Origin of the sequence: Streptomyces sp. NPDC000404 (assembly GCF_040300365.1) — a bacterium.
Classification (GTDB): Bacteria; Actinomycetota; Actinomycetes; order Streptomycetales; family Streptomycetaceae; genus Streptomyces; species Streptomyces ramulosus.
In genome coordinates this window covers 170313-227514 of sequence record NZ_JBEPDN010000008.1, presented here as the reverse complement: position 1 = coordinate 227514, position 57202 = coordinate 170313, and the positions used below count along the sequence as shown (strand labels likewise).

48 protein-coding genes are annotated in these 57202 nt (G+C 73.7%); 23 read left to right on the top strand and 25 right to left on the bottom strand.

Translation table 11 applies throughout. The features are described from left to right. Positions 1-171: 171 nt before the first annotated feature. The 8 genes from ABT345_RS17680 (at position 172) to pssA (ending at position 10266) form a co-directional block, all read left to right on the top strand. Positions 172-1998, top strand: coding sequence for a 3-hydroxyacyl-CoA dehydrogenase family protein (locus tag ABT345_RS17680; protein WP_345076901.1), 1827 nt, complete (start codon positions 172-174; stop codon positions 1996-1998). 112 nt (positions 1999-2110) lie between these two features. Further along, positions 2111-2911: a TetR family transcriptional regulator gene (locus ABT345_RS17675; RefSeq protein ID WP_345076904.1), complete on the top strand. Its 801-nt coding sequence runs from the start codon at positions 2111-2113 to the stop codon at positions 2909-2911. Between the two features lie 485 nt (positions 2912-3396). Continuing rightward, positions 3397-4734: a crotonyl-CoA carboxylase/reductase gene (ccrA, locus tag ABT345_RS17670; RefSeq protein ID WP_345076907.1), complete on the top strand. Its 1338-nt coding sequence runs from the start codon at positions 3397-3399 to the stop codon at positions 4732-4734. A gap of 67 nt (positions 4735-4801) precedes the next feature. Continuing rightward, positions 4802-6814 carry an ethylmalonyl-CoA mutase gene (locus ABT345_RS17665; protein ID WP_345076910.1) on the top strand — a complete coding sequence of 671 codons (2013 nt, stop codon included), beginning with the start codon at positions 4802-4804 and terminating at the stop codon, positions 6812-6814. Between the two features lie 61 nt (positions 6815-6875). After that, the gene (locus ABT345_RS17660; RefSeq protein ID WP_345076913.1) at positions 6876-7400 is read left to right on the top strand and encodes a MaoC family dehydratase; all 525 of its coding nucleotides are present in this window, start codon (positions 6876-6878) and stop codon (positions 7398-7400) included. Between the two features lie 3 nt (positions 7401-7403). Beyond that, entirely contained in the window at positions 7404-8609 is a 1206-nt protein-coding gene (locus ABT345_RS17655; RefSeq protein ID WP_345076916.1) for an acyl-CoA dehydrogenase family protein, read from the top strand. Between the two features lie 171 nt (positions 8610-8780). Beyond that, the gene (locus tag ABT345_RS17650) at positions 8781-9428 is read left to right on the top strand and encodes a phosphatidylserine decarboxylase (RefSeq protein ID WP_345076919.1); all 648 of its coding nucleotides are present in this window, start codon (positions 8781-8783) and stop codon (positions 9426-9428) included. Continuing rightward, complete coding sequence (pssA, locus tag ABT345_RS17645) at positions 9415-10266, top strand: CDP-diacylglycerol--serine O-phosphatidyltransferase (RefSeq protein ID WP_345076922.1); 852 nt, start codon at positions 9415-9417, stop codon at positions 10264-10266. Before ABT345_RS17650 ends, pssA begins: the two co-directional genes overlap by 14 nt. A gap of 79 nt (positions 10267-10345) precedes the next feature. On the opposite strand, the gene ABT345_RS17640 is transcribed toward pssA, so the two are convergent. Beyond that, entirely contained in the window at positions 10346-11500 is a 1155-nt protein-coding gene (locus ABT345_RS17640; protein WP_345076924.1) for a glycerate kinase, read from the bottom strand. Between the two features lie 130 nt (positions 11501-11630). Between ABT345_RS17640 and ABT345_RS17635 the strand changes: the two genes are divergently transcribed. The 5 genes from ABT345_RS17635 to ABT345_RS17615 all read left to right on the top strand — a co-directional run bounded on the left by ABT345_RS17635 (position 11631) and on the right by ABT345_RS17615 (position 16209). Then, entirely contained in the window at positions 11631-12137 is a 507-nt protein-coding gene (locus ABT345_RS17635; RefSeq protein ID WP_345076927.1) for an NUDIX domain-containing protein, read from the top strand. Between the two features lie 80 nt (positions 12138-12217). Further along, the gene (locus ABT345_RS17630; protein ID WP_345076930.1) at positions 12218-12697 is read left to right on the top strand and encodes a GNAT family N-acetyltransferase; all 480 of its coding nucleotides are present in this window, start codon (positions 12218-12220) and stop codon (positions 12695-12697) included. A 61-nt stretch (positions 12698-12758) separates the two neighbouring features. Next, positions 12759-13571 (top strand): DUF4037 domain-containing protein, encoded by an 813-nt coding sequence (locus tag ABT345_RS17625; RefSeq protein ID WP_345076933.1) that lies wholly within the window; start codon positions 12759-12761, stop codon positions 13569-13571. Between the two features lie 299 nt (positions 13572-13870). Continuing rightward, complete coding sequence (locus tag ABT345_RS17620; RefSeq protein WP_345076936.1) at positions 13871-14245, top strand: effector-associated constant component EACC1; 375 nt, start codon at positions 13871-13873, stop codon at positions 14243-14245. Next, entirely contained in the window at positions 14242-16209 is a 1968-nt protein-coding gene (locus ABT345_RS17615; protein ID WP_345076939.1) for a caspase, EACC1-associated type, read from the top strand. Before ABT345_RS17620 ends, ABT345_RS17615 begins: the two co-directional genes overlap by 4 nt. Positions 16210-16286: 77 nt before the next feature. Here the strand turns inward: ABT345_RS17615 and ABT345_RS17610 are convergent, their stop codons facing one another. From ABT345_RS17610 to ABT345_RS17580, 7 genes are all read right to left on the bottom strand, one after another. After that, positions 16287-16853, bottom strand: a complete 567-nt coding sequence (locus ABT345_RS17610; RefSeq protein ID WP_345076943.1) for a methylated-DNA--[protein]-cysteine S-methyltransferase — start codon at positions 16851-16853, stop codon at positions 16287-16289. 95 nt (positions 16854-16948) lie between these two features. Beyond that, positions 16949-18421: an AlkA N-terminal domain-containing protein gene (locus ABT345_RS17605; RefSeq protein ID WP_345076946.1), complete on the bottom strand. Its 1473-nt coding sequence runs from the start codon at positions 18419-18421 to the stop codon at positions 16949-16951. A gap of 123 nt (positions 18422-18544) precedes the next feature. Continuing rightward, positions 18545-19513 (bottom strand): prolyl aminopeptidase, encoded by a 969-nt coding sequence (gene pip / locus ABT345_RS17600; RefSeq protein ID WP_345076949.1) that lies wholly within the window; start codon positions 19511-19513, stop codon positions 18545-18547. Positions 19514-19556: 43 nt separating this feature from the next. Beyond that, positions 19557-19937, bottom strand: coding sequence for a 5-carboxymethyl-2-hydroxymuconate Delta-isomerase (locus ABT345_RS17595; RefSeq protein WP_345076952.1), 381 nt, complete (start codon positions 19935-19937; stop codon positions 19557-19559). A gap of 174 nt (positions 19938-20111) precedes the next feature. After that, positions 20112-20879 (bottom strand): SDR family NAD(P)-dependent oxidoreductase, encoded by a 768-nt coding sequence (locus tag ABT345_RS17590; protein ID WP_345076955.1) that lies wholly within the window; start codon positions 20877-20879, stop codon positions 20112-20114. Beyond that, positions 20876-22531, bottom strand: a complete 1656-nt coding sequence (locus ABT345_RS17585; RefSeq protein ID WP_345076958.1) for an SMP-30/gluconolactonase/LRE family protein — start codon at positions 22529-22531, stop codon at positions 20876-20878. The genes ABT345_RS17590 and ABT345_RS17585 overlap by 4 nt, the downstream gene beginning before the upstream one ends. Beyond that, the gene (locus ABT345_RS17580) at positions 22528-24372 is read right to left on the bottom strand and encodes a flavin-containing monooxygenase (RefSeq protein WP_345076961.1); all 1845 of its coding nucleotides are present in this window, start codon (positions 24370-24372) and stop codon (positions 22528-22530) included. Before ABT345_RS17580 ends, ABT345_RS17585 begins: the two co-directional genes overlap by 4 nt. Before the next feature lie 296 nt (positions 24373-24668). On the opposite strand from ABT345_RS17580, the gene ABT345_RS17575 reads away from it, so the two are divergent. Then, positions 24669-25124, top strand: coding sequence for a MarR family winged helix-turn-helix transcriptional regulator (locus ABT345_RS17575; protein ID WP_345076964.1), 456 nt, complete (start codon positions 24669-24671; stop codon positions 25122-25124). 218 nt (positions 25125-25342) lie between these two features. Here the strand turns inward: ABT345_RS17575 and ABT345_RS17570 are convergent, their stop codons facing one another. Then, positions 25343-25894, bottom strand: coding sequence for an O-acetyl-ADP-ribose deacetylase (locus tag ABT345_RS17570; protein WP_345076968.1), 552 nt, complete (start codon positions 25892-25894; stop codon positions 25343-25345). A gap of 50 nt (positions 25895-25944) precedes the next feature. Continuing rightward, entirely contained in the window at positions 25945-26589 is a 645-nt protein-coding gene (locus ABT345_RS17565; RefSeq protein ID WP_345076971.1) for a dihydrofolate reductase family protein, read from the bottom strand. Between the two features lie 74 nt (positions 26590-26663). On the opposite strand from ABT345_RS17565, the gene ABT345_RS17560 reads away from it, so the two are divergent. Continuing rightward, the gene (locus ABT345_RS17560; RefSeq protein ID WP_345076974.1) at positions 26664-27191 is read left to right on the top strand and encodes a winged helix-turn-helix transcriptional regulator; all 528 of its coding nucleotides are present in this window, start codon (positions 26664-26666) and stop codon (positions 27189-27191) included. A 155-nt stretch (positions 27192-27346) separates the two neighbouring features. On the opposite strand, the gene ABT345_RS17555 is transcribed toward ABT345_RS17560, so the two are convergent. The 12 genes from ABT345_RS17555 to ABT345_RS17500 all read right to left on the bottom strand — a co-directional run bounded on the left by ABT345_RS17555 (position 27347) and on the right by ABT345_RS17500 (position 45908). Further along, positions 27347-28303 (bottom strand): NAD-dependent epimerase/dehydratase family protein, encoded by a 957-nt coding sequence (locus tag ABT345_RS17555; RefSeq protein ID WP_345076977.1) that lies wholly within the window; start codon positions 28301-28303, stop codon positions 27347-27349. A gap of 116 nt (positions 28304-28419) precedes the next feature. Further along, positions 28420-29832 (bottom strand): phytoene desaturase family protein, encoded by a 1413-nt coding sequence (locus ABT345_RS17550; protein ID WP_345076980.1) that lies wholly within the window; start codon positions 29830-29832, stop codon positions 28420-28422. A gap of 51 nt (positions 29833-29883) precedes the next feature. Next, positions 29884-30783, bottom strand: coding sequence for an inositol monophosphatase family protein (locus tag ABT345_RS17545; RefSeq protein ID WP_345076983.1), 900 nt, complete (start codon positions 30781-30783; stop codon positions 29884-29886). 110 nt (positions 30784-30893) lie between these two features. Beyond that, a complete protein-coding gene (locus tag ABT345_RS17540) occupies positions 30894-32720 on the bottom strand; it encodes a gamma-glutamyltransferase family protein (protein ID WP_345076986.1) in 1827 nt (608 codons plus the stop codon). 215 nt (positions 32721-32935) lie between these two features. Further along, entirely contained in the window at positions 32936-34033 is a 1098-nt protein-coding gene (locus ABT345_RS17535; protein WP_345076989.1) for a pyridoxal phosphate-dependent aminotransferase, read from the bottom strand. Next, entirely contained in the window at positions 34030-34542 is a 513-nt protein-coding gene (locus ABT345_RS17530) for a GNAT family N-acetyltransferase (protein ID WP_345076992.1), read from the bottom strand. The genes ABT345_RS17535 and ABT345_RS17530 overlap by 4 nt, the downstream gene beginning before the upstream one ends. Continuing rightward, the gene (gene dapF, locus ABT345_RS17525; RefSeq protein ID WP_345076995.1) at positions 34539-35414 is read right to left on the bottom strand and encodes a diaminopimelate epimerase; all 876 of its coding nucleotides are present in this window, start codon (positions 35412-35414) and stop codon (positions 34539-34541) included. The genes ABT345_RS17530 and dapF overlap by 4 nt, the downstream gene beginning before the upstream one ends. A gap of 138 nt (positions 35415-35552) precedes the next feature. Continuing rightward, complete coding sequence (locus ABT345_RS17520; protein WP_345076998.1) at positions 35553-36272, bottom strand: 2OG-Fe dioxygenase family protein; 720 nt, start codon at positions 36270-36272, stop codon at positions 35553-35555. Next, positions 36269-37255: an iron-containing redox enzyme family protein gene (locus ABT345_RS17515; RefSeq protein ID WP_345077001.1), complete on the bottom strand. Its 987-nt coding sequence runs from the start codon at positions 37253-37255 to the stop codon at positions 36269-36271. The genes ABT345_RS17520 and ABT345_RS17515 overlap by 4 nt, the downstream gene beginning before the upstream one ends. A gap of 291 nt (positions 37256-37546) precedes the next feature. Continuing rightward, positions 37547-38806, bottom strand: a complete 1260-nt coding sequence (locus tag ABT345_RS17510) for a multidrug effflux MFS transporter (RefSeq protein WP_345077004.1) — start codon at positions 38804-38806, stop codon at positions 37547-37549. A gap of 639 nt (positions 38807-39445) precedes the next feature. Beyond that, entirely contained in the window at positions 39446-39847 is a 402-nt protein-coding gene (locus ABT345_RS17505; RefSeq protein ID WP_345077007.1) for a PLL family lectin, read from the bottom strand. A 238-nt stretch (positions 39848-40085) separates the two neighbouring features. Next, on the bottom strand, positions 40086-45908 hold the full coding sequence (locus tag ABT345_RS17500) for a WD40 domain-containing protein (RefSeq protein WP_345077010.1): 5823 nt from the start codon (positions 45906-45908) through the stop codon (positions 40086-40088). A gap of 239 nt (positions 45909-46147) precedes the next feature. Here ABT345_RS17500 and ABT345_RS17495 point away from each other — a divergent pair, with 239 nt between their 5' ends. Beyond that, on the top strand, positions 46148-47335 hold the full coding sequence (locus tag ABT345_RS17495; RefSeq protein ID WP_345077013.1) for an ArsB/NhaD family transporter: 1188 nt from the start codon (positions 46148-46150) through the stop codon (positions 47333-47335). Between the two features lie 46 nt (positions 47336-47381). Here the strand turns inward: ABT345_RS17495 and ABT345_RS17490 are convergent, their stop codons facing one another. From ABT345_RS17490 to ABT345_RS17480, 3 genes are read right to left on the bottom strand one after another with little or no spacing between them, the layout of a single operon-like run. After that, entirely contained in the window at positions 47382-48224 is an 843-nt protein-coding gene (locus ABT345_RS17490) for an inositol monophosphatase family protein (RefSeq protein WP_345077015.1), read from the bottom strand. Beyond that, on the bottom strand, positions 48205-48864 hold the full coding sequence (locus ABT345_RS17485; RefSeq protein WP_345077018.1) for a hypothetical protein: 660 nt from the start codon (positions 48862-48864) through the stop codon (positions 48205-48207). The genes ABT345_RS17490 and ABT345_RS17485 overlap by 20 nt, the downstream gene beginning before the upstream one ends. A 19-nt stretch (positions 48865-48883) precedes the next feature. Next, entirely contained in the window at positions 48884-49834 is a 951-nt protein-coding gene (locus tag ABT345_RS17480; protein ID WP_345077021.1) for a hypothetical protein, read from the bottom strand. Positions 49835-50069: 235 nt separating this feature from the next. On the opposite strand from ABT345_RS17480, the gene lplAB reads away from it, so the two are divergent. The 7 genes from lplAB (at position 50070) to ABT345_RS17445 (ending at position 57083) form a co-directional block, all read left to right on the top strand. Further along, positions 50070-51134, top strand: a complete 1065-nt coding sequence (lplAB, locus tag ABT345_RS17475; protein ID WP_345077024.1) for a lipoate-protein ligase LplAB — start codon at positions 50070-50072, stop codon at positions 51132-51134. A gap of 559 nt (positions 51135-51693) precedes the next feature. After that, complete coding sequence (locus ABT345_RS17470; protein WP_345077027.1) at positions 51694-52686, top strand: ATP-binding cassette domain-containing protein; 993 nt, start codon at positions 51694-51696, stop codon at positions 52684-52686. A gap of 2 nt (positions 52687-52688) precedes the next feature. Further along, on the top strand, positions 52689-53462 hold the full coding sequence (locus tag ABT345_RS17465; protein WP_345077029.1) for an ABC transporter permease: 774 nt from the start codon (positions 52689-52691) through the stop codon (positions 53460-53462). A 63-nt stretch (positions 53463-53525) separates the two neighbouring features. After that, positions 53526-54311, top strand: coding sequence for a mycothiol-dependent nitroreductase Rv2466c family protein (locus tag ABT345_RS17460; protein WP_345077031.1), 786 nt, complete (start codon positions 53526-53528; stop codon positions 54309-54311). Further along, the gene (locus tag ABT345_RS17455) at positions 54308-54745 is read left to right on the top strand and encodes a MarR family winged helix-turn-helix transcriptional regulator (RefSeq protein WP_345077034.1); all 438 of its coding nucleotides are present in this window, start codon (positions 54308-54310) and stop codon (positions 54743-54745) included. The genes ABT345_RS17460 and ABT345_RS17455 overlap by 4 nt, the downstream gene beginning before the upstream one ends. Positions 54746-54912: 167 nt before the next feature. Next, positions 54913-56184 (top strand): VWA domain-containing protein, encoded by a 1272-nt coding sequence (locus ABT345_RS17450; protein WP_345077037.1) that lies wholly within the window; start codon positions 54913-54915, stop codon positions 56182-56184. Continuing rightward, a complete protein-coding gene (locus ABT345_RS17445; protein WP_345077253.1) occupies positions 56184-57083 on the top strand; it encodes a hypothetical protein in 900 nt (299 codons plus the stop codon). Before ABT345_RS17450 ends, ABT345_RS17445 begins: the two co-directional genes overlap by 1 nt. Positions 57084-57202: the final 119 nt, after the last annotated feature.

The window sequence follows — 57202 nt, the reverse complement described above, 5'->3', positions numbered from 1 at the left end:
GCCGCCTCTTCGCGCACCCGCATTCCTTAAGCCCGCACCGCCCGCGGCCTCCGGCCTCCCCGGCGCACGTCCGCCGTGGTGGCCGCCGTATGCCGCGCCGCGCCGTGGTGCGCCCACTCCTCAGTCGTCACTCTCCCCCGCCCGCGGGGGAACACCCTCTGGAGTCCCTCGATGGACCGTCAGTCCACCCCAGATCTCTCCTCCGACCCGTCCGGCGACACGCCGCCGCTGACGACCGTGGCCGTGATCGGCCTCGGCACGATGGGCAGCCAGATCGCCGAGATCCTCGCCCGCGCCGGGCGTGAGGTCATCGGCGTCGACACCGATGACACCGCCGCCCGCAACGCCGCGGACGCCCTCGCCACCGCCACCGCCCGCTCCGTCGCCCGCGGCCGGATCACCGAGCGGGAGCGGCAGTCGGTCCTGGCGCGGTTCCGTACCTTCCCCGATGTGCGGGCCGCTGCCGGCGCCGACCTCGTCATCGAGGTGGTGCCCGAGGACCAGGCCCTCAAGCGGGAGGTGCTGGCCGCGCTGGACGCCGTGGTGCGCCCGGACACGATCATCGCGACCGGCACCAACGCGCTCTCGGTGACCCGGCTCGCCGCCGACTCCCAACGCCCCGAGCGGGTCCTCGGGCTGCACTTCTTCAACCCGGCGCCCGCGATGAAGCTGGTCGAGGTGGTCTCCTCGGTGCTTACCGCGCCGACCGCCGTCGCCGCCGTCACCCAACTCGCCCGTGACCTGGGCAAGGACCCGATCGCGGTGGGCGACCGGCCCGGCTTCGTCGCCGACGGTCTGCTCTTCGGCTACCTCAACCAGGCGGCCGCGATGTACGAGTCGCGCTACGCCGGGCGGGAGGACATCGACGCCGCGATGCGGCTGGGCTGCGGTCTGCCGATGGGCCCGCTGGCGCTGCTCGACCTGATCGGCGTGGACACCGCCCGCACCGTTCTGGAGGCGATGTACGCCGCGTCCGGCGACCGGCTGCACGCACCCGCGCCGATCCTCGGCCAGCTCGCCGAGGCGGGGCTGACCGGCCGCAAGGCGGGCCGCGGCTTCTACACCTACGAGGCGCCGGGCTCGGCCACCGTCGTGCCGGACGCGCTGACCCCGGCGGACGGCGGCGGGCGCGGCGCCGGGCGGCCGGTACGCGCCGTCGGCGTCGCCGGGTCCGGGACGATGGCGTCCGGGATCGCCGAGGTCTTCGCGAAGGCGGGCTTCGACGTCGTGCTGGCGGCCCGCAGCCGGGAGAAGGCGGAGCGGGCGGTGGCACGGATCGCGAAGTCGCTGGCCCGCTCGGTGGAGAAGGGCCGGCTGACCGCCGGGGAGCGGGACGCCGCGCTGGCCGCGATCACCCCCGCGGGCTCCCTGGACGCGCTGGCGGAGGTCGATCTCGCCGTCGAGGCAGTGGCCGAGGACCTGGCCATCAAGCAGGAGCTGTTCGCCACCCTGGACGCGGTCTGCAAGCCGGGCGCGATCCTGGCGACCACCACCTCCTCGCTGCCGGTCATCGCCTGCGCCCGCGCCACGTCCCGGCCGCAGGACGTCATCGGGATGCACTTCTTCAACCCGGCGCCGGCGATGAAGCTGGTCGAGGTGGTGCGGACGGTGCTGACCGCCGATGACGTGCACGCCACCGTCCGGCAGGTGTGCACGACGGCGCGCAAGCACGCGGTGGACTGCGGCGACCGCGCCGGTTTCATCGTGAACGCGCTGCTGTTCCCGTACCTCAACAACGCGGTGAAGATGGTGCAGGAGCACTATGCGACGCCGGACGACATCGATGCGGCGATGAAGCTGGGCGGCGGCTACCCGATGGGCCCGTTCGAGCTGCTGGACGTCGTCGGGCTCGATGTGTCGCTGGCGATCGAGAAGGTGCTGCACGCGGAGTTCCGGGACCCGGGGCTGGCCCCGGCGCCGCTCCTGGAGCACCTTGTCGCCGCGGGCTGCCTGGGCCGCAAGACCGGCCGCGGCTTCCGTGAGTACGCCCGGCGCTGACCGGGAGCGGTGGGGCGGGCTGCTGGCGCCTTCGGGCGGTCCGCCCCAGGTCAGCGGGGCGCGGGTGGCACCGAATGCCACGGGCCGCGGGAATATGAAGTACCGTCCCCACATGTCCCAGCCCGCTCGTTCCCCGTCCCCCGACACCCCGGAGCCCGCTACTCCCGGCGCCCGCCGCGCGGCGGCCCAGCGACTCAAGATGCGCCGCGAACTCTCGGCCGCGGCCATGGAGTTGTTCGCGACCAAGGGCTACGAGGCGACCACGGTCGACGAGATCGCGGCGGCCGCCGGTGTCGCCCGGCGGACGTTCTTCCGCCACTTCCGCTCCAAGGAAGAGGCGATCTTCCCCGATCACGACGACACCCTGGTGCGCGCCGCGGCGGTCCTCGATGCGGCACCGGCGCACGAGAACCCGCTCGACACGGTCTGCCGCGGCATCAAGGAAGTCATGCGGATGTACGCGGCGTCCCCCGCGGTCTCCGTGGCCCGCTACCGCCTGACCCGCGAGGTGCCCACCCTCCGGGAGGCCGAGATCGCGTCGGTGGCCCGCTACGAGCGGCTGTTCACCCGCTATCTCCTGGGCCATTTCGACGAGGGCGCGCACCGCGAGGGCGACGATGATCCGCTGCTCGCCGAGGTCGCCGCGTCGGCGGTGGTCACCGCGCACAACCATGTGCTGCGGCGGTGGCTGCGGGCCGGCGCGCAGGGCGATGTGGAGACCCAGCTGGACCACGCCTTCGAGATCGTCCGGGAGACCTTCGGCACCGGTATCGGCGCGGGCCGCGCCGACGCCGGGGAGAGCGCGCCCGCGGCGGTCTCCCGCGAGGGCGAGGTGCTGGTCACGGTGGCCCGCACGGACGCCCCGCTGGACGAGATCATGCGGACGATCGAGCGGGCGCTGAAACAGCGCTGACCGGCCGGGCGCCGCCCACCGCCCCTGCCCGCACACCGAGCCCGCACCATCCGGCCCCCGGGGACCGACGCCGCCGCGCGTCCGGTCTCCGGGGGCCGCGGCATGTCCGCAATCAGGGCCGGTTCTGCGCGATCATCGCTCATTCACCAGGCCTTTTGAACGATCATCCATCGTCCGAAACCCCCTTTGAACGATCATCGCTCAGATGTGAAGACTTTCTTTCATCTGAGAGAAATTCATGGCACTCGGTGTCTTGTTCACTGGCACCCGGTGTCATACGTTGAGGGGGTCCGAGCGACCGGCACGCGGCCCTCACCGCGTGCCGGATGTCCCAACGGCCGTGCCACGGCCGTCCGTTCGGGCGCCTGCGTCACAGGCACACCGCGCTCACCGGCGCCGACCCCCGCGGACCCCTCATCCGCAGCCCGCACCACCCCCGACGTTCCCTCAAGCCGTTTCCGAACGAGCTTCGCCGGAGGCACACCGTGAACGAAATCCTGGACGCGATCCTCGCGCCCGACACCACCCGCGACGACTTCGCCGCCCTGCCGCTCCCCGAGTCCTACCGCGCGGTCACCGTCCACAAGGACGAGGCCGAGATGTTCGCCGGACTCGCCACCCACGAGAAGGACCCGCGCAAGTCCCTGCACGTCGAGGACGTCCCGCTGCCCGAACTGGGGCCCGGCGAGGCGCTGGTCGCCGTCATGGCGTCCTCCGTGAACTACAACAGCGTCTGGACCTCGATCTTCGAGCCGCTGCCGACCTTCGGCTTCCTGGAGCGCTACGGCCGGCTCTCCCCGCTCGCCAAGCGCCACGACCTGCCGTACCACGTCATCGGCTCCGACCTGGCGGGCGTGGTGCTGCGCACCGGCCCCGGCGTCAACTCCTGGCACCCCGGCGACGAGGTCGTCGCGCACTGCCTCTCCGTCGAGCTGGAGTCCTCCGACGGGCACAACGACACGATGCTCGACCCCGAGCAGCGGATCTGGGGCTTCGAGACCAACTTCGGCGGGCTCGCCGAGATCGCGCTGGTCAAGTCGAACCAGCTGATGCCGAAGCCGGACCACCTCAGCTGGGAGGAGGCCGCGGCCCCGGGCCTGGTCAACTCCACCGCCTACCGCCAGCTGGTCTCCCGCAACGGCGCCGGCATGAAGCAGGGCGACAACGTCCTGATCTGGGGCGCCAGCGGCGGGCTCGGCAGTTACGCCACCCAGTTCGCGCTGGCCGGCGGCGCCAACCCGATCTGCGTGGTGAGCAGCGAGGACAAGGCGGAGATCTGCCGGAAGATGGGCGCCGAGGCGATCATCGACCGCAAGGCCGAGGGCTACCGGTTCTGGAAGGACGAGCACCACCAGGACCCCCGCGAGTGGAAGCGGTTCGGCAAGCGGATCCGCGAGCTGACCGGCGGCGAGGACGTCGACATCGTCTTCGAGCACCCCGGCCGCGAGACCTTCGGCGCCTCCGTCTACGTCACCCGCAAGGGCGGCACCATCGTCACCTGCGCGTCCACCTCGGGCTATCAGCACGAGTACGACAACCGCTACCTGTGGATGTCGCTGAAGCGGATCGTCGGCTCGCACTTCGCCAACTACCGCGAGGCGTGGGAGGCCAACCGCCTCATCGCCAAGGGCAAGATCCACCCGACGCTCTCCAAGGTGTACGCGCTCGAAGACACCGGCCAGGCCGCGTACGACGTCCACCGCAACCTCCACCAGGGCAAGGTCGGCGTCCTCGCGCTCGCCCCCGAGGAGGGGCTGGGAGTCCGCGACACGGAGATGCGCGCCAAGCACCTCGACGCGATCAACCTCTTCCGCGACGCATGAGCGCGCGCTTCCGGCGGGCCCGGAACGCGCCGTCGCACTGTCCGAACCGATAGGCGGTTGCACAACCATGACTGAGCGTCAGAAGGATCGTCCGTGGCTGATGCGGACCTACGCCGGGCACTCCACGGCCGAGGCGTCCAACGAGCTGTACCGGCGCAACCTCGCCAAGGGCCAGACCGGGCTGTCGGTCGCGTTCGACCTCCCGACGCAGACCGGATACGACCCCGACCACATCCTCGCCAGGGGTGAGGTCGGCCGGGTCGGCGTCCCGGTCTCCCACCTCGGTGACATGCGGCGGCTGTTCCAGGACATCCCGCTGGAGCAGATGAACACCTCGATGACCATCAACGCCACCGCGATGTGGCTGCTGGCGCTCTACCAGGTGGTCGCGGAGGAACAGGGCGCGGACATCGCGAAGCTCCAGGGGACGACGCAGAACGACATCGTCAAGGAGTACCTGTCGCGGGGCACGCACGTCTTCCCGCCGGGCCCGTCCCTCCGGCTGACCACCGACATGATCACGTACACGGTCAACCACATCCCGAAGTGGAACCCGATCAACATCTGCAGCTACCACCTGCAGGAGGCCGGGGCCACGCCGGTCCAGGAGATCGCGTACGCGCTGTCCACCGCCATCGCCGTGCTGGACGCGGTGTTCGCCTCCGGGCAGGTCCCCGAGGACCGCAAGGGCGAGGTCGTCGCCCGGATCTCCTTCTTCGTGAACGCGGGCGTCCGCTTCGTCGAGGAGATGTGCAAGATGCGGGCGTTCGGGCGTCTGTGGGACACGATCACCCGCGAGCGGTACGGCATCGAGAACCCCAAGCAGCGCCGCTTCCGCTACGGCGTGCAGGTCAACTCGCTGGGGCTGACCGAGGCGCAGCCGGAGAACAACGTCCAGCGGATCGTCCTGGAGATGCTGGCGGTCACGCTGTCGAAGGACGCCCGCGCGCGGGCCGTCCAGCTCCCGGCGTGGAACGAGGCGCTGGGCCTGCCCCGCCCCTGGGACCAGCAGTGGTCGCTCCGCATCCAGCAGGTCCTCGCCCACGAGAGCGATCTGCTGGAGTACGAGGACCTGTTCGCCGGGTCGCACGTCGTCGAGGCCAAGGTGGACGCGCTCGTCGCGCAGTGCACGGCGGAGATCGACCGGATCCAGGAGATGGGCGGCGCGATGGCCGCCGTGGAGTCCGGCTACCTCAAGGCGCAGCTGGTCTCCTCGCACGCCGAGCGGCGGGCCCGGATCGAGTCCGGCGAGGAGAAGATCGTCGGCGTCAACTGCTTCGAGTCCACCGAGCCGAACCCGCTCACCGCCGACCTCGACACCGCGATCATGACGGTCGACCCGGCCAACGAGGCGCGGGTCGTCAAGGCCCTGCACACCTGGCGGGACGAGCGGGACGAGGTGCGGGCCCAGGACGCGCTGGCCGCCCTGAAGAAGGCCGCGGCGGGCGACGCCAACCTCTTCCCCGCCACCTTGGAGTGCGCCCGCGCCGGCGTGACGACCGGCGAATGGTCCTGGGCGCTGCGCGACGTCTTCGGCGAGTTCCGGGCGCCGACCGGGGTCTCCGGCGCGCCGCTGGCGATCACCGCCGAGGCCGGCACGCCGCTCGCCGCGGTCCGCGAGAAGGTGGCGAGGACCGCCGCCGACCTGGGCACCGGCAAGCTGCGGCTGCTGGTCGGCAAGCCCGGTCTGGACGGCCACAGCAACGGCGCCGAGCAGATCGCGGTGCGGGCCCGGGACGCCGGTTTCGAGGTGGTCTACCAGGGCATCCGGCTCACGCCCGAGCAGATCGTCGCGGCGGCGGTCGCCGAGGACGTGCACTGCGTGGGCCTGTCGATCCTGTCCGGTTCGCACGCCGAGCTGGTTCCGGACGTCCTGGCGCGGCTGGATGCCGCCGGGGCGGACGAGGTGCCCGTCATCGTCGGCGGGATCATCCCGTCCGCCGACGCGGCCGCGCTCCGCGAGGCCGGGGTGGCCGCGGTGTTCACGCCGAAGGACTTCGGCATCACCGAGATCATCGGCCGTATCGTCGACGAGATCCGCACCGCGAACCGGCTCGCCCCGCTGGAGGTCACCCCATGACCCCGGCGCCGGCCCGCGCCACCCGTACATCCCCGTCCCACGCTCCCGAGGAGTGAGCACGATGCAGTTCGGCCGTACCTACGAAGAGTTCACCGTCGGCGACGTCTACAAGCACTGGCCCGGAAAGACGGTCACCGAGTACGACGACCACCTCTTCTGCCTGCTGACGATGAACCACCACCCGCTCCACATGGACGCGAACTACGCCGAGCGGACCACCGACTTCGGCAAGAACGTCGTCGTCGGCAACTACGTCTACTCGCTGCTGCTCGGCATGTCGGTGCCGGACGTCTCCGGGAAGGCCCTGGCAAACCTGGAGGTCGAATCGCTCAAGCACGTGGCGCCGACGTTCCACGGCGACACGCTCTACGGCGAGACGACGGTGCTCGACAAGACGCCGTCGCGCTCCAAGTCCGACCGCGGCATCGTCCAGGTCGAGACGAAGGGCTACAACCAGGACGGCACGCTGGTCTGCGTGTTCCGGCGCAAGGTCATGGTGCCGACCGCCCAGTACATCGCAGAGCGCGGCGGCGAACAGCCCGGCCGCCCCGAGCTGAAGGCCCCGGCGGCCCGGAAGGAGAAGTAAGACATGTCCCGTCTCGCACAGACCGAGGGCCTGACCGACATCCAGCGGGAGATCCTCGCCACCGTCCGCGACTTCGTGGACAAGGAGATCATCCCCGTCGCCACGGAGCTGGAGCACCGCGACGAGTACCCGACGCAGATCGTCGAGGGCCTCAAGGAGCTGGGCGTCTTCGGGCTGATGATCCCCGAGGAGTACGGCGGCCTCGGCGAGTCCCTGCTGACCTACGCGCTGACGGTGGAGGAGATCGCCCGCGGCTGGATGAGCGTGTCGGGCATCATCAACACCCACTTCATCGTGGCGTACATGCTCAAGCAGCACGGCACGCAGGAGCAGAAGGAGTACTTCCTGCCCAAGATGGCGACGGGCGAGATCCGCGCCGCCTTCTCGATGTCGGAGCCGGCGCTCGGCTCGGACGTCGCCGCGATCTCCTCCAAGGGCGTCCGCGACGGCGACAGCTATCTCCTCTCCGGCCAGAAGATGTGGCTGACCAACGGCGGCTCGTCGACGCTGGTGGCGGTGCTCTGCCGGACCGACGAGGGCCACCCCGAGGGCACCGCCCCGCACAAGTCGATGACGACCTTCCTGGTGGAGAAGGAGGCCGGGTTCGGCGAGGTCCGCCCCGGTCTGACCGTTCCCGGCAAGATCGAGAAGATGGGGTACAAGGGGGTCGACACCACCGAGCTGATCATGGACGGCCTGCGTATCCCGGCCGACCGGGTGCTCGGCGGGCAGACCGGACGTGGCTTCTCTCACATGATGGACGGCGTCGAGGTGGGCCGCGTCAACGTCGCCGCGCGCGGCTGCGGCGTCGCCCGGCGCGCCTTCGAGCTGGGCATCGACTACGCACAGCAGCGCCACACCTTCGGCAAGCCGATCGCGCAGCATCAGGCCATCCAGTTCAAATTGGCAGAAATGGCGACAAAGGTCGAAGCAGCCCATGCGATGATGGTGAATGCTGCACGCAAAAAGGACTCGGGACAACGAAACGACCTTGAGGCGGGCATGGCGAAGTACCTGGCCTCCGAATACTGCAAGGAGGTGGTGGAGGACGCATTCCGCATCCACGGTGGCTACGGCTTCTCGAAGGAGTACGAGATCGAGCGCCTCTACCGCGAGGCACCGATGCTGCTGATCGGTGAAGGTACCGCCGAGATCCAGAAAATGATCATCGGTCGGCGGCTACTGGAGGAGTACCGAATCCAGGGGTGAAATTCCCCTTTGCCCGGATTTCATCTAGACGAAGATCACACCGCGTCATCCTTGTTCGGCCACGGATTGGCTCTGGCTCTTGGCCAGTTGCCGCTCGTAACCGATAGCATCCCCGGAAAGCCGCCGTCCCCCGTAACCACTACGCGGCATCCTCCGCTACGAAGGTCATCCATGCCCCACAGCCCATCCTCTGCACCTCGCGGCCGCGTCCGCCTCGCGCGCGGAGCGTCGCCGTGGCTCCTCCCGACCGTGGCAACGGCAGCGGTCAGCCTGGCCCGCTCCCGTCGCTCGGGACGCTGGGCCGCCGTCGCCGTGCCCACCACCGCTCTCGCGGCGGGCATGCTGTGGTTCTTCCGCGACCCCGAGCGCGAGATCGCTCAGGGCCGTGTGATTTCCCCGGCCGACGGCGTGGTGCAGAGCATCATGCCGTGGAAGGACGGACGCACCCGCGTCGCGATCTTCATGAGCCCGCTGAACGTCCACGTCAACCGCGCGCCGCTGGCCGGCACCGTGACGTCCGTGGAGCACGTTCCCGGCGGGTTCGTGCCGGCGTTCAACAAGGAGAGCGAGAACAACGAACGCGTCGTCTGGCATTTCGACACCGAGATCGGTGACGTCGAGATGGTCCAGATCGCCGGTGCGGTGGCCCGCCGCATCGTGCCTTACGTGCCCCAGGGCACCAAGGTGGAGCAGGGCGAACGCATCGGTCTGATCCGCTTCGGCTCCCGCGTCGACGTCTACCTCCCGGAAGGCGTCGAGGCGGCGGTCGAGGTCGGACAGGCCACCACCGCGGGGGTGACTCGTCTTGACCGTGACTGATTCCGAAACCCAGGCCGGCTGGGCTCCTGAGAACGAGGAGGAGGGTGACGTCGACATTCCGCTGTCCACGCGGCTGTCGATAGCGGACACCCTCACCCTCGGCAACGCCATCTGCGGCTTCATGGCCGTCTACTTCACGACCACCGGCGTCCTCATCCCGCATCTGACGGGCACGGACGACGGCGGCATGGCGCGGCACAGCGCGGCGATGGCCGTGATCTTGATGCTGCTGGCGTCGGTCTTCGACCTCTTCGACGGACTCGTGGCGCGCAAGCTGCGGGCCTCCGCGATGGGCGCCGAGCTGGACAACCTCTCCGACCTGATCAGCTTCGGCCTCGCGCCCGCCTACTTCGTCGTCACCTGGGGCATGGTCGCCCAGGACGCGAACCAGCAGGTGTCGGTGGTCGCCGCGGTCGTGGTCCTGCTCGCCGTGGTGCTGCGGCTCGCGCGCTTCTCGTGCGTGCCGATGCGCGACGGCATGTTCCAGGGCATGCCCGGCCCGTTCGGCGCCCTGACCGTCGTCGCCATCGTCCTGCTGGAGCTGCCGTTCCTGCCGACGCTGCTGGCGATCATCGGGGTGGCCTGGCTGATGGTGAGCCGGGTCGAGTACCCGAAGCCGCGTGGCCGCCTCGCCGTGGCGATGCTCAGCTGGATCGTGCTCAGCATGGGCATGCTCGCCGCCTGGGCGCTGGACGCCCCGGCCGGCCAGCGGCTGCTGCAGACCGGTTGCGCCCTGCAGATCGTCCTCGGCGCGATGATCCCGCTCTTCGCGACGGCCCGGCGGGTGAACACCTTCCGCGACAACCGCCGCGAGGCCCGCGCCGCGCAGCTGCCGTAACACCGCGTACGCACCTGAAGGAGCCCCGGGCGATCCGCCCGGGGCTCTTTCGTGTGTGCGGTGGCCGGCCGGTCCCGGCTCAGCTCAGCAGATCGCGGGCGAGCCGCTCCGCGGCGCGCTCCAGCAGCGGGCCCGCCTGGGCCATGCAGCGCTCCGGGTCGCTCTCCAGATCGGTCAGCGGATACGCCCGGCTGATCCCGGCGGCGGCCAGCGCCTCGGGCGTCAGCCGCAGCCGCCCGCAGACCGCGGCGACCTCCAGACCGGCCGCGCGGGCCGCCGCGGCGACGCCGGCGGGCGCCTTGCCGTGCAGCGTCTGCTCGTCGAGCGAGCCCTCGCCGGTGATCACGAAGGTCGCCCCGGCCAGCGCGGGCGCGAAGCCCAGCACCTCCAGCATCACGTCGATCCCGGGCCGGAACGTGGCACCGAGCCCGACCAGCGCGCCGTAGCCGATCCCGCCGGCCGCGCCCGCACCGGGCGCCTGGGCGCACTCCGCGGCGCGGGCGCCGAGCGCCTGCTCCAGCACGGCGGCGTAGTGCGCCAGCGCCGCGTCCAGCTCCGCGACGTCGGCCTCGCTCGCGCCCTTCTGCGGGCCGTAGACCGCGGGCGCGCCCTTGGGGCCGGTGAGCGGGTTGTCGACATCGCTGGCCAGGACGATCTCCGTGGTGGCCAGCCGCGGGTCGAGTCCGGAGAGATCGGCGGTGGCCAGCGCGCGCAGCGCGCCGCCACCGGGGCCGACCGGGGTGCCGTCCGCTTCCAGGAGGCGGGCGCCGAGCGCCGCCAGCATGCCCGCGCCGCCGTCGGTGGTGGCGCTGCCGCCGACGCCGAAGACGATCGAGGTGGCCCCGGCGTCGAGCGCCGCCCGCAGCAGTTCGCCGGTGCCGTACGTGGTCGCCGTCAGCGGGGCGAAGACGCCGGGCGGCAGATGCTGGAGGCCGGACGCCTCGGCCATCTCGACGACCGCGGTGCCGTCCGCGCGGAGGGCGAAGGTCGCGGTGACCGGGGCGCCGGTGGGGCCGGTGACCTGCGCCTGGTGCCGGGTGAAACCGGCGGCCAGCGCGGCGGCGACCGTGCCGTCGCCGCCGTCCGCGACCGGGACGGCGCTCACGCCGATGCCCGGGACGGCGCGGCGCAGGCCCGCCGTGACGTGCGCGGCGACCTCGGCGGCCGTGAGGGAGCCCTTGAACTTGTCCGCGGCGATCAGCACCTGCGCCGCTGTCCTTGCTGCGTCCGCCATCGTGTTTCCCCTTGCTTTCGAACTGGCAGTCGCGCCGGTGCGACCCTATCCGGCGAAAGCCACCACGAACAGGGCTTCCCGGGGCGTTCGCGGGCCCGTGGCAGGGGGCGTCTCTCCTATGCTCACGGCCATGACGACGATGGATGAGGCGACCTACATCGCAAGCCTGCCGCGGGTGCTGTCCGGTGCCGGGACCGTCCTGCGGGACGCGGCCGGCCGGATCCTGTTGGTGGAGCCGGACTACCGGGACTGCTGGCTGCTGCCCGGCGGCACCGTCGAATCGGACGCCGGGGAATCCCCGCGCCAGGCCGCGCACCGCGAGACGGCCGAGGAGATCGGCCTGGACGTCGAGGTCGGCGCCCTGCTCGCCGTCGACTGGGTCCGCAGCCCCGGCTGGCCGCCCGTGGTCTCGTACCTCTTCGACGGCGGTGTCCTCGACGACGCGGCCCTCGCCTCGGTCCGCCTCCAGGAGGACGAACTGCTCTCCTGGCGCATGGCCCCGTGGGAGGAGGCCGCGCGGCTGCTCGATCCGCAGCTGGCGCTGCGGGTGCGGGCCGCGCTCGACGCGCTGGAGCGGGGCACGGGGACGGTGGAGCTGGAGGACGGCCGGGTGCCGGGGAGGCGGGCGGCGAGCTGAGGCCGGGCGGGTGCGGGGCCCAACCCGCCGGCGGGAAAAACCCGTTGAGCGCTCCCCGAGGCCGGTCGTACGGTGCGCCCATGGTGCGATCACCCCGGCTGGAGCCGCTCACCCCCGAGAACGTCGAGGCCGCCTGCGCCCTGCGGATCCGGCCCGAGCAGGAGGGGTTCGTGAGGCCGGTCGCGGTGTCGTTGGCCGAGGCGTATGTGCGGCCGGAGCGGGCCTGGCCCCGGCTGATCGTGGACGAGGGGCGGGCCGTCGGGTTCGTGATGGCGTTCCTCGATGTCCGCTTTTGCCCGGACGATCCCGGGGACCGGCCCCGCAGCGGGCTGTGGCGGCTGAACATCGCCGCGGACGAGCAGGGCAAGGGGTACGGCTCGTTCGCCGTGGACGCCGTCGGCGCGATGCTGCGGGAGCGCGGCGCGCGGACGATGACGGTGACCTGGGGCGTCGGGGAGCACGGACCCGAGCCCTTCTATCTGAAGCTCGGCTTCAAGCCCACCGGGGAGCTGAGCGGCGACCAGATCGTCGCCGAGCGTGCCCTGCCCGCCGGCGCCTGACGCCCGGCCTTCCCCTTCCCCTTCCCCTTCCCCTTCCCCGCCCCCGTAACGAGGAGCCGACATGGACAAGATCGCCGCACGGCTGGCCGAGGTGCCGGGAGTCGTCGGGGTGATGCTCGGCGGCAGCCGGGCGCGGGGGACGGAGCGGGCGGACTCCGACTGGGATCTGGGCGTGTACTACCGGGGCGCGGTGGACCTGCCGGCTCTGGAGGCGCTGGCCGCGGAGGTCGCGGGTGCGCCCGTCGAGGTGTTCCCGCCGGGGGCGTGGGGGGCGTGGGTCAACGGCGGGGCGTGGCTGACGCCCGCCGGGGGCGGGGCGTCCGTGGACTGGATCCTGCGGGACGTGGACCGGGTGCGGCGGGTGTGGGAGGAGTGCCGCGAGGGGCGGTACGAGATCGGGGAACAGCTCGGGCATCCGCTCGGGTTCTGGTCGCCCGCGTATCCGGGTGAGGTCGCGCTGGGGCGCGTACTGGCCGACCCCGCCGGGGAGTTGACGGAGCTGCAGCGGGCGACGCGGGAGTACCCGGAGGCGCTGCGGTCGGCGCTGTGCGGGCGGGCCGTGGGGGATGCGGAGTTCTCGGTGGCGATGGCCGCGAAGGCGCCCGGGCGTGGCGATGTGCTGCATGCCGCGCTCTGTCTGTCGCGGGCGGTCGGCGCCCTCGTCCAGGCGCTGCACGCGCACCACCGGGTCTGGTGCGTCAACGAGAAGGGCGCGCTCGCGGCGGCAGCGGCGCTGCCCGGTACGCCGCCGGGGTTCGCCCGCGACGCCGGTGCGCTGCTCGGCGCGCTCGGCACCGAGGAGGAGCCGCTGCGCGGGTCGCTGGAGCGGGCGCGGCAGTTGGTGGCGCGGGTGCGGGAGGCGGTCGGCGGGTAGCGCCGGGCGGGCGTCGGTGCCGCGCCGGGGCCGGGTGCGTCCGGGCTCTTACGGGTGATTCGGCGGGCGAGGGGCTGTGGCTGTACCGGCGAAGGCGTGCGGGGCGTGTGCCGGGCGGCCGGTCGTTGCCGTTCGCCGGGAGCCGCGGCGGGACGGTCGTCGTGCCGGTTGCCCCGGCTGGTTCCGGACCGGGGTGCCGGAAGGTGTGCGGACGCGGAACTTCGCGTGAAGAGCGGGAAGTTGTGTCAGTGGCACGGGGCACACTGAGGGCAAGCCGACATTGAGCCCAGGGGAGTGCCATGGACATCAGGTTCGAGCTGACCGGTCCGGACAGCGGGCAGGAGCTGCGCTCGCTCCACACCTGGCTGCGCGACGACCGTGCGCTGCGCGGCCGGATTCCGATCGAGCCGGTGCGCGGAGAGGCCAGGCCGGACGAGATGGGCGGCGATCTGGAGGCCGTGCTCGCTCTGGTGTCCACGCTCGCGACGCTGGCGCAGCTGCCGTTCTCCTACGCCGCCTGGCGGGAGGGGCGCAGACCTCGTTCCCAGGTCACCATCCGGGTCACGGGAGCCACGCCCGGGGAGCTGGAAGCGGTCCGGGAGGCCTTCCCGGACGTCTCGGTGCGGCCGGTCGACGGGGACGGTCAGGAGCCGGAGCAGGAGGCGGGGAGGTGAGCACCGACGCGGCGGCGGAGGGCACGGGCGCCGAGCGCGCGCTCGGGATCGCCCCCGCGCGCTCGGCCTGTGTCCTCATCGGCGTCGACCGGTACTCCGCACTCGAACCGCTGCGCAGCGTGGGGCACAACCTCACCGAGCTGGCCGCCGCGCTGGCCGACGAAGCGATCCTGGGAATCCCCGCGGATCGGATCACCGTGGTCCGGAACCCGGAGTCCGCGGCCGCTCTCGTCGGCCCGATCCGCGAGGCCGCCCGGGCGGCCACCGACACCCTGATCGTCTACTACGCGGGGCACGGCCTGCTCGACCGCGCGGAGGAGGACCTCTACCTCTCCCTCCCCGACTCCGTCGAGGACCAGCCCGAGACGGCCGTCAGCGATTCCTACATCCGCCGCGCCATGCGCGATCACGGCTCCGCCGAGCGCCGGGTCCTCCTGCTGGACTGCTGCTACAGCGGCCGGGTCCTCAAGGGCGGCATGTCCGTCGCGGACCGTGGCGTACGGGCGTCGGGGAAGATACTGAAGGGCGTGCGCGGCACCTATGTGATGACGTCCACGACGGCGGACCGCAAGTCCCACGCTCCCGACCCCCGCCGGTGTACGGCGTTCACCGATGCGTTCGTGGGCGTACTGCGCGAGGGCGTGCCCGACGGGCCCGAGATGCTGGGGCTGCACGCGATCTTCGAGGCAGTCCGGGAGCGGATGGCCGAGCGCCGGTTACCGCAGCCGCAGGAGCCCCAGGACCGGGACGAGGGCGGGGTCGGCCTCCTGCCGTTCGTCCGCAATCTGGCGGTGGTGCCGCCGCCGGCGGTCACGGATCAGCCCAGCGCGCCGCGCGTGCGCGTCCCGCGCCGCGCGCTGGCGGCGGGCGCCCTGGTCCTCGGCCTGCTGGCAGGGCTCGCCGCGCCGCCCGTGTGGCGGTGGGTGCAGGAGCTCCACCCCCGCCCGCCGGGCGGCGCCTGCTCGCCGCGGGCCACCCTGCTGAGCTATTCCGACGCGCTCGACAAGCAGCAGCCGGCGGGCGAGACCCTCGGCGGCCTCTCCGCGCTCGCGCTCACCGGGCCCGGCCAGGCCCTGGCGCTGACGGACAATCAGACGAGCCGGGTCTACCCGCTGCGTCTCGGCTCACCGGAGCAGCTCCACCCCGAGGCCCTGACCGCCCGGACCCTGCGCACCACGAGCGGCACCAAGCCCTCCGAGTGGTTCGACGGCGAGGGTCTGGTCGTCGAGCGCGGCGGAAAGACGATCCTGGTCGCCTCGGAGTCCGGGCCGGCCATCCGCCGCTTCACGCTGGCCACGGGCACGCAGGTCGGCCCCGACCTGCCCATTCCGCCCGACTTCCGGACCAGCCCGCAGGGCCAGGGGCAGGCCGGGCGGACGATCGAGTCGCTGACCGTCTCCCCGGACGGGAGGTATCTCTACGCCGCGATGGAGGGCGCGCTGGCCAAGGACGGCGACTCCCGCGGCCGCAACATGCTCCGTATCCAGCGCTACGTCGGCACCCCGGGCGGCGCCTACCGCCTCGATCGGCAGTACGCGTACCAGGCCAAGGAGGGCATGTACCTCGCCGAGCTGGTCGCGGCCGCCGACGACCGGCTGCTCGCCCTGGAACGGCAGTACGTGGAGGGCGTCGGCAATGCGATCCGGGTCTACGACGTCCCCCTCAAAGGCGCCCAGCCCGTGGACACGCACAAGGTGCTCTACGACCAGCCGGCCGATGTGTTCGTCGAGCACAGCCTGCTCTTCGACCTCGGGAAGTGCCCTGCCGGTGACCCCGGTGTCGTCCCCACCCACCCGGGCCGGATAGTCAATCCGCTGCTGGAGAACGTCGAGGGAATGGCCCTCGGCGCGCCGTGGACCTCCGGCCCGCACAAGGGCCGGCGTCCGCTGTACCTCGTGTCGGACGACAACACCAACAGCGAACAGACCACCCGCCTCTACGCGTTGAGCGTGCGGCTCCCCTGAGTTCGCCCGGGCACGCCCGGCCGGCCGGTCCGAGGGGTCCGGCGCGACCGGGTGTGCCCGGCAGGGGCGCGGTGCCCTCACCCCACCTCGGCCACCGGGAACAGCGCCCCGTCGCCGTCCTGTCCCGCGCTCTCGAAGGCGAGCAGCCGGCGCTTGTTGCCGAGTCCGCCGCCGTAGCCGGTGAGGCTGCCGTTGGCGCCGATGACGCGGTGGCAGGGGACGATGATGCTGACCGGGTTGCGGCCGTTGGCGAGGCCGACGGCGCGGGCCGCGGAGGGGACGCCGAGGCGGTCGGCGAGCTGCCCGTAGGTGCGGGTCGTCCCGTACGGGATGGTGACCAGTTCCGCCCAGACGCGGCGCTGGAACGAGGTGCCTCCGAGGTCCAGCGGGAGGTCGAAGACGGTCAGCTCGCCGCGGAAGTAGGCGGTCAGCTGCGCGATGGTGGCGGCGAAGGGCGCCTCACCGGGGTCGGCGCGGCGGCCGAAGGTCTCCAGCGGCGGGCGGTGGCGGTGGTCGGTCATGTAGACGCCGCAGAGCGCGGGTCCGGTGGCGACGAGGGTGAGCGGGCCGACGGGCGTGCCGTCGAGGACGGTGTGCGCGCGGTCGGCGGGCGGCTCGGGTGCGGTTCCCGGGGGCGTGGTCATGGTGTGCCGTTCTCGGTCGGTCGGAGGGGTGGTGCGGGTACGCGGTGGTCGGGTCGGGGCGGTCGGGGGCGGGGCGAGCGGGGGCGGGCCGGCGGTCAGCCGGCCGGCAGGACGTTGATCGGGTGGTCCTCCGTCGCCCAGAGGTACTGGACGGCGTAGGCGCGCCAGGGGCTCCAGGCGGTGGCGTGGCGGATGAGGGCGGCGGGGGTGCCGGGCAGGCCGAGGGCGGTGGCGGCGCGGCGCAGGCCCAGGTCGGTGGGGGTGAAGGCGTCCGGGTCGCCGAGGGCGCGCATGGCGATGCACTCGACGGTCCAGGGGCCGACGCCGGGCAGCGCGGCGAGGCGGGCGCGGGCCTCGGCGCGGTCGCCGCCGACGCCGAGGTGGAGCGCGCCGTCGGCGAGCGCGGCGATCAGTCCGGTGAGAGTGGTGCGGCGGGTGCGGGGCATCGCGAGCCGTTCCGGGTCGAGTCCGGCGAGCGCCTGCGGGGTCGGGAAGAGGTGGGTGAGGCCGCCCTCGGGGTCGTCGATCGGCTCACCGTGGGCGAGGACCAGCCGTCCGGCGTGGGTGCGGGCGGCGGCGGTGGAGACCTGCTGGCCGAGGACGGCGCGGACGGCGAACTCGTCGGCGTCGGCGGTGCGCGGCACGCGCCGTCCGGGGGCCGCGTCGACCAGCGGGGCCAGCACCGGGTCGCGGCGCAGCTGCCCGTCGACCGCCTCCGGGTCGGCGTCCAGGTCGAGCATCCGGCGGCAGCGGGCGATGGCGCCGGTCAGGTCCCGCAGGTCGGTGAGGGAGAGGCGGCACTCGATGTGGTCGGGGCGCGGGGTCAGCGCGGCGATGCCGTGGCCGTACGGGAGGCGGAGGGTGCGGCGGTAGGCGCCGTGGCGCCACTCCTCGACGCCGGGGACGGCGGTGGCCGCGAGGTGGCCGAAGAGGTTGTCGGGGCAGAGCGGGCAGCGGAACGGCAGCCGCAGGGTGAGGGTGCCGGGCAGCGCCGGGCGCGGGCCGGGGGCGGCGCGTTTGCGCAGGTCACCGGGGGCGAGCGCGAAGACCTCGCGGACCGTCTCGTTGAAGGTGCGGATGCTCGCGAACCCGGCGGCGAACGCCACCTCGGCCATCGGCAGCGCGGTCGTCTCGATCAGCAGCCGGGCGGTCTGGGCGCGCTGGGCGCGGGCCAGGGCGAGCGGTCCGGCGCCCAGTTCCGCCAGGAGCTGGCGCTCGATCTGGCGGGTGCTGTACCCGAGGTGGGCGGCGAGCCCGGGGACGCCTTCGCGGTCGACGACGCCGTCGGCGATCAGCCGCATCGCGCGGGCGGTGAGGTCGGCGCGTTCGTCCCACTGCGGGGAGCCGGGCGCGGCGTCGGGGCGGCAGCGTTTGCAGGCGCGGAAGCCGGCCTGCTGGGCCGCGGCGGCGCTCGGGTAGAAGCGCATGTTCTGCGGTTTGGGCGGCACCGCGGGGCAGCTGGGCCGGCAGTAGATCCGGGTGGTGAGCACGGCGGTGCAGAACCGGCCGTCGAAGCGGGCGTCCTTGGACCGCACGGCGCGCAGACAGCTCTCGGTGTCGGTGTGCATGTCTCCAGGATTGTCCTCCGCCCGGGACCGCGCTGGCGGAAATCCGACATCAGCGTGCGCCTGCCGGGAACGATGCCGATCCCGGGTGCCGCTCCCCCGGCCGCCGGCGTCCGCCGCGCCCGGTCACGCGCCGGCGGCCCCCGCGAAGCGGTCGAGCGCGCCGATCACCACGTCCCGGGTGGCCGCGCTGCCCTTGTGGCCGGCGTCGTCGATGACCGTCAGCTCCGCGCCGGGCCAGGCGCGGGCCAGCTCCCAGGCGGTCTCCAGCGGGGTGCTGAGGTCGAGCCGGCCGTGGACGAGGACGCCGGGGATGCCCGCGAGGCGGCCCGCGTCGCGCAGCAGTGCGCCCTCCTCCAGCCAGGCACCGTGCGAGAAGTAGTGCGCGCAGATCCGTACCAGCGCCTGCCGCGCCGCCCAGGGGCGGCCGCCGTACACATCGGGCGCGCCGTGCGGCTCCAGGGAGAGCACCGTGTCCTCCCAGGCGCACCAGCGGGCGGCGGCCCGCTCCCGTACGGCCGGGTCGGGGTCGGCCATCAGCGCGGCGTAGGCGGTGAGCAGGTCCCCGTCGCGCTCGGCCGCCGGGACGCCCTCCCGGAAGCGCTGCCACTGCTCGGGGAAGAAGCGGCCGGCGCCGCGGTAGAGCCAGTCGATCTCGCGGCGGCGGGAGGTGGTGACGCTCGGGATGACGATCTCCGAGACGCGGGCGGGGTGCTGCTCGGCGTAGGCGAGGATCAGTGTGGAGCCCCAGGAGCCGCCGAAGAGCAGCCAGCGGTCGATGCCGAGGTGGGTGCGGAGTCGTTCCATGTCGGCGACGAGATGCGCGGTGGTGTTGGCGCGCAGGTCGGTCGTCGGGTCGGCGACGTGCGGGGTGGAGCGGCCGCAGCCGCGCTGGTCGAAGAGGACGATGCGGTAGCGCGCCGGGTCGAAGTTGCGGCGGGCGCGCTCCGTGCAGCCCGAGCCGGGCCCGCCGTGCACGACGAGGGCGGGCTTGCCGTGCGGGTTGCCGCAGACCTCCCAGTACACGAGGTTGCCGTCGCCGACGTCCAGCATGCCCCGGTCGTACGGTTCGATCGGCGGGTACGGCTCGGTCATGGTGTCCCTTTCGTGGTCCGGTCGGTGCCCGGGAAGGGGCGGGTCAGGCGCCCGTGCCGCCGGGGCCCTGGTAGGCGGTGTAGGCCGTGCCCAGTTCGGTGACGTCCACCGAGGCGTGGACCACCGTGCCGGGCGGGACCGTGGCGGTGTGGCGGCGCAGCACGTCCAGCGCGGCGGCGCCCAGCGCCCGCTTGGCGCCTTCCGTGCGGCCCGGCAGTATCGCGAACTCCAGGTGGATCAGCGCCTGTCCGGGCCGGTCGTCGCCGATGACGGTCTCCTCGACGCGCTGGAAGCGGGTGCGGCAGCCGCCGACGGTGATGCCCTCGTCGGTCGCCGCCGCCGCGGTGTGCAGCTCCCGGGCGAAGGCCCGGCGGTCGAGGACGTCGTCCAGGGACGCGTCGTAGGAGACGAGGATCTGCGGCATGGAAGGACTCCTGATCGCGGTGCGGGCCACGTAGACCCTGCCATACGGGGACGGCGGGCGGTACCGCGGCGCCCGGCGGCGCAGGGCTCGGCCGCGCGCCCGCCGGCGCACGCCGCCGGTGGGCCGGGCCCGGCGGCCGCCCGCCACGGGTCGGCGGTCGCCGGGCCGTCCGTCTCAGACCGCCGACCAGCCCCCGTCCACCGGCAGGACGGCCCCGTTGATGAACGAGGCGGCGTCGGAGGCGAGGAAGGTGATGGCGGCGGCCTGTTCCTCGGGGCTGCTGATGCGGCCGGTGACCGCGCCGATCAGCCGGCCGATCACCGCGGGGCCGTGCGCCTCGGGCGCCGCGTCGACGCGGATGCCGGTGGCGGTGGGGCCGGGGGCGACGGCGTTGGCCCGGATGCCCTGGTCGCGGTAGGTCACCGCGAGGCTCTTGACCAGTCCGGCCACGCCGTGCTTGGCGGCGGTGTAGGCGGCTCCGGCGGCGCCGCCGCGCAGCCCCGCCTCGGAGGCGGTGAAGACGATCGACCCGCCGCCGGCGGCCAGCAGGTGCGGGAGTGCGGCGCGGGTGAGCAGGAACGGGGCGGTGAGGTTGATCCGCAGGACCCGGTCCCATTCCGCGTCGCCGGTCTCGCCGAGGGCGGACATCCGGTCCATGATCCCGGCGTTGTTGACCAGGACGTCCAGCCCGCCGAAGGCCGCTACGGCCCGTTCGACGACGGCGTCGACCACCCGCTGTTCGCCGAGGTCACCGGCGACGGCCAGGGCGGTGCCGCCGGCCTCCTCGATGGCGCGAACGGTGGTGTCGGCGCCGTCGCGGTCCAGGTCGGCGACGAGCACCCGGTCCCCGTCCGCGGCGAACCTCAGGGCCGTGGCGCGGCCGATGCCGGAGGCGGCGCCGGTGACGACGACGGAACGGCCAGGGGGCGTGGTGGTGTTCATGGGGTCTCCTCGGGGTCGGCGGTGCTCTCGTCGGGCGCTGCGTCCCGCTCCGGCGCGCCGCGGGGCGACAGCCGCAGCACCGTGCCCTCGCCGTTGGCGGCGAGGAGGAGCGAGCCGTCGGGGGCCGCGGCGAGGCCCGCGAACGGCGGGGCCACCCCGGGCATGCCGTGGGTGAAGAGCGCGGGACGCTCCCGGGGCACGGTGTCCGGCGGCGGGCCGATCGCCAGTCCCTCGGCCTCCACCCGCCGTTCACCGGTGGTGAGCGAGAGAGCGGTCAGCCGCCGCGCGCCGCTCTCCACCACGAAGACCTCACGGCCCTGGACCGCCAGCCCCTGCGGCGCGTCCAGACCGTCCGCGACGACGGTGGCCTCGCCGTCGTCGATCCGCAGCACCGCGCCGCGCCGCTCCTCGCTGACGTAGCAGCGGCCGTCCGCGTCGAGCGCGACGTCCACGGGCCGCTCCAGCCCCTCGGCCAGGACCGTGACGGTGTCGTCCGCGCCGAGGGCGAGCACCCGGCCCGCGCCCGTCTCGGCGACGAGCAGCCCGCCGCCGGGCCGTACGCACAGCCCGGTCGGCTGCCGCAGCCCACGCGCCCGGACCCGGGTGGTGCCGTCGGCCGGGTCGTACGTGGTGACCTCGCCGTACTGCGAGGTGAGGTGGAGGAGGTCGCCGTCGGCGGCGATGCCGTGGGCGAACGGCCGCAGGACCTCGGTGGGGACGGCGCCGGGCCCGGTGGCGTCCACGGGCCCGGCCACCCGGTAGTGGTCGGCGGCGTAGACCGTGCCGGTCGGGGCGACGGTCACGCCGTAGGGGCCGTCCAGTCCGCGCGGGACGATCTCCCGCGTCCGGCCGTCGGGGTGGAGTTCGGTGATGCCGCCGCTGGCGTAGCTGGAGACGAACATGCGGTTCTCCGCGTCGAACGCGGCGTTGTCCAGGCCCGCCAGACCGCTGGTGACGACCGTTCTGGAGCCCGTGCCGTGCAGGTCGATACGGGTGACGAGCCCCTCGACGCCCCGGGAGAGGACCGAGAGCACACCGCCACGGTCGAAGCGGACCGCGACCGGTTCGTGCACCTCCTCGGCGACCACCTCCGGCGCCCCGCCGTCCGGGGCGATCCGCCAGACCTGGCCGGTCACCATGTGCGGGTAGTACAGGTGCCCGTCCGGGCCGAGCTGCATGGCGTTGCCCAGGGCCAGTCCCTCGGTGAGCACCCGGGGCGCGCCGCCGTCGGGGAACAGTTCGAGGAGACGGCCGTTCATCCGCATCTCGTTGACGAAGAGCCGGTCGCCGACGCAGGTGATGCCGTTGACCACGGCCACCTCGTCGGAGACCAGGCTGAACTCGCCCCGCGGGGTGCGGCGCCACACCCGGCCCGGGACGAGGTCGGCGATGTACATCGAGCCGTCGGCGCCGAAGGCGAGGTCGTCGGGCGACTGCACCGGGCCGTCCATCGGGACGACGACCTCGACGTCCCCGGTGGCCGGGTCGACCGCGCTGATCTGCCCGGCCAGGAACTGCGCGACGTACAGCCGGCCGTCGGGGCCGAAGGCGACGCCGTTCGAACCCCACAGCGGATTGGGCAGGTTGAGCCGCCGCACCTCGCGGTGGGTGGGGGACGCCGGCTCCGCGGGCCCGTAGCGGCTGGGGCTCACCGGCCCTCCCCCTGCGGCTCCGCGCCGACCAGCACCTCGCGCATGCCGCCGCCCTCGCGCCAGGCGCGGAGCAGGGCGTGGAAGGCGACCGGCCCGTCGCCGTAGGACTCGCTGCGCTCGCGGGGCCGGCCCTCGTTGTTGTAGTAGCCGGGGGTGCATTCGGCCTGGAAGGCGTACAGGTCGGCGGCCTTCTCCCGGATCGTGGCGACCCAGGCGTCCTCCGCCTCGGCGGTCGGCTCGACGTAGCGGGCGCCGCTGCGGCGGGCCGCGGCGGCGACCTCGGCGACATGGGTGGCCTGTTCGTCGAGGATGTGAACGTAATTGACGGAGCTGGCGTTCTGCAGCGGCCCGAGCTGGAAGAGGTTGGGGAAGCCGTGGCTGTAGAAGCCGTGGAGCGTGCGGGGTCCGCGCCGGCGCCAGGCGTCGGTCAGGGCGACGCCGTCCCTGCCGTACACCGGCAGCCGTCCGGAGGTCAGCCCGGAGACGCCGACCTCGAAGCCGGTGCCGAAGATGATGCAGTCGACCTCGTACGCCCGGCCGCCGACCACGACGGCGTCCTCCGTGATCCGCTCCACGCCGTGGCTGTCGGCGGTGTCGACGAGGGTGACGTTCGGGCGGTTGAACGTCTGGAGGTAGCTGTCGCTGAAGGTGGGTCGCTTGCACATGTAGCGGTACCAGGGCTTGAGGAGTTCCGCGGTCGCCGGGTCGGTCACGACGGCGTCGACCCGCGCCCGGATCTCGTCCATCTTCCGGAAGTCGGCCAGCTCGTAGGCGCGTTCACGCTCCTCGGGCGGGACGGTGGCGTAGCTGTCGCTGGGGACGAGTTTCTGCTGGAGGCGGGCGGTGCTGGTCCAGCCGTCGTCGACGAGGTCCTCGGCCACCTGACCGCCGGTGACGAGGGTGAGGAAGTTGTCGCGGCGCCGCCGCTGCCAGCCGGGGGTCAGCGAGGCGGCCCACTCCGGGTCGGTGGGGCGGTTGCCGCGGACGTCGACCGAGGAGGGGGTGCGCTGGAAGACGTACAACTCCTGGGCGTCCGAGCCGAGATGGGGGACGCACTGGATGGCGGTGGCGCCCGTGCCGATCAGGGCGACGCGCTTGTCGGCGAGCCGGTGAAGGTTTCCGTCGGCGTCGCCGCCGGTGTACGCGTAGTCCCAGCGGCTGGTGTGGAAGGTGTGGCCCCGGAACGTCTCGATGCCCGGTATGCCGGGGAGCTTCGCCTCGCTGAGGGTGCCGCTGGCGGTCACCACGTACCGGGCGCGTATCCGGTCGCCGCGGTCGGTGGCGACGAGCCATTCGGCCGCCTCCTCGTCCCAGCGCAACTCGCTGATCTGCGTGCGGAAGCAGGCGTCGCGGTAGAGGTCGAAGGCGCGGCCGATCGCCCGGGCGTGCTGCCGGATCTCCTCGCCCGGCGCGTACCGCCACGTCGGTACGTACTCCAGCTCCTCCAGCAGCGGCAGGTAGATGTACGACTCGATGTCGCAGTGGATGCCGGGATAGCGGTTCCAGTACCAGGTGCCGCCGAAGTCGGCGCCCTTCTCGATCACCCGGATCGACGCCACGCCCGCCTGCCGCAGCCGGGCACCGGCGAGCAGCCCGCCGAACCCGCCGCCGAGGATCACCACCTCGACGCGGTCCGCCAACGGCTCGCGGGTGAACTCGCCGTCGGCGTAAGGGTCTTCGTCGTAGTAGCCGAACCGGCCGGTGACCTGCTGATACTGTCTGCGCCCCTCGGGCCGGACGCGGCGGTCCCGCTCGGCGCGGTAGCGGGCACGGAGGGCCTCCAGACCGGATTCGGCCTGCGGGCCGCCGGGCGGAACGGGGGTGCCGTGGGGGTGGGACATGGGTGTTCCTCTTCCTCTCCGTGGTCCGTGCCGCGACGCGGGCGCGGTACGGACCGGGCGGCGGCAGGGAGTGGGGCGGTACGGGCGACACGGGCCGGGCGGACCGCCCGGCGGCACGACATGCGGGACACCGCCGCTGACGCGCGGCGATGTGCATCGTGCACACACTATGCATCATGCACACGATATGCACGACGCATAGTGCGTGAGAGGATGGCCCGGGCGTCCCACCGGCACGGAAAAGGCCGGAAGGTGACGCAGTATCAGGCGACAGGAGCCAGGAAGCGACGGCAGGCATGGACAGACCGACAGAGGCGATCGAGTACGAGCAGATGCTGCTCAGCCGCCACACCCTGAGCCGGCGGGGCGGGCGGCGCCGGGGCGGCGAACTGGAGCACAGCGCCTATCTCCTGCTCAGCCGCATCCGCGTCCAGGGCCCCATGTCGATCGGCGAACTGACCGACGCCTTCGGCCTCGACACCTCCACCCTCAACCGGCAGACCGCCGCGGCCCTGCGCGCCGGCCATCTGGAGCGCATCCCCGACCCCGACGGCGGCATGGCCCGCAAGTTCCGCCTCACCGACAAGGGCGCCCGCGCCCTCGACGAGGAACGCACGGGAACCGTCCGCGCCCTCGACCACGTCATGGCGGACTGGTCGGCCGAGGACCTCACCGCCTTCGCCGCCTACCTGCGCCGCTTCAACGCCGACATCGAACGCTCCGGGGGACGGCCTTGGCCGCGGGGTGAGTGAGGGGGCGGACCCGAGGGCGCCGTCGGGGGAGGCTCGGCTTCGGACGTTGGGCTTCAGGCGTTGGGCTTCAGGCGTTGGGCTACGGACGTTGGGCTTCGGATTCGGCGGGTGGCCGGGCCTCGGCGCGGATTCCGGTCTGTTCCGGGGCCGCGGCCGGGCCTCGGCACAGGGTTCCGGCCGGGCCCGGCGCCGCGGCCGGGTCCCGCCTCCCGCGAGCGTCAGGGCAGCTGCGCGGCGAACGCCTCGTACGCCCGGTCGTCGAAGAGGACGAACCGGACCTCCTCGACCGCGGTCGGCGTGGCCCGTACGGTCGCCACCGCGATCCGCGCCGCGTCCGCCATCGGCCAGCCGTAGATCCCGGCGGACACGGCGGGGAACGCGACCGTCCGCGCGCCCAGTTCATCGGCGACGCGCAGCGACTCCCGGTAGCAGGAGGCGAGCAGCGCGGACCGGTCGTCGTCCTGTGCGTAGCGGGGGCCGACCGTGTGGATCACCCAGCGCGCGGGCAGCCGCCCGGCCGTGGTCGCGACCGCCCGGCCCGTCGGCAGCCCCCGCCCGTACCGCGAGGCCCGCAGCTCCCGGCAGGCGGCCAGCACCTCCGGGCCGCCCCTGCGGTGGATCGCCCCGTCCACTCCCCCGCCGCCCAGCAACGAGGAGTTGGCGGCGTTCACCACCGCGTCCACCTGCTGCTCGGTGATGTCCCCCCGTACGAGCACGAGCCGGGGGCCGGGGGCGGACGGGACCTGGGAGTCATCGGGTGCGGTGTTCATGGCGGGAGCCTAGGGGGTGTGCACCAGGGGTGGCGGGCGGAGCCGGGCGGTCAGCGCCTCCAGAACAGATGGTGGGTGACGCCGCTGGGGCTCGGCACCCGCTCCAGGTGGAAGCGGTCGAGGAGTTCGTCGGGGCTCTCCCAGAGGCGTTCGCCGCGGTGGAGGTCGACGGGGGCGACGGCGATGTGCAGCGTGTCGATCAGATCGGCGGCCAGGAACTCCCGGAGGGTGGCGACTCCCCCGCCGATGCGGACATCGCGCCCGCCGGCCGCCTCCTTCGCGCGGGCCAGCGCCTCGGCCGGCGTCGCGTCGAGGAAGTGGAAGGTGGTGTCGGCCAGCGTGAGGGATGGGCGCGGGTGGTGGGTGAGGACGAAGACCGGGGTACGGAACGGCGGGGTGTCGCCCCACCAGCCCTGCCACTCGTGGTCCTCCCAAGGCCCGCGCTGCGGGCCGAACTTGTTGCGGCCCATGATCTCCGCGCCGATGTTCCGGGTGTGCTCGCGGGTGAAGTAGTCGTCCAGACCGCGGGTGCCGCCGGGGTCCGTGCGGTTCACCCAGCTCGCGGTGGCGCCCGCCCAGGAGAACAGGGCGGCGGGGTCCGCGTGCCCGAAGGGGCGCTCCAGGCTCTGCCCCTCGCCGGAGCCGAACCCGTCCCGCGACACGTTGAAGCACTGCACCCGCACCAGCTGTTCCATGAGCCCTCCTCAGGGAGCCGGAGCCGCACCCGGCATCCGATTGCAAACAACAACCGGTGGTACGGTACTCCACCATGGACACGCCGCAACCGGAACCGGCCGATCGACTGCCCGTGCCGTCGGGAAAGTCGGGCTGCCCGATCAATCTCACCGTCGAGCTGCTGGGCGACCGCTGGAGCCTGATCGTGCTGCGGGACCTGATGTTCGGCGGCCACCGGCACTTCCGCGAACTGCTCACCCACTCCGTCGAGGGCATCGCGTCGAACATCCTCGCCGCCCGCCTCGCCAAGCTGACCGGCGCCGGGCTGCTGACCCGGCACGACGATCCGAGCCACCGGCAGAAGATCGAGTACCGGCTCACCGAGGCGGCCATCCAACTCGTCCCGGTCCTGACGCAGCTCGGCGCCTGGGGCGCCCGCTGGCTCCCCACCACACCCGAACTGTCCGTCCGCGCCCAGCTCCTCGCGGCCGGCGGCCCCGAGATGGGCGAACGCTTCATGGCCGAACTCCGCGCCACCCACCTCGAAGGCCGCCCCCTGCCCGCCGACGGGGTCCTCGCCGAACTCACCCGGGCCTACGAACGGGTCGCCGCGGAGGGCTGACGGCGACGGCCGGGCCCGCACCGCAACGCACCAGGGGCGGGCCACGCCGGGGTGCGGGACGGCGGCTCGGACCGGACCGCTCCGGAGCGGGGGACGGCGGCCGGAGCCCCGGCGGCCCGGCGCGGGTCACGGCCGGACGGCGGCGGTGCCCCGGATCACGCCCCGGCCAGCAGGCGCGCCTCCTCCGCCGGGGTCAGGCCGTGGTCCAGGGGCGGTTCGCCGCGGGCGCGGTCCCAGGCGAGGACGTCGGCGAGGGTCGTCTCCAGCGGGGTCGCGGGCATTCCGGCGGCCCGCGCCCGGGCCGGACTGCGTTGCTGGGTGGGCCACAGTGGCTCGGGCCGGACCAGCGGCAGCGCCGGCGTCACCGCGCCGGCGGGCACCGGGACGAGATCGACGGCGCTGCCCGCGACGCGTGCGCAGGCGTGGATCAGCCCGCCCAGGGTGGTCGGTTCGGCCGGCCCGACGGCGTGGAACGCGCCCGGCCGGCCGTCCGCCAGCAGCCGGGTGACCAGACGGGCCAGGTCCCGGGAGTCGATCACCTGGACCGGCTGCTCCGGACGGCCCGGCAGGGCCACCCGCCCGCCCCGCGCGGCCCGGCGCACCCAGTAGGTGACGCCGTCCTGTGCATCGTGCGGCCCCACGACCTTCCCCGGCCGCACCACGGTCGCCCGCGCGCCGTACCGGGCGCACACCTCGTCCTCGCAGGCCACCTTGAGGGGTCCGTAGGTCTCCTCCGTCAACTCCTCGGTGTCCCGGACGGGCGGGCGGCGCGGGGTGTCCTCGTCCGCCCCGGCGGCCACGCCCGTACGGACGTACACCGCCTGGCTGGAGAGGAAGAGATATCTGCCGACGCGGTCACCGAGCACGGCCATGGCCTGGCCGACATGGCGCGGCACATAGCCGCTGACGTCGACGACCGCGTCCCACTCCCCCGACCGCAGCGCCGTGTAGTCACCGGTGTCGCGGTCACCGATCCGCCGGGGCACCCCCGGAAAGAGCTCGGGTCCCGTCCGGCCCCGGCCGAACAGCGTCACGTCCGCGCCCGCACGGAGCGCGTCTTCCACGAGGGCCCGGCCCACGAACGAGGTACCGCCAAGGATGAGGAGGCGCATGGCCGTTGACGGTAGCGGGCGGCGGGTGACGCCGCCACGGCGGGACGGGGCGGAGGCCGTCCCGTGCCCTCCGTGCGGCGCTCCGAGGGGCCCGCCCCGGAGCGCTCAGACGTGGCTCAGCGCGCGCCGCTTCGCAGATGGCGCCAGACGTAGCGCGCCGCGTGATGGCCGGACATGCCGTGGACGCCCGGGCCCGGCGGGGTCGCCTGGGAGCAGAGGAAGACGGCGGGGTGTGCGGTGGCGTACGGGACGCGGGCGAGCTTGGGGCGGATGAGCAGGCGCAGTCCGGCCGCGGAGCCGGTGGCGGTGTCGCCGCCGACGTAGTTGGCGTTGCGGGCGGCGAGTTGGGGCGGCCCGGCGACGGCGCGGGCCAGCACCAGATCGCGGAAGCCGGGGGCGAACCGCTCGATCTGCCGCTCGACGACCTCGGTGGCATCGCCCTCCCAGCCGTTGGGGACGTGGCCGTACGCCCAGAAGGTGTGCTTGCCCTCGGGGGCGCGGGTGGGGTCGACGATGCTGGGCTGGGCGGTGATCAGGAACGGGACGGTGGGGTCCGCGCCCCGGGTGGCGGCGTCGAGGGCGGCGGCGATCTCGCCGCTGGTGGGGCCGATGTGGACGGTCCCGGCCCGGCGGGCCTCCTCGGCGGTCCAGGGCACCGGACCGGAGAGCGCGTAGTCGATCTTGAAGACGCTCGCGCCGTACCGGACGCCGCGGTAGGCGTTGCCCAGCCCGGCGATGCGGGCGAGCGCGGTGGGTGAGGTGTCGAAGACGTAGGCGCGGGCCGGGGGCAGGTCGTCGAGCCGCTTGACCTCGAAATCGGTGTGGACGGTGCCGCCGTGCTCGCCCAGCACCCCGGCGAGCGCGTCGGAGATCGCCTGGGAGCCGCCGCGCGCCAGCGGCCAGCCGCGCTCGTGCCCGGCGAGCGCGAACATCATCGCCAGGCCGCTGGTGCCGAAGCCGCCGAGCGGGGCCATGGCGTGGGCCGCGAGACCGGCGAGCAGACCACGGGCCTTCTCGTCGCGGAAACGGCGCTCCAGCAGGGTGATCGGCTGCATCGCCGTCAGCCCGAAACGGGCGTACGTCACCGGGTCGCGCGGCAGGCCCAGCCACTGGGTGCGCAGGAAGTCGTGCGCCATCGTGTCCCATTTGCCGAGGAACGGGGCCATGAGCCGGCGGTACGTACCGGCGTCGTGGGCGCCGAAGGAGCGGGCGGTCTCGGCGGCGGAGCGGGCGAGGACCGCGGCGGTGCCGTCCGGGAAGGGGTGGGCCATCGGCAGGTCGGCGTGGAGCCATTCCAGGCCGTGGCGGGCGAGCGGCAACGCGCCGAACGCCGGGGAGCCGATGCCGAAGGGGTGCGCGGCGGAGCACGGGTCGTGGCGGAAGCCGGGGAGGGTCAGCTCCTCGGTGCGGGCGCCGCCGCCGATGGTGCCGTGGGCCTCGAAGACCTCCACGGCCAGCCCGCGGCGGGCCAGCTCGACGGCTGCCGTCAGGCCGTTGGGCCCCGCTCCGATCACCACGGCATCAAGCATTCTCGGCACCTGCGCCACTCCCCTCGTGTGCGGCCCCCGCCGCCGCGGGGGTCAGTTGGCGGCTGCCAGCAGTCCGAGGATACGCCGGGCCACCTCGGCGTCCCGGGCCGCGGTGAAGGGCAGGGCGTTGCCCCCGGCGAGCGCGAACGGCACGCCGGCGACGGTGGCGTCGGTGCCGCCGGTCTCCTGGACGAGGAGCAGCCCGGCGGCGTGATCCCAGGCGTTCTCCCAGCTGAAGGCGGTCGCGGCTATCTCGCCGCGGGCGATGCGCAGATACTCCAGACCGGCCGAACCGCAGGGACGCGGGGCGACACCGTCGGCGTCGAGGGCGCCGAGCACCCGCTTCTGGTCGTCGGTGGTGAAGTCGTAGTGGGAGATGGCGACTTCGAGGGCGGCGCCGGGCACCGCGGGGCGCGGCACGAGCGGCGCGCCGTTCAGCGTGGCGCCGTGGCCGCGGCGGGCGACCGCCATCAGGCCGAGGGCGGGCGCGTACGTCCAGGACGCGAGCACCTCGCCGTGGTGGGCGAGGGCGACGAGGGTGGCGAAGCCGGGGTCGCCGTGGACGAACTGGCGGGTGCCGTCGACCGGGTCCACGATCCAGACGGGGGCGTCGCCGCGCAGCGCGTCGAGGACGGCGGGGTCGGCGTGGACGGCTTCCTCGCCGACCACCACGGAGCCGGGCAGCAGCGCCGGGAGGGCGGCGGTGAGGTGCTCCTCGGCGCGGCGGTCGGCGATGGTGACGAGGTCGTGCGGGCCGTTCTTCTCCACGACGTCCTCGTCGGCGAGCTGCCGGAAGCGGGGCAGGATCTCCTCGGCCGCGGCGCGGCGTATCGCGTCCTCGACGGCGGCGGCTTCCTCGGGCGTCGGAACGGCGGCCTGCGGCCGGGCGGCCGGGGCGGCGGTGTGGTGTACGAAATCTCCCGGATTGCGGTTTTCGACTGCTTCGATCATGCGTCCATCGAACCACGCCCCACTGACACGGCAGCCGGACCCGAGGTGAATTCCGGGTGCCCCGCAGGTCACGAGCGGGTGCCGGAGACCGCCCGTGACCTGCGCATCGCTCAGCGTCCGACCGCGTAGCCCTGCATTCCGCGCGGGTTCGCGGCGGCCGAGAGCACCCCGGTCTCCGGGTCGCGGGCCACGGCGCACAGGCGCCCCTCCGACCAGGGGCCGCCGACGGTGACGTGGTGGCCGCGGCGGCGCAGCCCGTCGATGACGTCCGGGCCGATGCGGGATTCGACGGTGACCGCGCCCGGGCGCATGGTGCGGGGGTGGAAGGAGCCGGGGAAGGAGTCGTTGTGCCAGTTCGGGGCGTCGATGGCGCCCTGGAGGTCGAGGCCGGAGCGGACCTGTGCGCGCAGCGCCACCGCGAGGAAGAAGTGGACCTGCCACTGGTCCTGCTGATCGCCGCCCGGGGTGCCGAACGCCATGACGGGCACGCCGTCGCGGAGCGCCATCGACGGCGTCAGCGTGGTGCGCGGGCGGCGCCCCGGGGTGAGGCTGCCCGGCAGGCCCTCCTCCAGCCAGGTCATCTGGAGGCGGGTGCCGAGCGGGAAGCCGAGGCCGGGGACGACCGGGTTGGACTGGAGCCAGCCGCCGGAGGGGGTGGCGGAGACGAGGTTGCCCCAGCGGTCGGCGATGTCGAGGTGGCAGGTGTCGCCCCGGGTGGCGCCGTCGGGGCCGGTCAGCGGGTCGGCGGCCCCGGGGAGCCCGGTGCCGACGGTCGGTTCGCCGGCCCCCGGCGACCAGGCGGCCCCGGCGGTGCCCGCGGCGGCGGCGAGGGCGTGGCGGGCGAGGCGCGGGGGGCGGCCGCCGGGGCTGCCGGGCCGCAGTTCGTGGCTGGCGGTGTCGGCGATCAGCCGGCGGCGGTCGGCGTTGTAGGCGTCGCCGAGGAGCGTGGCGACGGGGACCTCGGCGGCGTCGCCGTACCACGCCTCGCGGTCGGCCATGGCGAGTTTGCAGCCCTCGATCAGGGTGTGGACGTACGCGGCGCTCCCGTAGGGCGGCAGGGTGCCGGGCAGCAGGGCGAGTTGCTGGAGGAAGGCGGGGCCCTGCGACCAGGGGCCGGCCTTGGCGACCGTCCAGCCGTTCCAGTCGTGGGTGACAGGCGCCTCGTAGCCGGCGCGGTAGGCGGCGAGGTCGTCGCCGGTGAGGGTGCCCGCGTGGCGTTCGCCGGAGGTGTCCATGGCGGGGCGGGCGGCGAAGCCGGCGAGGGCGTCGGCGATGAAGCCCTCGCGCCAGATGCGGCGGGCCGCGTCGATCTGCGTCTCGCGGCCCGGCCCGGCGGCCTCCGCCTCGGCGATCAGCCGCCGCCAGGTCGCGGCCAGCGGGCGGTTGCGGAGCAGCGCGCCCGGGGCGACGGGGCGGCCGCCCGGCAGGTACAGCTCGGCGGAGGTGGTCCACTCGGTGGTGAAGAGGTCGCGGACGGTGGCGATCGTCCGGCCGATCCGCTCGACGGCGGGGTGGCCGCCCTCGGCGTACCCGATGGCGTACCGCAGGACGTCGGCGAGGCGCTTGGTGCCGTGGTCGTGCAGGAGCAGCATCCAGGCGTCGAAGGCGCCGGGCACGGCGGCGGCGAGGGGTCCGGTGCCGGGCACCAGGTCGAGGCCGAGGCCGGTGTAGTGGGCGATGCTCGCCCCGGCGGGCGCGGGGCCCTGCCCGCACAGGACCTGGACGGGGCCGCCCGCCGGGGCGAGGAGCATCGGCACCTCGCCCGCCGGGCCGTTCAGATGCGGTTCGACGACGTGCAGGACGAAACCGGCGGCGACGGCCGCGTCGAAGGCGTTGCCGCCGTCCTCCAGCACCGCCATGGCGGACTGCGACGCCAGCCAGTGGGTGGTGGCGGCCATCCCGAAGGTGCCTTGGAGGGTGGGGCGGGTGGTGAACACGGGCGGACTCCTCGGGGTTGCGGGCGGCCGGGCGGGCCCGGCCCGGCGGGACGGTCGACCGGGCCAGCAGAGCGCACCGGGCCCGCCGGACGCAACGGGGGCCCGCCCCGGGCGGGTTGCCGCCGGGGCGGGCCCGGGTGCTCCGGGGCGTACGGGAGCGCCCCGGAGCACCCGGCCCGGCCGGGACCGGTCAGGCCGCCCCGGCCGAGTCCCGGTCAGGCCGCCTGCCGCACCGCCGCGGGGTCCGCCAACGCGTCCGTGAGCACCGCGAGTCCGGCGCGCAGCTCGGCCGGGTCGCGTCCGACCGTCACCCGCAGATGTCCCGGCCGGTCGAAGACCTCGCCGGGGATCACCAGCACGCCGCCGCGCAGCGCCGCCCGGGCGACCGCGAGGCTGTCGGTGCCCGCGGCGAGGCGCAGCCAGGCGAACGGCAGCTCCTCGCCCGAGCCGAGGACCTCCACCGTGCCGCGCTCGGCGGCCCAGGCCCGCAGGACCGCGCGCCCCGCGCCGCAGAGCGTTGCGGCGCGGCGGCGGAAGGCGGCGTCGTCGGCCAGCACGGCGAGCGCGAGCCGTTCGCACAGCACCGAGTTGGCGATCGTCGACAGATGCTTCCGGCGCGTGCACCGTGCGATCAGCTCCGGCCGCGCCACGCACCAGCCGATCCGCAGCCCCGGCAGTCCGTGCAGCTTGGACAGGCCGCTGACGACCGCCACGGACTCGTTGAGCCCGGCCACGGACCGCTCGCCGTCGATGACGTACTCCTCGTCGACGATGAGCAGCGCGTCGTAGGAACCGGCGATCTCGGACAGTGCCTCCAGCAGGGCGGGCGAGGCGGACCAGCCCGTCGGGTTGTCCGGGGAGGCGACGACGATCGCGCCGGTGCGCCAGGTGGCGGCCTTGGCGACCGCCGCGAGCAGCGCCTCCTCGTCCTCGGCGAGCGGTACGGTGACGACCTTCATGCCCTCCTCGGCGGGCAGCGCGCTGTGCTGGCTCCACCCGGATCCCACCACGATCGCCTCGCTGCGCGGCGGCCGGTCCAGGGCGCGGATCAGCAGCGAGAAGGCTTCCTGCGCGCCGTGCGCGACCAGGACGGACTCCGGCCCCGCCCGGGCGTGGCGCGCGGCGATGGCGGCGCGGAGTTCGGGCAGGCCCGCCTCGTGGCCGTAGCCGAGCGGCAGCCGCGCCAGTTCGCGGAGCGCGTCGGGCCCCAGCAGGTCGGCGGCGGACAGCGGTGTGACGTTGCTGTCGCCCAGGTCGATGGTGTACCTGCCGAAGCTCTCGGTGAAGATCCACTCCTGCATGGAGAGCGTCATGGGTCCACCGTCCGCTGGACGAGGGCGAGGTCCTTGCGGACGCCATCGAGGTTCGCCACGCCCGGGCAGAGTCCCACCCGGGTGAACCCCGCCTTCCGAAACAGCCGGACGCTCGCCTCGTTGTCGGCGAACATGCTGGTCACGACGGTGTCGATGCCCAGCTCGCGGGCGTGGCCCAGGAAGTGGCGCAGCAGCCGCCCGCCGACGCCCCGGCCCTGGTGTTCCGCGCCGACGTACAGGCCGCAGTCGGCGGTCGTCCGGTAGCCCGGGCGGTCGTTCCAGAAGTCCGACACCGAGAGATAGCCCGCCACCGTGCCGTCGGCGACGGCCGCGTAGACGGGCCGGGTGGTGACGTCCCTCCCGTCGAACCATGCCTCGACGGCGGTCAGCGGCAGCGGCTCCAGATCGCAGGTGCTGATCCGTCCGGCGACCGCCTGGTTGTAGATCTCCCGCAGGCGCGGCGCGTCCGCCCGGACGGCGTGCCTGACGGTGATGGTGGCCGTGGTCACCGCGCTCCTTCCTTCGCGTCGCCGGTGGCGTACGCACGGTCGATGGCCCCCGCGAAGACCCGGTGGGCGCTGCCGCGCTGCCAGACGACGGCGCCGTCCCGCAGGAGGACGGTCACCTCCCCGCCGGCCATCCGTACGGTGACGGGGGCGCGGACGAGGCCGCGGGCGAGCGCCGCGGTCGCCGCGGCGCAGGCGCTCGCACCGGAGGCGAGGGTCCGCCCGGCGCCGCGCTCCCAGACCTCGATGGCGAGCGCGTCCGGTGCGATGCCGGTGACGAACTGGACGTTGGTGCCGTGCCGGAAGAGCGGATGCGTCGCGATCTCGTGGCCGAGCCGGTGCACGGCGTCCGGGGGCAGGTCGGAGAAGACGACGGTGTGCGGGTTGCCGAGGGAGAGCGTGGTGACGTCGAGGTCGCCGGCGGAGGTCGGCAAGCGGTGGCGTCCGCCGGGGACGGCGGGGTCGGTCAGCCCGATGTCGTCCGGGCGGTGGGACGCCGTGCCCATCTCCACGGAGAGGGAGGCGTCGTCGTGGAACTCGACGGCGGAGGTTCCCGCCCGGCAGTGGACGGGGAAGCGGTCGCGGGCGGTCACGCCGGTGTCGCGCAGCCACTGGGCGAAGATCCGCAGCCCGTTGCCGCTGCGTTCGCAGGCGGAGCCGTCGGAGTTGTAGATCCGCACCGGATACGGGCCGTCCGGCGGTGCGGGGCGCCGTTGCAGGATGCCGTCGGCGCCGATGCCGAAGCGCCGGTCGCACAGCAGCCGGACCGCGTCCGGGGTGAGCGGGCCGCCCCAGGTCTCCTCGTCGAGAACGAGATAGTCGTTTCCGCCCGCGGTGTATTTCTGGAAGTCGATCCGGGTGTCAGCCGCGGTCATTGGCCGCTCCGATTTCCTTGTCCGCCGCGGTCGTTGGCCGGCTCCGGTTTCCGTGTCCGTCGCGGTCACGGCCGGCTCCGGTTTCCTCCGGCGCGGCGGACGCGGGCGAGAAAACCCGGGCGATCGTCCGATGCTCTCTCATGTCGCGTCCGCCCCGCCGTCCGGCGCCTCGGTATCCAGCGCTTCGTTGTCGTGGGCGTCGCCGTACCAGCGTTCGTCCCACCGCGAATAGGCGATGATGAGAATGTCGCGGTGGCCGCCCTCCGGGGTCAGCGGCTCGATGTCGGTGACGTCGTGGAATACCGCGCGGTCGTCGAGGAGTACGGTCTGGCCGGGCTCCAGGGTGCGTTCCCAGAGCGGTTCCCCGCTGTCCTTGTCCGCCCAGACCCTGGTGTGTCCGCCGGAGACGTTGTGCCGCCGGAAGACGCTGATGGAGACGTATTCGTGGCCGTCCTTGTGCCGGCCTTCCGGGGTGAGCTGGCCGTGGCGGGTCACTTCTGCGACGGAACGGTTCTGGTGCACATTGATCTGCCACGGCGTGGACGGATCGAGACCGATCTCCCCGGCGAGCCGCTTCACCAGACCGGTGAAATCCGCGACCAGCGGGGAATATAGCCGCCGGAATCCGCCGCCGACGGGGTTGAATTTCTTCGGCGTCACATAGGCGCGGGCCGGGAGCAGTTCGGTCTCCCAGCCGTCGCCCCCGCGGAAGATCTTGTACTGCGAGAACCGCTTGTAGCGGGTGCCGTTGCCCATGTACGGGTCGTGCGGGCAGTCCTCGTACGACGCGAGCTGTTCGTCCGTGGCGAGGACCCCGTCGAGCAGGGCGAGTCCGTCCTCCGTCAGCTGCTGGTTCACTTCTCTCCCCGCTCCGTGCCGTCGGTCAGCCGGGTCAGGATCCTGTCGAGGTACCGCTGCGAGGAGTTCAGCCGCGCCAGGGCGCCGCGGTAGACCTCGCCCGCCACCGCCGGGGAGGCGTCGACGAGCGGGGTGATGACGTTCTTGAAGAAACCCGAGGCGTGGCGGGCGTCGACGCCGACGTGCTCCCGGTGGTACTCGTGGCCCTTGGCGGACAGGCCGTTGCGCTCCCAGGCCTCCAGCAGCTGTGAGCAGCGCCGCGGGAAGAGGAATTCGGTGACCGCGAAACTGCCGATCGCCCGGTGGATGAGCGGCCGGCGCAGCGCGAAGAGTGCCGAGAGGTTGCCGCACACCGTCGCCTCCACGATCTGGTGGGAGGCGATGTATTCGGGCGTCGCGCCGACCTCGTCCAGGGCGTCCTGGAACATCACGGTGTGCACCCGCGGAAAGGCGCCGTTGCCCATCTCGTCCCAGTAGTTGGCGGCGAGTTCGAGTTTCGGGCCGACCGGCATACCGATCTGCATCAGCGCGATGAAGTCGTCGAAGCGGGGGTCGAGCGCGGATTCCTGTGCGAGGTAGAACGCGATGTCGGCGACCGACGCCTGCTCCGGCAGATAGGTGAGGTAGAACGGATGCCGGTTGGCGGGGTGTTCCCGCACCACCTTTTTGAGGCGGCGGACGAATTCCTGGCCGCCGTCCTCGGCGCCCTCGAACCCTTCCAGGTCGATGAAGCGGTCCTCGTGGGCGAGCATCCGCTCCTCGATGCGCAGCGCCTCGTCCAGATCGTCGCCCAGACCTTTGAACCCGGTGTGTTCCTGCGGTATTTCGAAGGACTTCGCATGCAGCGCGGCGAGCCTGTTCTGCACCGTTTCCAGTGCCGTGCGGTCCCCGTCGTCGTAGGCGCGGTCGAGGAGTGCGGTGAGGAATTCCTCCGCGCCACCGGACGGGGCGGCGTGCTCTTTTTCCTGACTGTACGTAACCAAGACGTTCTCCCACCTTGCGGTCGGCATCGCATCGCGACGCTTTTGCCAGAGAATTGGTCGTGCAGCGGCGTACCGGATCCGTCAGTGAGGGCGACGGCAGAATCTCCGGTACGGGAGGCGGGGCCGGAATTATTTTTCCGGCCGCTCGTTCAGCAAGAAAATTCGACCATGAAGCGGCCGGGCAAAGCAAGGCACAAATCTTATTTCCCGCACGCCCCTGCGGCAGGGAAATGCGGGCAGGCGTGAGCGCCGCGCCTGCCCGGGGAAGGGCCGCGCGACCGCCGGCGTCCGTCAGGCGGAGGCTTCGCCGGGGCGTGCGGAAAAGCGGGACAGCGAGAGGAAGGCGGCGACCGCGGAGAGGGCGATGGCGAAGATCATGACGGACAGCGCCCGTGCGTCACCGGGAAAGAATCCGACCGCCAGGGAGGCGACGCTGCCACCGATCATCTGCAGGGCGCCGAGCAGGCCGGAGGCCGAGGCGGCTTTGGACGGGAATTGCGTGACACCGCCCGCGTACGACATCGGCAGCAGAAATCCGTTCGCCGTCGCCACCACGCCCATGAGGACGAGCAGCGGCCAGGGACTGCGGACCTGCGCGAGACCCGCGACGAGCAGCAGCAATGCAGCGGTCGAGAACAGGAGATAGCCGATACCGAGCACCTGGGAAATGCTGCGCCGGGCCGAGAGGCGGCGCGAACAGAGATTTCCGAGGACATAGGTGAAGGAGACGCTGATGTAACAGTATCCGGTCGCGGTGGTGGACAGCCCCATGCGCTGAAAGATCACCGGCGAGGCCACCAGATATCCGAAATAGGCCGAGTAACCCGCCGCCAGCGACACCGCGTACAGCCAGAACCGGGACTGCCGCAGCAGATACGGGTAATTGCCGACGGTGCCGCGCAGTCCGCTCCCGCCGCCGCGCCGGGACAGCGTCTCCGGCACGGCGAGCGCCACCGCGGCCACCGTGACCCCGCCGATGACCGCGGTCAGGACGAAGGGCGCGCGCCAGGAGAACCAGGTGGTCAGATAGGAGCCGATCAGCGGGGACACGGCGGGCGAGACACCGACGATCGGCATGATGGTGGCGAAGGTACGGGTCGCCGTCCGCTTGTCGAAGAGGTCGCCCACCATGGCCCGCCCGACGACGAGTCCGGTGCCCGCGCCGAGCGCCTGGAGCAGCCGGCCCACCGCGAACGCCGTGATGCCGGGCGCGGTCGCGCAGAGCACGGAGGCGACCGCGAAAAGGGAGAATCCGGCGAGCACGAGCGGGCGTCGGCCATAGGCGTCGGACACCGGCCCGTAGAGCGCCTGGGCCACCACCAGCCCGGCCATGTAGATGCTGAAGGTGCGCTGTACGGAGGACTCCCCCACCCCGAAATCCGCGGCGATGCGCGGCACCGCGGGCAGATTGATGTCGGAGGCCATCAGCCCGCAGACGGCAAGCGAGACCAAAATGGCCAGCAGAAGCGGGGAGAGCGTGGTCGGGGTGCGGTCGGATAAGGCAGCGATCTCCCCGCCCGCGGGCGGGTTTTCACTCTTCCTGCTGGCCATTTCCCTCTTCATCCTGGCTCGATGCACGGACAACGGGGCACGGAACGGAAACGCGGCCCCGAACAGGCCCGCTCCCGCGGCTCAGTTGTCGCGACATCGCTCCGGGAACGGCCCGGCGGAGCGGAATCCGGCGGAACGTGCGCCGGCGGAACGACCGGCAATGGCGCCATGAGCGAAGCGCGTGTCCACGAACTCACCCCCGTCGTATTCGACCGTTACGGCCGGATCGGCCGGCCAGCATATGCAGGTGGGGTAAGCGTAATTGCCGAACGGCGCGCCATGTCAACCGCCGGGCCCGCCATATGGGACGAAGCGGCCGCGCCCCGTCACATTTCATTTCGCCGTCACATTCGGCGGGCACCCCATGACGGGAATTCGGGCCGCCCGCGCCCCTTCCGGTCTTCCCCGGCATACGCCGCCGCATGGCCTACCCGGTGCATACGCCGTGAGTCCTTTCCACCCTTTCGCCGATGACGACCAGACGGGCTGAGAGCGCAGCGGAGCAGCGAGCAGGCCGGCGGTACGCGGGTCGTCACCGGTCAGGGCGGCGGTTGCCAGGGGCCGCCGCCTTGACCGGCTGCGCCGTCAGGCAGGACGCGCGTGCTCACACCGCGTCAATGCCCACCGGGCGGTGTGGGTTCACATGTGCTCCCCGAAGCGTTTCCAGCCGGTCCGGGTGCCGTCCCATGCGTACCCGTTGACCCACGAGCGTCCGTCGGTGCCGACGATGGAGACGTAGAACTCGATGTTCTTGTGGTCACCGTCGAGCATGACCACATTGCCCCAGAATTCCCCGCCCAGGGAGGACCAGTCGCTCCAGTCGGTGGTGGCGGTCTTGGAGCGGACGTAGGCGGCGTGGTCGGTGCCGACCGCGAACTCCCGCTGGATTCCGGCCTTCGAGGTGATGAGGCCTACGCCGTATTCGCAGATGATGGTGCCGGTACCGCGGTTGCAGTGGCTGAGGGCCTGTGCCGGGGTGGCGGCGAGGGCCGTGCCGGCGATGATCGTGGCGGCGATGACCGCAGCCCTGATTTTCTTCATTGCGGATCTTTCTGTGCTTGCGGATGCTGTGCCCGCTCGGCCCGGACGGGAGCACGCAACGGGCCGAGCGACAGCACCTACCTTGTGGCAAGCGGCTGACGTTTCGCCTGCATCCTTCTGACGTTCCGCTGCTGTCCTGTCGGTGGCCGGTGCGCAGCCGTCCGGCGGTGGGGAACAGCGGGCACCGGGATGCGGGCCGGAGCGCCGACGGGCCGTCGCGGTGCCGGGCCCCGCGTCCTCACAACTCCGCGTCGAGCGGCAGCCGGTGGACGCCCGGCAGGTACTCGTCCAGCTCGCCCGGGGTGAAGCGGGCCATGCCGACGACGTGCCAGAACTCGCCGGTGACCTCGCCCTCGTACTTGTAGCCGCCCTCCGGGGTCAGCGCCGCCCAGCCGCCGGGGACGCCGATGAGCGTGGCGTGCGGGGTGGGCGGCCCGTCCGGCGCGGGGACGTTCCACAGGCGGACCGTGCCGTCCTCGCCGCCGCTGGCCAGACGCGTGCCGTCGGGGCTGAAGGCGAGGGAGAAGATCCGCCCGGTGTGGCCGGTGAGGCGGGCGGTGCGGGTGCCGGTGCGGGCGTCCCAGAGGCAGATGACGCGGTCGTCGCCGGCGGTGGCGAGCAGCGGCAGCCGGGGGTGGGCGACGGCCGCCCAGAGACGGCCGTGGTGCCCGGTCAGGACGTGGCGGGGGGCGCCGTCGCGCCAGATGAGGGCGGTGCCGTCCCAGGAGGCGCTGGCCAGCCAGTCGCCGTCGGAGCCGAAGGTGACGGCGTAGACCCGGTCGGCGTGGCCGTCGAGTTCGGCGGTCAGCCGGCCGCTCTCCTGTTCCCAGAGGCGGACCCGCCCGTCGTCGCAGCCGGTGGCCAGCTCCGCGCCGTCGCCGCGGAAGGCGATCGACCGCACCCGGCCCCGGTGGTCGGCGAGGGTGGCGATGTGGGCGCCGGTGGCGCGCCACCACAGGCGGACGGAGTCGTCGTCGTTGGCGGTGGCGAGCAGGGTGCCGTCGGCGCTGAACGCCTCGGCCCACGTGTGGTCGGTCTCCACGTCGATCTCGCGCAGATACTCGCCGGTCATGGCGTTCCAGAGATAGACGTCGCCGTCGTTGCTGGCGGTGCCCAGGATCGGCCCGGCGGGGCTGAAGACGCCGGAGATCAGGCGGTCGCCGCGGCCGGTGAGTTCGGCGGTGCGGCGGCCGGTGCGGGCGTCCCAGAGGCGGACTATGCCGTCGTTTCCGCTGGTGGCGAGGCGGGCGCCGTCGGCGCTGAAGGCGACGGTGTTGACCCGGCGGCCGTGGCCGCGCAGGATCCGCTGGCCCTGACCGGTGTCGGCGTCCCAGATCTGCGCGCCGCCGTCGTTGCCGACGGTCACCAGCTGGCTGCCCTGCGGGCGGAAGCGGCAGGCCCAGGCGGAGCCGCGGTGCTCGACGGGCTGCTGCCGCAGCAGGCTGATGGCGCGGTGGCCGCCGCTCAGCGCGACCCGCCACAGCCGGACGGTGCCGTCGCTGTCGCAGGCGGCGAGGAGCCGTCCGCCGTTGCCGAACATCACCTGGTAGACGGCGCCGGTGCAGCGCTCCAGCGCGCCCGCGGGAGCGCCGACGACCGGGTCCCAGAGCCGGACCTGACCGTCGGTGTCGCCGCTGACGAGGAGGTTGCCCTCGGGGTGGAAATCGAGGGTGTAGACGCGGCCGGTGTGGCCGGTGAAGGTGTGCAGCAGCCGGCGTTCGGCCAGATCCCAGACGCGGACGGTGCCGCGGCCCTCGGCGCCGTGGTCACCGGTGGCGAGGAGGGAGCCGTCGGGGCTGAACCGGGCCCGGAAGACGGCGTGTTCATGGCCGTCGAGGGTGCCGGTGCACTCTCCCGTACGCGTGTCCCAGATACGGAGGTTGGCGGCGGCGTCGCCGGTGACCAGGGTGCGGGCGTCGGCGCTGAAGACCGCGGTGTAGACGGGGGCGGCGTGGCCGGGCAGCTGCTGGAGCGGCTCGCCGGTGGCGGTGTCCCAGAGGGTGACCAGACCGTCGGCGTCGCCGGTGGCGAGCAGGGTGCCGGCGTCGTCGAGGGAGACCGGCCAGACGCCGCCCGGGTGGATGTCCAGGCGGTGCAGCTGACGCCCGGAGACCGGGTCCCACAGGCGGACGGTGCCGTCGGCGCCGCCGGTCGCCAGCACCCGGGAGCGGAACTTCACCGCGTACACCCGGCCCTCGTGGCCGTGCAGGGTGCGCAGCGCCCGGCCGGTGTCGGCGGCGCAGACCAGCACCCCGCCGTCCTCGCTGCCCACCGCGAGGAGTTCGCCCTCGGGGCTGTACGAGAGCGGCTCGGGCAGGCGGCTGGTGCGCATGTCGAAGCCGTACGGGACGCCGACGGCGGCGGGACGGAAGCCGACCTCGACGGGCATGCCGGGGGCGAGGGAGGCGGTGCGCAGTTCGGGGGCGGCGCGGACCTGCGGGTCGATCAGCGGGTCGATGAGGGCGGCGCGGTGCCAGCGGCTGCGGGCCAAGGCGGCGCCGCGCAGGTCGGCGCGGGTCAGCCGGGCGCCGCGCAGATCGGCGCCGGTGACGTCGGCGCCGGAGAGGTCGGCGTGGTCGAGGCGGGCGCCGTTGAGGCGGGCGTCGCGCAGCACGGCGCCGGAGAGGTTGGCGCCGATGAGGCGGGTGTCGGTGAGGTCGGCGCCGGTGAGGTCGACGCCGGAGAAGTCGCGTCCGGAGAGGTCCTCGCCGGAGAGGCGGGCGGCGCGCAGATCGGCGCCGGCGGGGACGCGGAGCCGGTCGATGACGCGGACGGCGTTGGCGCGCGCCGCGTCGCTGACGCCGGGTCCGGGGGCGTTGAGGACGGTGCGGACCCAGGCGGTGGACAGGTCGTGGTCGGCGAGGTCGCAGAAGAACTCGACGGCCAGGGCGCTCAGCGGGCGGGCGGCGAGCAGGGTGCTGTCGCCGTCGGCGAGGCGCTCGGCGGCCTCGCGGGCGATGAGCCATTCGACGACGGAGCCGTGGATGAACTGGAAGAGGCCGTCGTCGGTGCGGATCAGCAGCGATCCGGCGCCGACCGCCTGGGCGCTCTCCTGGGTGGTGAGGGTGGTGCCGGCGAGCCCCGCGAGGGCGGTGGCGACGGTGTCGGTCAGCTCGTCGAGGTGGAGCGCGCTGCGGCCGGTCTCCCACAGGCGGCGGGCGAGGGCGGTGACCGCGGCCCAGAGGTGGTCGAGGGTGAGGCCGGGGGCGGCGCCGGGACCGCCCTGGCCGCGGCGCTCCTCGTGGGCGAGCCAGGCGCTGAAGACGTCCTCGTAGAGGCGGGCCGGGCTCAGGGCGCGGCCGGCGCCCGCGACGGCGTGCAGCTGGTCGGGGTCGAGGTCGGCGACGAAGCTCAGCAGCCGGGGGTTGGCGCACAGGGCGAGCAGGTCGGGGATGTTGCCGAGGAGTTCGAAGCGGCGGGCGGCGGTCTCCTCGTCGCCGTAGCGGCCCACCAGGTAGGCGCGGATCTGCTCGGGGACGAAGCCCTCGACGGCGAGGATGCGGCGCTGCGAGAGCAGTCCGACGCGTTCGCCGAGCGCGGTGAGGACCTGGTCCTGGGACTTGAAGTGCTGGGTGCGGCTGCTGACGACGATCTTGGCGTTGTCGACGGCGGCGTTGAGCAGCACCTGGAGGTGGTCGGCGGCGCGGTCGTAGCTGACGCGGTTGACGAGTTCGTCGAAGCCGTCGAAGAGGAGGACGACGCGGCCCTGGCCGAGCATGTAGCGCAGGGCGCGCAGGTCGATGGTGTCGACGTCGTGGCCGGCGAGGTGGGCGGCGACGAGCCCTTCGAGGCTGTGGGCGCGGTCGAGGGTGTGCAGCGGGATGAGGATCGGGGTGAGGTGCGGGAGGCGTTCGGGGATGCGGCGGGCCAGCTCGCGCAGGGCGAAGGTCTTGCCGTGGCCGAAGTCGCCGAGGAGCAGCAGGAAGCGGCCGTGGTCGGTCTCCAGCAGCCGGAGCATCTCCTCGACGAGGTGGTCGCGGTCGTCGGCGTCGGGGCGCTCGGCGTCGCGGTAGCGCTGCGGGAGGTAGAGGTCGGGGGCGTAGCGGTCGTCGCTGCCGAGCCGGGCGGTCTGGGCGGTGACGTAGGAGCGCAGGTCCAGCAGGCCCTGGAATTCGAGGAAGCTGCGGACGCGGACGCCGCGGCGCCCGGCGCGTTCGCGCAGCGACGGCTCGGGCGGCGGCCCGTCGTGGACCAGCTCGGCGTCGGAGCCGGTGCCGGCGGCGTGCGCCTGGGCGAGGAAGCGGTCGAGTTCGGCGTCGGTGGGGGTGCCGGGGTGGACGGCGATGCGCTGCTGGCGGACGACGCCCTCGTCGCTCCAGGTGACCATGATCTGGGTGAGGTCGTCGGCGGTGGCGCGGGGGACGTCGCGCAGGCGGACGCCTTCCTGGCGGGCGCGGCAGACCTCCTTGACGCGTTCGGCGAGGGAGTCGGCGGGCTCGGCGACGGCGCGGTGGTCGGCGGGCGGTGCGGCGACGGCCTGCCCGCCCGGCCCGGTGGGCTCACCGGCCGGGGCGAAGAGGCGCCCGGCGCCCCGCCAGCTGACCGGGAAGACGGTGGGTTCGGTGCCGCCCGCGCCCGTCCAGCGGGTGGCGCCGTCGGCGGTGACGTGCAGCAGCTCGAACCCGGCGGGCGCGGCCGAACCGTACAGCGGCAGCGCGCCGTTCTGGAGCGGGAGGTGGTCGTGGGAGGGCTCGCCGCCGGTGGTGCGCGGGCCGCCGCTGGGGCCGTGCAGGACGAAGTGGAGGCGGGGCGCGGCGAGCCGGGTGAAGGTGTCGACGTCGCGGAGGGTGCCGGGGCCGCCGGGGGCGTCCTGGGGGCGGCGGCGGCCGGTGAGCGGGTGGCGGAGCGCGCCGATCCGCAGCCAGCCCTCCTCCTCGTAGCCGCGCAGCGCCTCGGCGAACCAGGTGGCCTGGTCGCGGCCGAGGAAGCCGTACTGGTCCTCGGGGCGGTGGCTGGAGGCGATGGAGGAGTTGAACCCGGCGACGACGGTGTGGAGTTCGGGAACGGGGAAGAGGGTCCAGGGCTGATCGCTGTCGAAGACCGTGTCCAGCCCCTCGTAGAGGCCGCGGAAGAGGCGGGTGTAGTGGCGCCACTTGGGCCAGTACGGGGGCTGCGGCGGGATCTCGTCCGCCTCGCAGGTGTGGAAGTAGCCGCGGCAGGCGGCCTGGCTGACGTCCTGGTTGCCGGGGATGACGACGACGCGCTGCGGCGGCAGGTCGAGCTGGGAGCGCAGCCCGGTGAGGAAGCTGAGGGCCTGGTCGCACTCGCGGGGGCTGCCGGAGGCGGTGAGGTCGCCGGTGACGACGAGGAGGTCGGGCGAGGGGGCGCCGGCGTCCTTCAGCTCGACGAGGTCGCCGCGGATCTCCCGGCGCAGCGCGTCCGGTTCGCGGCCGCGGCCGAAGTCGGGGCCCGCCAGGTGCAGCACCGTGAGCGCGCCCTGCTCGCGGGCCGGTCCGGGGGCCTGCGGGTACTGCGGGGCGCGGGCCGGGCGGCGGCGGCCGGACCAGCCGGTGCGGCCGAGCGGGCGCTGCCGGTCGTCGGCGGCGGGCGTGGGCAGCTGGAAGGAGCCGGTGGCGGAGAGGGAGCCGGGGTAGCCGGGGCTGTGGCCGGGGCGGGCGTGGCCCTCGACGGCCTGGCCGACGCGGGTGAGCAGCATGCTCCGGGCGGTCGCCGGGTCGGTGACGCCGACGAGGTCGACGTAGGTGATGGTGGCGAGCAGTCCCTCGATGGGGATGTCCTCGACGCGGACGGTGAGCAGTTTGCGCTCGGGCTGCTCCGGTTCGGCGCGGAGGGCGGCCTGCCACTCCATCCGGCCGTAGGTGGAGCGGCCGTAGTGGCCGGAGAGGACGGCGATGACGGCGACGGATTCGCTGACGCCGCGGTCCATGAAGTCGATGAAGTTGGTCCCGGCGACGAAGTCCCACGCCTGGATGACGGTGCGGTAACCGGCCTCCTCCAGCGTCCACGCGATCCAGGACGCCCATTGCTCGTCGGCGGGCGAATAGCTGATGAAGAAGTCCAAGTCGCGCGTCCGGCCGAGCAGTTCCCCGTCTGTCACCATGGCCCCATCGTAGGAGGCCGGGGGTGGCGGGGCAGGCGGTTCGGCGGGATCACGCGGGCGGCCGGCGGGCCGTGGGTGGGGCCGGGGTGCGGTGGGCGGGCGCGGGGCGGGCCGCCGTCCGGGCGCCGCCGGGCTCCGGCGTACGGGGCGGGGCGGCGGGCGCCGGAGCCTTCCGCCGGGGTTCCTTGATCCGCCCCTCTCCCCCGTCCGGTCCGGCCGTGTGTGCGACGCTGTCGGGCGTGCGCTTCCTCAAACGTCTGCATCCCCTGGACTGGCTCGCCGCCGGGCTGCTCGCCTGCGGCCTGGTGTGCGTGGCCACGGGGCTGCTGCCGACCGCGCCCGCCGGGGAGGCGATGGCGCGCATCGGGCCGCTGCTGGCGTTCCTCGCCACGGTGATCGTGATGGCCGAACTGACCGGCCGGGCCGAGGTCTTCGACGCGGTGGCGTCCTGGGTGGCGCGGACGGGCCGGGGCAGCTATCCGCGGCTCTTCGGGCTCTGCGTGCTCTTCGCCTCCGTCACCACCATCGCGCTGAACCTCGACACCACGGCGGTGCTGCTGACGCCGGTGATGCTGGCGCTGGCCGGACGGGTCGGCATCGCGCCGGTGCCGCTGGCGATGACCACGGTCTGGCTGGCGAACACCGCGAGCCTGCTGCTGCCGGTGTCGAACCTGACCAACCTGCTGGCGTCGGACCGGGTCGGCCTCTCCCCCACCGGGATGGCGGCGACGATGGGCCTGCCGCAGCTCGCCGCGATCGCCGTGACGACGGTGTGCCTGTGGGGCTTCTACTGGCGGCGCGGGCGGCGGGGCTCGGACGCGTACATACCGCCCGAGCCGACGGCGCCCGCCGATCCGGTGCTGTTCCGGGTGTGCGCGCTGGCGTGTGCCGGGTTCCTGGTGGCGATCCTCGTCGCGGACGTGCCGCTGTGGTCGGCGTCGCTGACGACGATGCTGATCGTGGTCGTGGCGTTCGCGCTGCGGCGCCCGGCCGAGCTGCGCTGGTCGCTGGTGCCGTGGCGGCTGCTGGTGCTGGTGCCGGGGATGTTCCTGGTCGTCGAGACGGTCAACGCGCACGGGCTGCACACGCTGCTGACCGCCGCGATCGGGCCGGACGGCGGGCTGCTCGGCATGCTCCGCTCGGCGGGCGTCGGCGCGGGCCTGTCCAACGTCCTCAACAACCTGCCGGTCTACATGGCGGGCGAGGCGGCGGTGCCGGTCGGCAACCACCACCAGCTGCTGGCGCTGCTGATCGGCACCAACGTCGGCCCGCTGATCACCCCGTGGGCCTCGCTGGCCACGCTGCTGTGGTTCGAGCGGTGCCGCGGCCAGGGCACCGTCATCCCGCTGCGGCGCTTCATGGGCACCGGCTTCGTCCTGGCCACGGCGGCGACACTGGCGGCCACGGCGGCGCTGGCGATGGCGTGACCTGCGCCGGGACGCCGCCGCCCCGGCTCCCGTCCGCCGCCCCTCCTCAGGCCGCCCGCGCCTGCCCGACCACGTCGAGCAGGTACGTCAGGGTGTCCGCGCGGGCGGCGACGAAGCTGCGGTCGGTGTCCGGGCCCGTCGAGCCCACCGTGAAGGGCCCGCCGCTCAGGGTGCGGAACTCCACGCCCGTCTCGGCGGCCAGCAGGGCGCCCGCGGGGAAGTCGATGCCCTCCGCGCGGTAGCCGACGAACCCGTCGATCGCGCCGCGCGCCAGCATCGACCAGCCCAGCAGCGGCGCCCACAGCTGGAGCACCCGCCGGGCGCTGCGCTCCAGCCGGCCGCGGAGCCCGGCGGCCACCGGGTCGGCCCGGCCCACCGCATGGCCCTGGGTCCAGGCCACCACCGGCCCGCTGCGCGGCACCGCGCCGCCCGGTCCGGGCAGCCGGCGTGGGCCGCAGGTGGCGCCCCGGCCGCGGACCGCCTGCCAGGTGCTTCCGGTGACCGGCTCGTGCACCACCCCGACGACGGGCGCGCCGTCCACGCACAGCCCGATGCCGACGGCGTACGCGGTCAGGCCGATCGCGACGTTGTTGCTGCCGTCGAGCGGGTCCACCAGCCAGGTGCGGCGGCCGACGGCGTCGAGCAGACCCGCCTCCTCGGACAGGATCCGGTCGTGCGGGAAGTGGGTCTGGAGGCGGGCGAGGATGATCTTCTCGGCGGCCAGGTCGAGGTCGGTGACGACATCGCCCTCGGCGTCCTTCACGCCCACCGCCCGCGCCGCGCCGAAGCGGCCGCGCAGCAGCGCCCCGGCCTCCTCGGCGGCGGCGACGGCCACCCGCGTCTCGTGCGCGTACGGTGCGGCGTCCCGGTCACTCGCGCTGCTCGGCATGGATCCTCCTGAGTGCTGTGCGGACGGTCCGTTCGGTGTGTTCCGCGCCGCACAGCCGGCGCACCGTGCGGTGGCCGCGGCCGTGCAGGGGGCCCAGGGAGAGGTCGGTGTGGCCGGGCAGCGACCGGCCGAGCACCAGCGTGGCGGCGGGCTCGTCGCGGGTGACGACGGTGGCGTGGAACTCACCGGCCGGCAGGCTGTACGTCTCCCCGCTGCCGCTGGCCGCGGCGGGGCCCGGCTCGCAGCGCACCAGACGGGAGGTGGGGCGCAGTTCGTCGACGCCGGAGGGGGCGCTGATGACCTCGAAGATGCGGTGGGTGGGGGCGTGCGCGGCGTCCGTGACGGTGACCGGGAGGTTGCCGACCCGGCCGTAGAGGACGTAGCTGCGCAGCTCCCAGCTGTGGGCGTGCATGGGGGCGGCGGTGGGGTCGGGGCGGGCGCCGGTGCCGAAGAGGTGGACGCAGACGCCGCGGGCGCCGTCGCGGACCAGCGGCAGGCAGAGGAAGCCGAGCGGATGGTGGACCGCGCGCAGCTCCCGTCGGCCGCGGGCGATGTCCTCCAGGACGCCGGTGATCCCGGCGCGCGGCGCCTCCCGCGGCGTGCCGGGCCTGAGCAGTCGGTCGAGCGTGTCGTAGTCCATGAGCCGCGCCCGAGGCGTCTCACCTCCGGTAGGGGTCCTCGGCGTGCAGGGCCTTGTCGATGATCTCCGCGACATCGGTGTCGCCGAAGACCGAGGGCAGCGGCAGCGCGACGTCGTCGAAGACCGCGCGGACCTCGTCGACGGTGGGCTCGTCGCCGAGCGGGGCGGCGTCGCGCAGGCTGAGGTGGACGGCCTGCTCGCGGCTCTGGTGCAGCTCGGTGACGTAGTAGTCGTAGAGCGGCCGGTCGCGCGGCACGAGGAGGTTGACGCGGTTGGGGTCGTCCTGGGTGATGATCAGGCAGGACTCGGAGAGGTCGAAGCGGAGGGTGGGGACGCCCGAGGAGAGGTGGACGCTGATCTCCAGGGTGTCGAGCCGCTGGCGGTACCAGCAGGCGGCCAGCACCGTGGCGTACGCCTCCTTGCGGGTGCGGTCGACGGTCCAGGCGTGCGCCGTGTCGTCGTTGCGGCGGCGGGCGAAGGTCTGGCGGAAGCGGGCGTAGGCGGCGCAGGTCCGCTCGTCGGCCGGGTTGATGATGTCGATCTTGATGCTGAGCTGGGCGCGCTGCCGGGTGGCGGCCGCCACGCAGCGCGGCAGCGTCACGGCGCGCAGATAGGTGCCGGTGCCGCCCTTGAAGGACCAGCGGTTGGTCTGCGCGCGGGCCTCCTCCAGGGCGTCGCCGACCTCGTCGCCCGACAGGGAGCGGACCATGGCGAGGTCCTCCAGGGCGCGGCGGGTGTCCGCGGACGCCTCCTCGATGTCGGACTTGCGGCGCAACCGCTCCGTCATCGAGCCGACCGCGAGGGTGCCGAGCACCAGCAAGGTCGCGCCGGATGACACGTCGTCGCTGATGACGTCGCCGAAGACGTCCATCATTCCGATGGTCAGGCCGAGCCCCACGGCGATGAGCACGTCGAGGTTTCTGATCACCCAGGCGACGCCGAACTCCACCCGTCCCACACGCTGCACCACGTCGTTCCCCCTCCCCGTTCCCCCGCATCGTAGGAGCACGGGGACGGCTCTGGCCAGGGCTGCCAAGATCCGCCCGGGGCCGGGGAGTTGCCGCGGAGCGGCCCTGACGTGGGGGCGGGGCGGCGGCGCCGGGTCGCGGACGCGGGCGGGCCCGGCTGTCACCGGTCTCGGTTACGGTGGGACAAACAGGACGGATCTCGGCCGGTGGGGCCGACGGCGGCGCGGAGGCGGCACGGTGCACGGCGAGTACAAGGTTCCCGGCGGCAAGCTCGTCGTGGTCGATCTGGACGTGGCGGGCGGCGTGCTGCGGCACGTCCGGGTGGCCGGGGACTTCTTCCTGGAGCCGGACGAGGCGATCGGCGCGATCGACAACGCGCTGGAGGGCGCCCCCGCCACCACGGACGCGGCGGGCCTCGCCGCCCGGATCACGGCGGCGCTGCCGAAGGACACGGTGATGTTCGGGCTGACGGCCGAGGGCGTCGCCATCGCCGTGCGGCGGGCGCTGGCGCAGGCCACCGAGTGGGGCGACTACGACTGGCAGCTCATCCACGACCAACCGCAGCCGCCCGCCCTGCACATGGCGCTCGACGAGGTCATCACGGCGGAGGTGGCGGCGGGCCGCCGGGCGCCGACGCTGCGGGTCTGGGAGTGGGACTCCCCCGCCGTGATCATCGGCAGCTTCCAGTCGCTGCGCAACGAGGTCGACCCCGAGGGCACCGCCCGGCACGGCGTCACGGTGGTGCGCCGGATCTCCGGCGGCGGCGCGATGTTCGCCGAGCCGCAGAGCACCATCACCTACTCCCTGGCCGTCCCGGAGGCGCTGGTCTCCGGCCTGTCGTTCGCGGACAGCTACGCCTATCTCGACGACTGGGTCCTCGGCGCCCTCGGCGACATGGGCATCCGGGCGTGGTATCAGCCGCTCAACGACATCGCCACGGAGGTCGGCAAGGTCGCCGGCGCCGCGCAGAAGCGGATGGTCGGCCCGGACGGCGGGCCCGGCGCGGTGCTGCACCACGTCACCATGTCGTACGACATCGACGCCGCGAAGATGCTCGATGTGCTGCGCATCGGCAAGGAGAAGCTGTCCGACAAGGGGACGAAGAGCGCCAAGAAGCGGGTCGATCCGCTGCGGCGGCAGACGGGGCTGCCGCGCGAGGAGGTCATCGCGCGGATGATCGGCTCGTTCCGCGACCGGTACGGCCTGACCCGCGGCGCCGTCACCGACGCGGAGCTGGCCCGCGCCGAGGAGCTGGTGCGGACGAAGTTCGCCCACGAGGAGTGGACGGCGCGGGTGCCGTAAGGGGGCGGGCGGAGGCCGTAGCGGTGCGGGTGGGTCTCCGCCGGGCGGCCGCGCGCGGAGCGGCGCCCGCCCGTGCGGGTCGCGGCGCGCTCGCGGGCGCGAGTCCCCGGTAGCGGCGGCAGGGCCCCGGAGAGCGCCGAGAGTTCCAGCAGCCCTCTCCGCGCGAGCCACACCCCTGCGGACGCCCCTTTCCTGTCCGGCTTCCTGCCCGGCTTCCTGTCCGGCCCGAGGCCGATCGCCGCGTAGGCCGTCGGCTTCTTCGGTGTCCCGGCCGACGGACGGTGGAGCCGCGCCGGCACGGGGGCACCCGACGGGTCGTGAGGGGCGATTCGATCAGCGGCTCGGCGGCCCGGTCTGCGGGGCGCGAGGGACGGTTCGGCGAGCGGAGCGAGACCGTCAAGTGTGCTGACAGTGACGTCATTAGCGCTTCTAAGCTCGAAGAAGTCAAGGGCCGAGAGCGCCTGACTCCCCCTCGCCCTGCCCTGGAGCCGTGACAGCCGGCTGGGGCACGCGCCGAGGACCCCGAATCACCCCCGTTTCCCCCTGTTCGGGAGGACCCATGATCCACACCCGCGGGCTCACCCGCAGCTTCCGCGCCCAAGGAGAGACCGTTGAGGCCGTGCGCGGCTTGGACCTCGACATCGAAGCCGGCTCCGTGGTCGCGTTCCTCGGCCCGAACGGCGCCGGGAAGACCACCAGCCTGCGGATGCTGACCACCCTGCTCCCGCCGACCTCGGGCACCGCCGCCGTCGCCGGTCACGACGTGGTGACCGACCCCTCGGGCGTGCGCCACCGCATCGGCTGCCTCGGTCAGGGAAACAGCGCCGGCAGCAATTTCCGGGTCGGCGACGAGCTGATCACCCAGGGCCGCGCGTACGGCCTGAGCCGCGCGAAGTCCCGCGCCCGGGCCGAGCAGCTGCTGACCGCGCTCGAACTGGAGGGCCTGGCCAAGCGGACGGTGGGCGCCCTCTCGGGCGGCCAGCGCCGCCGCCTGGACATCGCCATGGCCCTGGTGCACGAGCCGGAACTGCTCTTCCTGGACGAGCCCACCGCCGGGCTCGACCCGCACAGCCGCGCCACCGTCTGGGAGCACGTCCTGCGGCTGCACAGGGAGCTCGGCACCACGATCGTCTTCACCACCCACTATCTGGAGGAGGCGGATCTCCGGGCCCGGCGGGTGATGGTGATCGACCACGGCCGAGTGATCGCCGACGGCTCCCCCGAGAAGCTCAAGGCGGACCTGGCCGGCGACCGCATCACCCTGGGGACCGCCGACCGCGCCGACGCCGAACGGGCCGTCGCACTCGCCCGCGCCCTGCCCACCGTCCACGAGGTCACCGCCGAGGGCACGGAGGTGCGGGTGCGCGCCCCGCACGGAGACGCCCAACTCCCGGTTCTGCTGCGGAGCCTGGAGGCGGCCGGGGTGCGGGCGCTCACCGCCCGGCTCGCCCGCCCCACCCTCGACGACGTCTTCCTCGGCCTGACCGGCCGCACCCTGCGGGAGAGCGCCGACGCCCCCGCCGCCCCGGCCACCACGCACGAGGGAGCCTGACCATGAAGGTGCTCAACGACACCCGCACCGCGCTCGCCCGCGAGCTGGGGCCCGAGCTGCGCCGGCCGGCCGGCCTCCTCTTCACCATGCTGCTGCCCTTCCTCCTCCTCGCCCTCTTCGCGCCTCTGCTCTCCGGCATCGGCCCCTCGGGCGGCAACACGGGCACGGGCTCCCCCTGGCAGTGGTTCGTGCCGGGCATGCTCGTCCTGCTGGCCCTCTCCGCCACCGCCGGGGCCGGGGCCTCCCTGCTCAACGAGATGTCCTCGGGGGCCTTCGAGCGCATGCTCGTGACCCCGCTGAACCGGGCCGCGATGCTCGTCGGGCGGGTGCTCAAGGAGGTGGTGATCCTGTTGACGCAGGCCCTGCTGATCCTCGCCCTCCTGCTGCCGGCCGACTTCCGGCCGCGCCCGCTCGGCGCCCTGGCCGGCCTGGCGCTGCTGGCCGTCTTCGGGGTCGGGATCGGCGCCCTCTCCTTCACCCTGGCGCTCCGCTCCCGCAAGCAGCAGACCCTGTTCTACGGGGTGCAGCAGCTGGTCTTCTTCCCCCTGCTGCTGCTCTCCGGCGTCCTGCTGCCCATCACCCATTCCTCGGCGCCCACCTGGCTGTACGTCCTGAGCCGGATCAATCCCGCGACGTATGTGGTCGAGGCCGAACGCGCCTTGTTCGACGGCCGGTTCGCCGGGACGGGCGTGGTGTACGGGGTCCTCGTCGCGACGGCCATCGCGGTGCTGGGGGTCCTCGCGGGCATCCGGGGCATGCGCAACGCCTCCGTGTGACGCGCCGGCCGCCGCGCCGTCCCCCTCCGCCGTCCGACGTCGTAAGCGAAGGAGTACCGCACCGTGACCGCCGAAGCCTTCCGGAGCGCCCCGCGTCCTGGGCCCCGCACCGTGGACGTCTGGTTCGACCCCGCCTGCCCGTACACCTGGCTGACCGCCCGCTGGCTGCGGGAGGCGGCCCGGGTCCGCCCCCTGGAACTGCGCTGGCACCTGATGAGTCTGGCCCTCCTCAACGAAGGCCGGGACGACGATCCCGAGGGCGACCCCGAGGGGTATCTGAGGGTGCCGGTGCGGATCGGCACCGCCGTCCGGCACCACCACGGGCAGGAGGCCCTGGACCGCTTCCACGCCGCACTGTGGGCCGATCCGTGCGCCCCCGGGGAGCACGGCCGGCACACCAGGAAGTGGATCAACGATCCGGCCCTGGCACTGGCCCACGCGGATCTGCCGGCGGAGCTGGCGGCCGCCGGTACGTCCACCGCCTACGACGAGGAGCTGCGGGCCTCGCACGCGGCGGCCGTACGGCTCCTGGGCCCGCGGCCCGGCACGCCGGTGGTCGCCGTCGGGGAGCCGGCAACACCGCACCGCCCCCTGGCGGCCTTCTTCGGGCCGGTCATCTCCCGCGTGCCGAGAGGGGAAGAGGCGGGACGGCTGTGGGACGGGGCGCTGCTGGTGGCCGGTACCCCCGGCTTCCACGAACTCAAGGGAAGACCCGCCGACCCGGACCCGGACGTGACCGCCGGCTCGTCCGCCCGAGGGCCCGCGGCGACGGAGCAGCACACGGCACACGGCCACAGCGAGAAGATCACGGCTGCGACGGTTGAGACGGTTGAGGTGGCACCGCGTTGAGGACACACATCCCCTACCTCTTGGCCGTGGCGAGCACGGTCGCGACGCGCCGGGTGGACGAGCGGTTGGCCGCATACGACCTGACGGTGCGCCAGTACGGCCTGCTCGCCCAGCTCTCGGTCGAACCCGAGCTGACCATGGCGGATCTGGCCCGTCAGCTCGGCATCGCCCGGCAGTCGGTGCATCAGCTGGTCAACGAACTCGTCGAGGCGGGCCATGTGCGCCGGCGTCCGGGCGCGGACGACCGCTCGCGCCGCCTGGAGATCACGGACACCGCGCACTACCTGCTGAGCCGGATCGACGGGCCGCTGGAGCAGACGGAGGCGGAGCTGCTCGGCGCTCTCGCCCCGGACGAGGCCGAGAGCCTGCGCGGCCTCCTCCAGCGGGTCCTGGCCCACGCCACCGACGACGAGGCATGGTTGCCCGTCCGCTGATGCCGCCAGGCGTGTGCTGTCCGTAATCCTGGCCGCCTCGCCGCACTGCTACCGCCCCGGGGCCCCGCGGGCCACCGGGCACGAGGCGGCGACCGCGCCCGGCGGCCCGCGTCCGGTATCTGACGGCCCGTTTTGTTCTGGCGGCGAATCCTCCATACGATCCGTCGATGATCATAAGAAAGCGGCTGGCGGCCGGGGTGTGCGGCCTGCTCGCCACGGTGGCCGTCGGCCTGCTCCCCACACCCGCCGCGGCCGGTGAGCCGGACGCGAAGCCCACCCCGAAGGTCGAGCTGGTCCTCGACGTCAGCGGCTCCATGCGCGCCCGTGACCTCGACGGCCAGAGCCGGATGGCGGCGGCGAAGACCGCCTTCAACGAGGTGCTGGACGCGGTGCCCGGCGATGTCGAGCTGGGCATCCGCACCCTCGGCGCCAACTACCCGGGCGAGGACCGCAAGGTCGGCTGCAAGGACACCAAGCTGCTCTACCCGGTCGGCCCGCTCGACCGGAACGACGCGAAGACGGCGGTCGCCACGCTGGCCCCCACGGGCTGGACGCCGATCGGCCCGGCGCTGCTCGCCGCCGCCGACGACCTCAAGGGCGGCGACTCCGCCCGGATCGTCCTGATCACCGACGGCGAGGACACCTGCCAGCCGCTCGACCCCTGCGAGGTGGCCCGCGACATCGCCGCCAAGGGCATCCACCTCACCGTCGACACGCTCGGCCTGCTGCCGGACGCCAAGACCCGTAAGCAGCTCAGCTGCATCGCGGAGGCCACCGGCGGCACGTACACCTCCGTCCACCACACCGATCAGCTCCGCAAGCGGGTCCATCAGCTGGTGGACCGGGCGGCCGATCCGGTGGTGACGCCGGTGGCGACCGAGGGCGCCGCGCAGTGCGCGAAGGCGCCCGAGCTGAAGCCCGGTCTCTACAGCGACCGGGAGCGCTTCGGCGAGCACCGCTGGTACCGCGTCGACGTCCGTCCCGGTCAGGAGCTGCGCGCCGCGGTGAGCGTCGCCGCCGACCGGGCCGTCGACAACGACTACGGGGTGCTGCTGCGGGCGGTGACCGTCCACGGCCGGGAGATCGTCCGCGGCTCCGAGGCGGGCGACGGGCGCACCGATGTGCTCTCCACCGGGCTGCGCTACCCGAAGCCGGACGAGGACGCGCCGGACGGCAGCGACACCCCGCCCGCCGAGACGGTCTGCCTCCAGGTCAGCAACTCCTTCTCCGCACCGCCGTCGGTCAAGCGGGATCCGGGGCTCCCCGTCGAGCTGGCCGTCGACCTGGTGGACGCGCCGCGCGCCGCCGCCGACCCGGCCGCCTTCGGGCTGGGCCGCGGCTGGTGGCTGCTGGTCACCCTCGCCCTGGCCGGTCTGGTGGGCGGCCTCGTGTGGGGCTGGATCTCCCGCTGGCGCATCTCCGTCTGGAGGACCAACTGATGCGGACCCTGCGCACCCTGACGGCGGCGCTGCTCGCCGCGGGCTCCCTGCTCACCGCGGCCGCACCGGCGCTCGCCGACGACCCGGCGCCCACGGCCACCGACGGCTCCCCGAGCCCGGGGTCCGACGGTGAGGCGCCCGCGCCGACCGAGGCGGGCACGTCGTTCCGTACGGCCGCCCTGATGCTGCCCGGCCAGCGTGCCACCGCCGACGCCTCCACGGGCGACTACCTGTACTGGGCCGTCCCCCTCGACCAGGGGCAGGACGCGACGGTACGGGCGAAGGTGAAGCTGCCCGAGACGGCCCGGCACGGCGCGGCCACCTGGCGTCTCGACGTGTACGACGGGCTGCGGCGCCGTCAGGCGTGCCGCTACGGCATGCAGGCGCGGACGGTTCCGGCCGACGCCGCGTCGGTGGAGCTGGCCTGCACCCTGCGGACCGTCCGCGCCTGGGCGGAGCCCTGGTCCGACGATCCGCTGCCGGGCCGCTACTACCTGCGGCTGACCACCACCGAGCAGCCGCAGGAGGATCTGGGGCTGCCGGTGCGCGCCGAGGTGACCGCGGACGTCAAGGACGCGGGCGGCGCCCATGCCGTGGACGGGGCGCTGGCCGCGCCGCTCGTCCCGGGGGCGACGGCCGCCTCCGGTGCCGAGGAGCAGGATCAGGCCGGCGACGAGGCGGCGGACGGCGCCTCATCGAGCCCGTCGACGGACGCCGCGTCACCTGCGGTCCCTGCGTCCGCGGCCGCCGAACCGGACGGCGGCTGGGCCTCCGGCTGGTGGTCCGACCGCTGGATCTGGACGGCGGCGGGCGGTGTCGCGGCGGCCCTGGCGGGCATCGCCGGCTACCGCCTCACCGCCGGCCGCGGCCGCCCCTCCCGGGTGCCGCCGGGCGTCTGACCCGGCGGAGGTTGCGCCGTTGTGTGTCACGGGCCCGGCCGTTGCGGCCGGGCCCGTGGTGTGTCCGAGGGCGAGCCCGGGGCGGCTCGGGCCGGGCCCGCCCGGTGGCTCGGCGGGGC

Bases quoted from the DNA above. Each gene is read 5' to 3' on its own strand.
- ABT345_RS17680 (WP_345076901.1), top strand. From the start codon at position 172: ATGGACCGTCAGTCCACCCCAGATCTCTCCTCCGACCCGTCCGGCGAC.
- ABT345_RS17675 (WP_345076904.1), top strand. From the start codon at position 2,111: ATGTCCCAGCCCGCTCGTTCCCCGTCCCCCGACACCCCGGAGCCCGCT.
- ABT345_RS17665 (WP_345076910.1), top strand. From the start codon at position 4,802: ATGACTGAGCGTCAGAAGGATCGTCCGTGGCTGATGCGGACCTACGCC.
- ABT345_RS17660 (WP_345076913.1), top strand. From the start codon at position 6,876: ATGCAGTTCGGCCGTACCTACGAAGAGTTCACCGTCGGCGACGTCTAC.
- ABT345_RS17655 (WP_345076916.1), top strand. From the start codon at position 7,404: ATGTCCCGTCTCGCACAGACCGAGGGCCTGACCGACATCCAGCGGGAG.
- ABT345_RS17650 (WP_345076919.1), top strand. From the start codon at position 8,781: ATGCCCCACAGCCCATCCTCTGCACCTCGCGGCCGCGTCCGCCTCGCG.
- ABT345_RS17640 (WP_345076924.1), bottom strand. From the start codon at position 11,500: ATGGCGGACGCAGCAAGGACAGCGGCGCAGGTGCTGATCGCCGCGGAC.
- ABT345_RS17635 (WP_345076927.1), top strand. From the start codon at position 11,631: ATGACGACGATGGATGAGGCGACCTACATCGCAAGCCTGCCGCGGGTG.
- ABT345_RS17630 (WP_345076930.1), top strand. From the start codon at position 12,218: ATGGTGCGATCACCCCGGCTGGAGCCGCTCACCCCCGAGAACGTCGAG.
- ABT345_RS17625 (WP_345076933.1), top strand. From the start codon at position 12,759: ATGGACAAGATCGCCGCACGGCTGGCCGAGGTGCCGGGAGTCGTCGGG.
- ABT345_RS17620 (WP_345076936.1), top strand. From the start codon at position 13,871: ATGGACATCAGGTTCGAGCTGACCGGTCCGGACAGCGGGCAGGAGCTG.
- ABT345_RS17610 (WP_345076943.1), bottom strand. From the start codon at position 16,853: ATGACCACGCCCCCGGGAACCGCACCCGAGCCGCCCGCCGACCGCGCG.
- ABT345_RS17605 (WP_345076946.1), bottom strand. From the start codon at position 18,421: ATGCACACCGACACCGAGAGCTGTCTGCGCGCCGTGCGGTCCAAGGAC.
- pip (WP_345076949.1), bottom strand. From the start codon at position 19,513: ATGACCGAGCCGTACCCGCCGATCGAACCGTACGACCGGGGCATGCTG.
- ABT345_RS17595 (WP_345076952.1), bottom strand. From the start codon at position 19,937: ATGCCGCAGATCCTCGTCTCCTACGACGCGTCCCTGGACGACGTCCTC.
- ABT345_RS17590 (WP_345076955.1), bottom strand. From the start codon at position 20,879: ATGAACACCACCACGCCCCCTGGCCGTTCCGTCGTCGTCACCGGCGCC.
- ABT345_RS17580 (WP_345076961.1), bottom strand. From the start codon at position 24,372: ATGTCCCACCCCCACGGCACCCCCGTTCCGCCCGGCGGCCCGCAGGCC.
- ABT345_RS17575 (WP_345076964.1), top strand. From the start codon at position 24,669: ATGGACAGACCGACAGAGGCGATCGAGTACGAGCAGATGCTGCTCAGC.
- ABT345_RS17570 (WP_345076968.1), bottom strand. From the start codon at position 25,894: ATGAACACCGCACCCGATGACTCCCAGGTCCCGTCCGCCCCCGGCCCC.
- ABT345_RS17565 (WP_345076971.1), bottom strand. From the start codon at position 26,589: ATGGAACAGCTGGTGCGGGTGCAGTGCTTCAACGTGTCGCGGGACGGG.
- ABT345_RS17560 (WP_345076974.1), top strand. From the start codon at position 26,664: ATGGACACGCCGCAACCGGAACCGGCCGATCGACTGCCCGTGCCGTCG.
- ABT345_RS17555 (WP_345076977.1), bottom strand. From the start codon at position 28,303: ATGCGCCTCCTCATCCTTGGCGGTACCTCGTTCGTGGGCCGGGCCCTC.
- ABT345_RS17550 (WP_345076980.1), bottom strand. From the start codon at position 29,832: ATGCTTGATGCCGTGGTGATCGGAGCGGGGCCCAACGGCCTGACGGCA.
- ABT345_RS17545 (WP_345076983.1), bottom strand. From the start codon at position 30,783: ATGATCGAAGCAGTCGAAAACCGCAATCCGGGAGATTTCGTACACCAC.
- ABT345_RS17535 (WP_345076989.1), bottom strand. From the start codon at position 34,033: ATGACGCTCTCCATGCAGGAGTGGATCTTCACCGAGAGCTTCGGCAGG.
- dapF (WP_345076995.1), bottom strand. From the start codon at position 35,414: ATGACCGCGGCTGACACCCGGATCGACTTCCAGAAATACACCGCGGGC.
- ABT345_RS17510 (WP_345077004.1), bottom strand. From the start codon at position 38,806: ATGGCCAGCAGGAAGAGTGAAAACCCGCCCGCGGGCGGGGAGATCGCT.
- ABT345_RS17505 (WP_345077007.1), bottom strand. From the start codon at position 39,847: ATGAAGAAAATCAGGGCTGCGGTCATCGCCGCCACGATCATCGCCGGC.
- ABT345_RS17500 (WP_345077010.1), bottom strand. From the start codon at position 45,908: ATGGTGACAGACGGGGAACTGCTCGGCCGGACGCGCGACTTGGACTTC.
- ABT345_RS17490 (WP_345077015.1), bottom strand. From the start codon at position 48,224: ATGCCGAGCAGCGCGAGTGACCGGGACGCCGCACCGTACGCGCACGAG.
- ABT345_RS17485 (WP_345077018.1), bottom strand. From the start codon at position 48,864: ATGGACTACGACACGCTCGACCGACTGCTCAGGCCCGGCACGCCGCGG.
- ABT345_RS17470 (WP_345077027.1), top strand. From the start codon at position 51,694: ATGATCCACACCCGCGGGCTCACCCGCAGCTTCCGCGCCCAAGGAGAG.
- ABT345_RS17465 (WP_345077029.1), top strand. From the start codon at position 52,689: ATGAAGGTGCTCAACGACACCCGCACCGCGCTCGCCCGCGAGCTGGGG.
- ABT345_RS17450 (WP_345077037.1), top strand. From the start codon at position 54,913: ATGATCATAAGAAAGCGGCTGGCGGCCGGGGTGTGCGGCCTGCTCGCC.
- ABT345_RS17445 (WP_345077253.1), top strand. From the start codon at position 56,184: ATGCGGACCCTGCGCACCCTGACGGCGGCGCTGCTCGCCGCGGGCTCC.